The organism is Alteromonas sp. ABH2_165 (genome assembly GCF_056159945.1).
In genome coordinates this window covers 115344-173014 of sequence record NZ_JBSWWF010000008.1, presented here as the reverse complement: position 1 = coordinate 173014, position 57671 = coordinate 115344, and the positions used below count along the sequence as shown (strand labels likewise).

The window sequence follows — 57671 nt, the reverse complement described above, 5'->3', positions numbered from 1 at the left end:
GAGGCTCTACCAGACCCATTTTCATGTCTTCAGGCAAACCACCCACGTTGTGGTGAGATTTGATAACGTGGGCTTTACCGGTAGCAGAACCAGCAGATTCGATAACGTCAGGGTAAATGGTGCCCTGTGCCAGCCACTTCGCATTAGTCAGCTTAGAGGCTTCCTCGTCGAATACAGCAACGAACTCGTTACCGATGATTTTACGCTTCTTCTCAGGATCGGCTTCGTCTGCCAGTCTTGCCAGGAAGCGATCTTCAGCATCCACTTTAATGATGTTCAGACCGAAGTGGTCGCCGAACATATCCATAACCTGCTGACCTTCGTTCAGGCGCAGCAGACCATTGTCAACAAATACACAGGTCAGTTTGTCACCGATTGCGCGATGGATAAGCATGGCAACCACAGAAGAATCCACACCGCCTGACAGGCCGAGGATCACTTCGTCGTCACCCACTTTCTCTTTAATGCGCTCGATGGCGTCTTCGATAATAGCGCCAGGCGTCCACAGCTTCTCACAGCCACAGATATCCATTACGAACTGTTTCAACAGACGCAGGCCCTGGCGGGTATGGGTGACTTCCGGGTGAAATTGTACACCGTAGAAACGCTTTTCTTCGTTATACATAGCAGCATGAGGACATGAAGGTGTCTGTGCAATGGTTTCGAAGCCTTCAGGAATGGTCGCCACTTTATCGCCATGGCTCATCCATACGTCCAGCAGCGCATTGCCGTTTTCACCGATGTGGTCTTCAATCTGTGCCAGCAGATCAGTCGCTTTTAATACCTCAACCTGCGCATAGCCGAATTCACGTTTATTAGAACCCTGAACGCTGCCGCCCAACTGTTCCGCCATGGTCTGCATGCCGTAACATACGCCAAGCACCGGTACACCGGCTTCAAATACGTATTCAGGAGCGCGGGGAGAGTTAAGTTCAGTGACCGACTCCGGACCGCCGGACAGAATAATACCGTCAGGGTTGAATCCGCGAATTTGCTCTTCGGTCACGTCCCAGGCCCACAGCTCACAGTAAACACCGATTTCACGTACGCGACGTGCAATCAGTTGCGTGTACTGGGAACCGAAGTCCAGAATAAGTATGCGCTGGCTATGAATATTGGTGGTCATGTTTTTACCCGTTAAATAAAACAGAAAGGCTGGTAGAGATACCAGCCTGACAAAATACTAGTTTAGCGGCGATTAGCCCAAACGGTAGTTTGGCGCTTCTTTAGTGATGCTCACATCATGTACGTGAGACTCGCCCATACCCGCTGACGTTACCCGCACAAACTGTGCTTTTGTGTTCAGCGTAGGAATGTCTTCACAGCCGGTCAAACCCATGGCTGAGCGCAGGCCGCCCATTTGCTGATGGATGATGGTGGCGATTGGGCCTTTATAGGCTACGCGGCCTTCGATACCTTCTGGTACCAGCTTCTCAGCATTATCTGAAGCTTGGAAGTAACGGTCAGAAGAACCGTGACGCTGATTCATCGCACCCAGCGAGCCCATTCCACGATAAGATTTGTAGTAACGGCCCTGATACAGCTCAACTTCACCTGGCGCTTCTTCAGTACCGGCCAGCATGCTGCCTACCATTACGCAGCTTGCACCCGCTGCCAGCGCTTTGGCAATGTCGCCGGAGAAACGGATACCGCCGTCGGCGATAACAGGAATACCAGTGCCTTCAAGTGCGTCAACCGCATCTGAAATAGCCGTAATCTGAGGAACACCACAGCCGGTAACAATACGGGTAGTACAGATTGAACCCGGACCAATACCCACTTTTACGCCATCAACGCCAGCGTCCGCCAGTGCTTTTGCACCTGCCGCAGTCGCTACGTTACCGGCAATAATCTGTAAATCAGGGTACGCGCCACGAATACGGGCTACCTGATCGATAACACCCTGAGAGTGACCGTGGGAAGTATCGATAAGCAGTACGTCAACGCCTGCTTCAACCAGACCAGCGATACGCTCGTCAGTACCGGCACCTACGCCAACTGCGGCACCAACGCGCAGACGACCCAGTGAGTCTTTACAGGCGTTTGGTTTGCTTTCCGCTTTCTGGAAATCTTTAACGGTAATGAGGCCGGTCAGTTTGAAGGCATCGTCAACCACCAGGATTTTTTCGATACGGTTTGCGTGCATCAGATCCAGTACTTCTTTAGAGTCTGCACCTTCTTTTACCGTTACCAGCTTGTCTTTTGGCGTCATAACCTGACTTACCGGTAAATCAAGACGATTCTGGAAACGCATATCGCGGCCAGTCACGATACCGATAAGGTTGTTATCTTTATCAGTAACCGGGAAACCGGAATAACCCAATTTCTTGCTCATCGCCAGCACTTCGCCAATAGCGGTGGTCTGCTCAACGGTTACAGGGTCAGACACCACACCGCTTTCGTATTTTTTTACTTCACGAACGTGATTTGCCTGCTCTGCTGGCTCCATGTTTTTATGAATAAAGCCAATGCCGCCTTCCTGGGCAAGGGCAATCGCAAGACGCGCTTCCGTTACAGTATCCATTGAAGCAGATACCATAGGGATATTCAGCGACACGCCGCGAGTCAGTTTGGTCTGGAGATTTGCTGTATGAGGGAGGACCGTAGAATGTCCTGGTACCAGCAATACATCATCAAAAGTAAGAGCTTCTTGAATGATTCTGAGCATGCAATAACACCTGAATAAGTGGAGAGTTAATTGCGGCGCAATTGTAGTGTTTTTTCTAAATCAGGTAAACTCTAATTGTCCTAAACCTGATGATTTTTTATTTATGCTGTTTAATTCCCCTTCTACATCACGTCAAATTCTCACCGTGACCAAGCTGAACAGGCTGGCCAGAACGGTGCTGGAAGGCGAAATTGGCCTTATTTGGCTGTCTGCGGAAATCTCCAATTTTGTTGCGGCATCGTCTGGGCATTGGTATTTCACCCTCAAAGATAATAAAGCGCAAGTGCGAGCAGCCATGTTCAAGGGCTCGAACCGCTATGTAAAACAGCGTCCGAAGGAAGGTGACAAAGTGTTGGTTCGCGCTTCTGTAGGTTTGTATGAGCCACGTGGCGACTATCAACTGGTTATTGAACATCTTGAAGCTGACGGTGACGGCGCGCTAAAACAAGCCTTTGAAGCCCTGAAATTGAAATTACAGCGCGACGGCTTGTTTGACGCCGATGCGAAACGCCCTGTTCCCCAGGTAATTAATAAAATTGGTGTAGTCACTTCTTCAGCCGGTGCTGCCTTGCACGATGTTCTCACGGTATTAAAGCGCCGTAGCCCGGCTACAGAAGTTATCGTTTATCCCACGCTGGTGCAAGGCGAGCAGGCCCCCGCGCAAATTATCCATGCGCTGGAAACCGCATACCATCGCGATGAGGTCGATGTCATTCTGCTCACCCGTGGTGGCGGTTCGCTGGAAGATCTCTGGTGCTTTAATGATGAAGCCCTGGCCCATTGTATTTCAGCATCGCCGGTGCCGGTAGTAAGTGCGGTGGGGCACGAAGTCGATGTGACCATTGCCGACTTCGTGGCAGACGTGCGCGCCCCTACCCCGTCTGCAGGCGCCGAACTATTAAGTCGGGATCAGAGCGAGCGTCTGGCGTTTGTACAACAAAAAGCGTCTGCTCTTGACCGTGCCTGGCAACAGCAGTTCAGACATCAACAGCATCAACTGGCCGTATTACAGCAACGCTTGAAAGCGGTGCACCCTGAGCGACGTCTACAAAATCAGTATCAAATGCTAGACCGCTCGCAGATAGCCTTGAATCATGCAATGAACACACAAATGGCGCAACGCGCGAATCGGCTCAATCAGTTGTTGCGCCGGTTAGACAGAGTTAATCCCGCATCACGGGTGGCGCGCCTTGCAGATAAACATCAACAGCTCACCGCATCGTTAGGCAAATCGATGCATCGCCTGTTAGAAAATAAAGCGCGCTCACTGCAGTCTTCAGGGCAACTGCTGCATTCTGTAAGCCCTCTGCAAACACTGACTCGGGGCTACAGTATTACCTTCAAAGAAGATAAACCGGTGCTGGATGCGGCAAGTCTACATGAAAACGACGTAATGACGACGCGGCTCGCGCGCGGTGAAGTCACCAGTAAAGTATTGTCAATTAGTACAGATACTGCAAAAGAGTCTTGAGGATTTCAGGGGCTTAGGACAAACTAATGCCCCACTTTTCTTATCATTCTCACAGGTCGTTCATTGAAAAGGTTATCTGGTCTGCTCGTTCTTGGTGTACTGGCAGGATGTCAGCAGGTACCGGTTACTCCGGAAAAACCAGCCACCTTTCTTCCGCAATACCATGTGGCTGCCCCCATATCCCTGTTTTCCACTTATGCTTCATCGAAATTAACCGCTGAATGCGAAGCGCTGGATACACAGAAAAATTGCAAAGAAGATGCCCTCAGCGGCAGTCAATTTGCGCAGATCCTCACTGAAAAAAACTGGTTCGATGAAGTACTGACCGATTCAGATAACGCTGATTACGAGTTACTCATAGCCTCGTTATCTGCAGAGGGGCCGGCCCCGAAAAAGAACGCGTTAACGCTGCACAGTGCATCTGGCGGCCTTTGGCCTGCAGATGTGGTTCCTTACTACTTTAGCGAGATTACAGTGCAGTGGCGCGGTGTGGAGATAGACAGTCAGCAGTTTCGCACTCTGGCTTTGTCAGATGAGTCAGATGCAACATTAACGCAAGAGGTACTCGAAACCTGGTGGCTTGCTGCCATTAAAAAACGTGTATTCTCAGCCGAATACCTGTTTGCCGCATTAGGCGCCAGTGATTATCGCAGTGCGCTTACTTTGCCCGAACAAATTGGTGCATTTGTACTGGAAGACAGTCAATATTATCCCGATCCTTTTAAAGGTGTGATTACCCGTTACAGTCACCCAGAATATGAAGATGCGCTGATTGATATCACCGTGAGCCCTGTAATGGTGGATCTTTCCGTGCCAGTTGAAACACGCCTAACGACCGCACTGGAACTCAATCTACAAGAAGCCAGGCAAATTGCTACAGTTCAGGGCTTACAACTGGTGACTGACTCGCTGCCTGAAGCCTTTACCGTTGATACGGGCGACACTCAATTTAAAGGGTATCGAATGGCTGTACATGCTGAAAGTGAGCAATCTGAGCCCATTTTCGCAACCACGTACGTTTTTGAAATGAAGGATAAACTCGTTACGCTGGCAACGACCTTTCCGCCACGGGTTGCCGATGAATTAATTGCCGTGGCATTACCCTCAATCGAGGTACCAGGAGAATCTGAATTGATGAAGGCCATCCGACGGATGGCCTCAGAGTAACTTACTTCTTCTTGTGAAACGCCATTAAACGTTTACGCTTACGCTGCTGTGCCAGCGTAAGTTGGTTCTTCTTCCCTTCAAACGGGTTGGCCCCTTCACGGAATTCAATTTTGATTGGTGTACCCATTATTTTTAACGATTTGCGGTAGTAGTTCATCAAATAGCGTTTATACGAACCAGGCAGATCGTTCAATTGGTTCCCGTGAATAACGATAACAGGTGGGTTGTAGCCACCAGCATGGGCATATTTCATTTTCACCCGGCGTCCACGAACCATTGGTGGCTGGTGTTCAGCCTGCGCCATTTCCATGATTTGCGTCAGCATGGCCGTGCCTACGCGCTGTGTTGCACTGTCGTATGCCTCAACCACGGATTCAAACAAATTCCCCACCCCAGAACCGTGCAGGGCTGAAATAAAATGCAGACGGGCAAAATCAATGAACCCGAGACGGCGATCTAGCTCGCGCTTGATCTCGTCTTTAATGTCAGTTGTAAGACCATCCCATTTGTTTACCGCTACCACCAGAGAACGGCCTGAGTTCAGCACATAGCCCAACAAACTTAAATCCTGATCGGCCAAACCTTCACGAGCATCAATCACCATCAACACCACGTTGGCTTCTTCAATGGCTTGCAGGGTTTTCACGATGGAGAATTTTTCAACCGCGTCTGCCACACGTTTGCGTCGGCGCACACCCGCAGTATCGATAAGGATATATTCGCGGTCATCACGTTCCAGCGGAATGAATACGCTATCACGGGTGGTGCCCGGCAAGTCATACACCACGACCCGCTCTTCACCGAGAATGCGGTTAGTTAACGTAGATTTACCCACATTAGGTTTACCTACAATCGCCAGCTTGATGGGCAGATTCTTTAAGCGCTCAAGCTGTTCTTCTGCGTCTAGCTCTTCCTGCTCAACCTTCGGCTTTACCTGCATATCAGGAAAGTCTTCAGCCAGTGGTAACAAGGCCTCTTCCAGCAATTGGGTAACACCACGACCATGCGCGGCAGCAATCTGGTGAACGTTACCGAGCCCCAGTGTGTAAAAGTCTGCACTTTCACTGTCACCGTCGATACCATCAACTTTGTTCGCCACCAGAAACAGCTTCTTATTTACTTTACGTAAATGTTCAGCAATACCGATATCCGCAGGCAGTAGCCCTGCTCTGGCATCCACCAGAAACAGCACAACGTCAGCTTCGTCGATGGCGCGCAAAGATTGCTGCGCCATTTCAGCATCAATACCTTCTTCATCGCCGGTAATACCGCCGGTATCCACCACGATGAATTGCTTTTGTTCATACGTTGCCTGCCCGTATTTGCGATCCCGGGTCAATCCCGGAAAGTCGGCAACCAAGGCGTCGCGCGTATTGGTTAAACGGTTAAACAGAGTGGATTTACCCACGTTAGGGCGGCCCACGAGTGCAACAACAGGCAACATGCTTGAAGTCCTAAAATAAACGAATTTAATAACGAAACTGGCCGCATATCATGCGGCCAGCGAAATGAATCGGGCGATTATACCCTAAAAGACAGGCTGTCGTCAGCTAAAGGCGAACGACAAACAACAGGTGTTATTCTGGCGTTGTTAACGACGCTACATCACCTTCGCGGGTCACGGCGATAATCGCATTACCTACACGCAATGGCGCGGCAAATACAGACTCGTCGTCATCGTCGCCGCCTAAGTCATAGCGGGCAGCAATCTTACCAGATTCCTTGTTAATCCAGTGTACATAACCCCACTTATCGCCTACAACGATGTAGTTGCCAATCGGCTCAGCGGCAGTTAACACACGCTGTTTTAAACCGCTTTGCGACCACATCTCAACCCCGTTTCGGCGGTCTAATGCGTAAACGTGAGAGTTGTTGTCAACCACGTACAAGGCATTCTCTTCCAACGAAACATTGCGATAGGAGCCGTATTCACGTTTCCAGATCACCCGGCCAGAGCGTAATTCAATTGCTGCAAGCGTACCGTTATACGAGATAGCGTAAATAATACCGCCGTAAAGTAACGGAGCAGCATCAACATCAACAATTCGCTCAAGTTCAGTTGCACCACTTGGCGCTGTGATCGGCGTTTCCCACGCTACGATACCTGAGTCAATAATGTTGACCTGTATTTTACCGGTAGGTGTTCCAACAATAACACCGCCATTACTGATTGCGGGTGTTGAAATACCACGCAACGTCAGCGGCGGTACATCGGATTCATTTTGCCACGCCGATTCACCGGTCTCAGCATCAAAGGCAAACAAGGTACCCGCACCGGTGTTAACCACCACAAGCCCTTCACCCGATGCCGGTGCAGCAAGGATCTCACCTTCTACACTTTTCGACCAGTTCAACTTTCCGCTTTCGGCATTCAGTGACATCAGGATGCCGTCTTCGGTACCGACAAAAACGCTTTCACCACTCACAGACAAGCCTGCAATTTTTGCCGAAGCGCCTGAAGACCACAGATTAGTGATGGAAGATTTCCATCCTTCGTCTTTAAACACGGCAAAATCTTTTTCCCAGATTTTGTCGCCGCTTTGAGGGTCTAACGCTGCAACAACACCATGACGGTCTGCAATGTAGAGTTTATCGTTGGCATAAACCGGTCGTAAGTGAGAAAAGTAGCCATCAACGCCATCCCCGACTTCGGTTTCCCAATTGACCGTAGGCTTAAATTCAGCATCAAGAGGCGCTAATCGACGGATTTCCAACTCTTCTTCGTCGGCAAACCAGTCTGAAATAGTCGTACAACCCGACAGCGACACTGACAACAACAGCGCAAGGCCTGTAGCCCGTGTAATTCGGCCAGTACGGCCACACGTGTTAGTTAACAAATCCGATACCTCTGTTTTTTATTTTGCGGCAGCAACTGGCAGATTATCCAGTTTCATTTCAAGCAGCATGTTACCACTGTTGGCTTCCAGCGCTTCTGAGTAAGCCATACGCGCATCATCAAATTTTTCCTGAGCAACCAGAATGTCACCTTTGACTTCTTTGACTGCACCTTCAAACGCTGGGTCCGTAATATCTTTCAATGTACTCAGCGCGGCATCTGCATTGTCCTGCTCGAGTTGAATGCGAGCCAGACGTAAAGACGCCACAGCGGCGAGATGTTTGTCACTGGTGGTATTCTTCACTTTTGTCAGTGTGTCAGCCGCTGCGGTAAGCTCGTTAGCACTCACTGACTGCTGAGCGGCTACCAAACCTGCAATGGCAGCATAGCCGGTGCTGTCCGTTTTATCGATGAAGCTCACCAGCTTATCGTCATTACCATCAGCTTGAATCGCTTCAACAGCTGCCTGATATTCTGCAGATGCCAACTCTTTCGATTCGCGCTGGGTGTCAGAGTAATAACGCCAGCCCCACAGGCCGCCGAGACCAATAACAGCACCGATAACGATGGCTGCACCGTTATCTTTCCAAAACTTTTTAATCGCTTCTACTTGTTGTTCTTCTGTGGCGAATTGTTCCATGTTTAAACCTCTGAATATTCTTCTTTGCTGCCAGTCTGATGCAGCGATTAATTCACTAATCCGGCTAGCTTCTCGGCCAGTGCTGACAGTGCAACGGTTTCTTGCTCGCCGTCACCACGCAGTGGTTTTACCGTAGCCAATTGTTTGTCCGCTTCGTCACTGCCAAGCAGAACGGCAACGGTTGCGCCGGTTTTATCCGCACGTTTTAGCTGCTTCTTAAAGTTACCGCCGCCGCAATGCATCATTATGCGCAATTCAGGACAGCTATCTCGTAACTGTTCAGCTACCGTTAATGCATAAGCTTCAACGCCCATAGACGTGACATACACATCAGCGGCACGATTATCTTCGTCGGTGGCTTGCAGTGTGGTCAGTAGCAATACTAATCGCTCCATCCCCATGGCGAAGCCTACCGCTGGCGTCGCTTTGCCGCCCAATTGTTCAACCAGACCATCATAACGACCACCGGCACATACGGTGCCCTGCGCGCCCAGACTCTCTGTGACCCACTCGAAAACCGTGCGGTTGTAGTAGTCTAAACCACGTACCAGTCGTGAATTAACCTGGTATTGGATACCTGCTTGCGTTAATCGTTCACATAAATTTGAAAAATGTGTTTTTGATTCTTCGTCAAGGTAATCCAGCAGCGAAGGCGCATCGGCAATGGCGGCTTGAACATCAGGATTTTTGCTGTCGAGTACACGCAGTGGATTGGTTTCCATACGACGCAAGGAGTCTTCGTCGAGCTTGTCAGCGCGGGCTTTCAGGTATTCTACCAGCGCATCGCGGTAATTCTGGCGTGCTTCATTTGAACCCAGGGAGTTAATTTGCAACGTAACCTGATCGCTGATACCAAATGCTTTCCAGATACGCGCGCTGAGTAAAATGACTTCCACGTCGATGTCTGGCCCGTCGATACCATAAGTTTCAACACCGAACTGGTGAAATTGACGATAGCGACCTTTTTGCGGGCGTTCATGGCGGAACATGGGGCCCATGTACCATAAACGTTGCTGCTGGTTGTACAGCAGGCCATGCTCATTACCGGCACGCACGGTGCTGGCGGTGCCTTCTGGACGCAGAGTCAGGCTATCGCCGTTTCTGTCCTCGAAGGTATACATCTCTTTCTCAACGATATCAGTGACTTCACCGATAGAGCGCTTAAATAAATCCGTACTTTCCACAATGGGGGTACGAATTTCCTGATAACCGTAGTTCGCCACAACCTGGCGCAGGGTGGATTCCACTCGCTGCCATGTACCAGACACTTCTGGCAGGCAGTCATTCATTCCACGGATTGCCTGAATAGTTTTAGCCACCTGAAATTCTCATCAAACTGATAGTTAAAAGCCCCGCATTATAGGGGCTTTAACCTGAAACAACAATCTTCGCCGGAACCAGTGCCGACGATACTTCTTTTACGATTCTTTTACTGACACATCGATACGGTTGGCCTCATCCAATCGCGCCGCTTTGGCGCGAATACGACGCTCGAGTTGGTCAACCAAATCATCGTTTGCCAGACGTTCGCGCTGACGCTGTCCGTCTTCGTAAAAACCGCTCATGTTACGGGCGCCGGTTAAGCCAAGGTCAGACACTTCAGCCTCACCCGGACCGTTCACAACGCAGCCGATAATAGACACATCCATTGGCGTGAGAATATCTTCAACACGCTGTTCTAACGCATTCACCGTGCTGATCACATCAAATTCCTGACGGGAGCAGCTCGGACAGGCAATAAAGTTGATACCACGAGACCGAATACGCAGGGATTTGAGGATATCGAAACCCACTTTGATTTCTTCCACGGGATCAGCCGCCAACGACACCCGTAATGTATCACCAATCCCCTCAGCCAGCAGCATACCAAGCCCAACCGCACTTTTTACTGCACCCGCACGCTGACCACCGGCTTCCGTAATGCCCAGGTGTAATGGCTGTTCAATTTGCTTCGCCAGTAAGCGATAAGCTCCCACGGCAAGGAACACATCAGACGCTTTAACACTTACTTTAAACTGGTCAAAATTCAGCTTATCGAGAATGTCCACGTGGCGCATGGCGGACTCCACCAACGCTTCTGGTGTTGGCTCACCGTATTTTTCCTGCAGATCACGCTCCAGTGAACCACCGTTTACACCAATACGAATGGGAATATTCTTGTCTCGGGCACAATCGACAACCGACTTCACCCGCTCCAGATTACCAATATTACCCGGGTTAATACGCAGACAATCTACACCGTACTCCGCCACTTTCAGGGCGATTCGATAATCAAAGTGGATATCAGCAACCAGGGGAACCGTCACTTGCTTACGGATTTCTTTAAAGGCTTCTGCGGCATCCATGGTCGGTACAGACACGCGAACAATTTCGCCACCTACCGCTACAATACGATTAATTTGCGCCACGGTTGCTGCCACATCCGTGGTTTGTGTATTGGTCATTGACTGCACGGCAATTGGCGCACCATCGCCAATGGGCACATTCCCCACATTTATCCGAATGGACTTTCTGCGTTTGATGGGACTTTCAGTAAACATGATTAATCCTGCATTGGTAACGAGAAGCGCGCAATCCTGCCATTCTGGAATGCGGAAATATCTACGGCTTCTCCATCAAAGGTAATACTTACACCTTCAGGTGCACCCAAGGTCACTTTAAACGGTGCCTGGCCACTCACCGGCATCACCCGGCCTGCAGCTTTTACCCCATAGGCAATGGCTTCGCCTGTGGCGTCTTCAATATTAATCCAGCAATCTTCGTCGAAGGTAAACACCAGGTCGACCACGTCGCCGTATGTTGCGTTCAGTGTTTCAACGGCGACTTCCTGGCTCTGGGTCACAGCGTCACTGACAGCGGTTTCGTTTGTATCGTTGCTGTCGGCGGCGTCTTGTTCAGGGGCGTCCATTTCTGCATTATTTGCTTGTGCTGCGGCAGGTTGATTCACCGTGTCTGAAGATGCCGATTCGGTAGCAATCGCGGACTCAGTAGAAGACGATTCAGGTTCAGTGGGCACTTTTGAAGCAACTTCAGGCGTATTACGCTGCTGCGACGGCAGAACCACCGTATTCTGCGTCTCTTCTATAGTGTCATTATCGAGTACAGAGCCGATATCCGATTGCTGATACCACCAGGCCACAAACGCAGCTAACAGTAAAAAGAGAATGACCCAGGTCACCATCATCCACCGATCATCATGGGCCTGTTTTGCCACCCGTTTTGAGAAACTTTGTAGCTTCGCTGGCGGTTTAGTGGTGGTATGAATACGATTAAACTCTGCCAGCACGACGTTTTCATCCAGCCCCAATTGCTTGGCGTACATGCGAACGTAGCCTTTTGCGAAGGTTGCTGACATCGTGTCGTCGAGATGATCGTTTTCAATATCCTGAATATTTTTCAGTTTCAGAAATATCTTGTCAGCCATTTGCTGCTGAGAAAGCCCCGCTTTTTCACGGGCATTGCGCAGCATTTCTCCCGGCGTGGGCCGGCTTTCAGTATTCTTTTCGTCAACCTGACTTTCTTTTGAACTCATTAGAAACCCTGTCAGTGTTACTGGCGTGGAGACAAACGTAAACGCATGCCTACTTCGATGTCTCCCGGATCAGCGAGATCATTCCATTCCTGGATCCGAGCCATTTTAAGATTATATTTCAACGATATACGATAGAGGTTTTCACCTCGTTGCACGACGTGGTAGCGCACACCGTTTTCTGAACCGCTATTCTGCGGACTCTGCTGCGAAGAAGCAACCGCGGGCTGTTCTGCCGACACCTTTGCTTGTGCAGGCGCTACTGCTGGCTGATTCGCTGGTACCAGGGCCTTGGCGGTCTTTGCAGTTGGCGTCGGTTTGGGTTTCACTCGGCGCACTACCTGCGCTTCCTCATTGGCCCGCTTAATGACTTCACTACGATAAGCCAATGCAGCTTCGCTCTGGGGATACATGGTTACCAGCATCTCGCCGTAACCTTCAGCAGTGTCTTTATCGCCAAGTCCTTCAGCTATAGCTATGGCTAATTGTATAGACTCAGGACTCACGCGGGACACACGCTCGTAACGACGCATGGTGGCTTCCGCTTTCACCCACTGCGCTGTTTTCACGTACAAGTCTGTGAGCATGAAAAGGCTTTGTGTGCGTCCAGGCTGATGATTCAGGGCACTATTGAGATAATTGATGGCAGCATCGGTTCTGCCTTCTTGCAAGGCACAGATAGCCATATTTTCATAGGTTTCTGCAGAGCCCGCGTATTGAAGATTATCGAGGGCTTTTTGAAAGAAGGTTTCTGCTTTGTCGTATTGCTTACGCTGACAAAGAAACGCACCGTAACTGTTGGCAATTTCTGCATTGCGCGGTGCAAGGGTCATTGCGTCGTCGTAGGAATCTTCGGCACGTTCCCACTCTTCTACAGTTTGATAATAATAGGCAAGAGAATAATGGGCATCAGCATAGCGAGGGGCAAACTCCAACGCTTTGTCGAGGTTTACTTTTGCCTGCTGATAGTTCCCATTCTTCAAATACGTCAGACCCAGCGAAATGCGTGTTTTCGCCGCCTGTTCCATATCGAAATCATCGCCGTTCATTGCGCCCGGCTGATTCTGACTAACACATCCTGTTAATGCAATAACGAGAGCGAGTACGCTTAATCGCATGAAGCTCCTACCTCTGAAGTCAATTCGCTATTGCGCCATTTTTACCGAAATCGCTTCACCTTTCATCTGTTTCTTCAACATTCGTTTCGTTCTGTCTTTCACATCGCCTACTAATTGACCACAAGCGGCATCAATATCATCACCTCGGGTCTTACGCACCACCACAGTAATGTTGTAACTCATTAGCACTTTTGCAAAGCGGTCGATGCGAGAATTGCTCGAACAGAGGTACGGTGATCCGGGATACGGATTAAACGGAATAAGGTTAATTTTACACGGCGTATCTTTCAGAACCTTGGCTAACTCGTGAGCTTGGTTGGTACTGTCATTGATGTTCGACAACATCACGTATTCAACGGTAACCTTGCCCTGATTTGCCTTCGACTTGCTCAGGTAACGACGCACACCAGCCAGGAATGTTTCAATGTTGTACTTTTTGTTGATAGGTACAATTTCATTGCGCAACTCGTCAGTTGGCGCGTGAAGCGAGATAGCCAACGCCACGTCAATCTGGTCGCCCAGCATATCCAAAGCAGGTACAACGCCTGAGGTACTTAATGTCACACGGCGCTTAGACAACCCAAAGCCGAAGTCGTCGAGCATCAGGTCCATTGCTGGTACCACGTTCTTCAGGTTTAACAGTGGTTCGCCCATGCCCATCATTACCACGTTGGTGATAGGACGCTTGGATGAGTCTTTTGATAAGCCCAGAAAAGTCGCCACACGCCATACCTGACCGATAATTTCACTTACCGACAGGTTGCGGTTAAACCCTTGCTGAGCCGTTGAGCAGAAGGTACATTCAAGGGCACAACCTACCTGAGAAGAAACACAAAGCGTGGCGCGCTCAGTTTCCGGGATCCAAACCGACTCGACTTCCTGTCCCCCATCAAGGGTAAGCGCAAACTTAATTGTGCCGTCTGACGCTTCCTGGTAATACGCAATTTCAGGCGCGACCACTTCGGCATGTTCAAGGAGTTTGGCACGCAGGTTTTTGTTGAGGTTACTCATCTCATTAAAATCGCTGACACCCTGCTGATAAATCCACTTCATCACCTGATCAGCGCGGAAAGGCTTCTCCCCCATTTCGGCGAAAAATTCCCGTAAGCCTGCACGGTTAAGATTTAAAAGGTTTGTCTTTGCCATAAATTGTCGATGACCCCAAGGTTCTGTCGTATTCAAATTCAGTGAGTGCAAGACACAGCATCTACCACTTTTAAAAGCGTGATGAGTTTTCCGTTCCGGTCGATTTGTCTTCCATGAAATGCACCGGGTTACCACCCGGCGATGTCGGCTGCGTGAGAAGAGAACGAACGCCTCGCCAACAGGACTGACTTGCACAAATTTTAGCCGCGCATTCTACCATAGCGACTGTGGCGAAGAAAGCGATGAAAACGGGCTAATCGCGATAAACCTACGGTTACCCGAGACTGCAGTCATTGTAGGTAAGCGGGCCCATTGCTAGAGTAATGCTGGAATAAACCAGATAACGGGAACACTCCCGCATCACAACAACAACCCGGAACAGAATCCGGGGCATATTTGGAGAACCTAATGCGAAAGTCACTGATGGCGACAGCCGTTGCTGCAGCACTCGCCTTAACGGCCTGTAGCCCTGCGAAAGAAGAAACCAAACAGGCTTCATCCCCTACAGCGAGTACTGAATCTGTGAAAACTGAGAACGTTCTGTTGAAACCCAGCACGCTGGATTATCAAACCCCTGATTTCGACAAAATCACGACCGAGAACTACGAGCCTGCCTTTGAACAAGGCATGAAAGAGCATGCTGCAGAAATAGATGCTATTGCTGCCAGCGAAGAAGCCCCCACTTTTGAGAATACGATTCTGGCCATGGAGACCAGTGGCGAATTGCTTAACCGCGTTGCAACGGTATTCTTTAACTTGTCGGGTATTATTTCCGACAGTGAAATTCAGCGCATCGAAGCAGAAATGGGACCTAAGCTTACCGCACACAGCGACAGTATCTTTTTAAACCCTGCCCTGTTTGCAAAAGTGAAAACCGTTTATGAAAACCGCGAATCACTGAGCGCTATCGATAAACGCTTAACTGAAAAAACCTACGAGCAATTTGTTCGCGCGGGTGCCAACCTGACTGACGATCAAAAAGCGAAAGTCCGTGAAATCAACGGCGAAATTACTAAGCTACAAACTGAGTTTTCTCAGAACATCCTGGCTTCGTTTAAAAACGACACCATTTTAGTGACTGACGAATCTAAGCTCGCCGGCTTATCAGACGGCGACAAAGCCGCACTAAAATCTGCTGCAGAAGGTGCGGGCAAAGAGGGATATTTGATTACCCTCGTCAATACAACCCGTCAGCCTGTTTTAACTAGCTTAGAAAACCGCGAACTGCGTAAACAAATCTGGGAAAAATCAGCCAATCGCGCCATTGATGTAAACGGCCCAATCATCCTCAAGTTGACGCATCTGCGCGCTGAGAAAGCCGCGTTGTTAGGCTACGAGAATTGGGCGTCTTACACCATTGAAAATCAGATGGCGAAGACCCCGGAAAACGTGTTTAAGATCCTTGATGATCTGGCGCCACAAGCCGTCGAGAAAGCCAAAACAGAAGCTGCTGACATTGAAGAAGTCATGCATGCTGATGGCGTGAAGGGTGATGTTCAACCTTGGGACTGGGCATACTACGCCGAGAAAGTGCGTAAAGCGAAATACGATCTCGACGACAGTCAGGTTAAGCCTTACTTTGAACTGAACTCAGTGTTAGAAAACGGTTTGTTCTTTGCCATGGAAAAACTCTACGGCATTACATTCAAAGAACGTTTTGATCTGCCCATGTACGTGGAAGATGCCCGCCTATTTGAAGTGTTCAATGAAGACGGCTCTAACATCGGCCTGTTCTACTTCGACCCTTATGCCCGTGAAGGTAAAAACGGCGGCGCGTGGATGAGCGAATTTGTCACTCAATCGTTCTTGAACGGTACCAAGCCAGTGGTCATTAACGAACTCAACATCGTGAAACCGGCTGATGGTGAGCCAACCCTGCTTTCCTTCGACGAAACCTCTACCCTGTTCCACGAATTCGGACACGCTGACCATGGCCTGTTTTCACAAGTGAAGTACGCTAGTCTGGCTGGAACATCAACGGCCCGTGACTTCGTAGAGTTTCCGTCGCAGTTTAACGAAGACTGGGCTATCGATCCGGCCGTATTGGCGAACTATGCCAAGCACTATAAAACCGGTGAACCTATTCCTCAGGCACTGCTGGATAAGATGATGAAAGCTGTGAGCTTTAATCAGGGCTTCAACACCGTTGAATATCTGGCAGCTGCCCTGCTAGACATGGAATGGCATATGATCGGCGCAGACGAAGAAATTACCGACGTTGCCGCTTTTGAGAAAGCCGCACTGGAAAAACACGGTATTGACTATGCGCCGGTACCACCACGTTATAAATCAGCTTACTTCAGTCATACATTCGCGGGCGGCTACTCGGCCGGGTACTATGCCTACCTGTGGACAGAAGTATTGGCAGCCGATGCATTTGCACACATGGCAGAAAATGGCGGCCTGACCCGTGAGAACGGCGACTTGTTCCGTAAGGAAGTGCTGTCAAAAGGCAATAGCGAAGATCTGATGCAGAACTACGTGGATTTCCGCGGCCAGGAACCTACCGTCGACGCGCTACTGAAGCGTCGCGGTCTGAAAGACTAAGGCCGTTAAAGACTAAGCATTTAGCCCAAAAGTTAGGCTAAATGCATAACCCTACAAGACGAGGCATGATGCCTCGTCTTTTTGTTACGACAAACTTAATCGCGTTAGCGCCACCGATTCATCGATGAGGAACTTGAATATGTCCTCTATCGCCTACATTCACTCTCCACAGTACCCCAAAATATGTGGAGACATGCATGACAAATCATAAAGAGATTTTACTCGTCAAACGCCCCGGTGAAGACAAGCAAATTGGTGAACATTTGTTTGAGGTGGTAGAACGGGACACCCCGTCTGCCGGCGATAACCAGATCCTGGTAAAACAAACTTATATGTCTTTAGATCCGGCCATGTTGGGCTGGATGGCTGAAGACCGTGAAAGCTACATACCTCCGGTGGAGCTTGGCGAGGTAATGCGTGCTAGTGGCGTGGGTAAAGTGATTGAATCGAAGCACCCAGACTTCGCTGAGGGCGACTTGGTGATGGGTATGATGGGTTGGCGAGAATACCTTGTCAGCGATGGTAAAGGACTTAACAAATTACAGCCAGGCATTGACGAACAAACCGCCCTGTGTGTGTTTGGCTTGCCGGGACTCACTGCAACCCAGGGCCTATTGAATATTGGCAAACCTAAAGCCGGAGAAACCCTGATTGTTACCGGTGCTGCGGGCTCGGTGGGCAGCATTGTTGGGCAAATAGCCAAAGCAGAAGGCCTTCGCGTTATTGGTGTAGTGGGTAGCGATGAAAAAGCAGATTGGATAGTGAATGAACTCGGCTTTGATGGCGCGATTAATTACAAGACTGATGATTTGAAAAGTACATTGAAGTCGCTTACTCCCGACCGCATTGATATGTTTTTCGAAAACACCGGCGGCCCCATTCAACATCATATTTTCAACCGCCTGAATGAACATGCTCGCATTGTAGTATGCGGTATGATTGCCGATTATCAGGCCGATGAGCCGGCTCCGGGGCCAAACTGGATCCCGCTTATAAAGAAACGAGCGAGTATTCAGGGTTTTGCCATGCCGGACCACCTGCACAAGGCCGGCGAATTAGTACAGCAGTTAGCGCCCTACGTGCAGAAAGGTCAAATAAAGTATCGCTCCCATATGCTTGAAGGACTCACCAGCGCCATGGATGGATTGAATTTACTCTTTGAAGGTAAGAATACCGGTAAGTTAATGGTGAAGCTTTGATGCATTGAACATTTAATTGGGCAAGATTATCCGTAGAGAAATCTCCCCTGAACCACACTGTAAATAAACGAAAGGCCTGTCAGCTCACACTGACAGGCCTTTCTTATATTTCTTCGCTTCCGCGTCGTTAAAAATTAACGAGTGCGTGGGCAGATTTCTTCGTCAGAGAAGAAGTACGCGATTTCGCGAGCAGCAGATTCTGGTGCATCAGAACCGTGTACTGCATTTTCGTCGATAGACGCTGCGTAATCTGAACGCAGAGTACCAGCAGCTGCATCAGCTGGGTTGGTTGCGCCCATGATTTCACGGTTTTTAACTACCGCATTTTCGCCTTCCAGAACCTGAACCATTACTGGACCAGAAGTCATGAAGTCTACCAGGGCGCCGAAGAAAGGACGCTCTTTGTGTTCTGCGTAGAAACCTTCAGCTTGTTCTTTGCTCAGGTGCAGCATTTTAGATGCAACGATGCGCAGACCAGCAGTTTCAAAACGGTTGTAAATTGCACCGATAACGTTTTTAGCTACCGCATCAGGCTTGATAATAGAAAATGTACGCTCGAGAGCCATTCTTCTGTCTCCAATGAATCATTAAAATTTTGGCCGCGAATTATAGGCAATTCCCGGGCTGTTGACCAGAGGGAATCGTCAATCCCTTCCCTACACGATAACATGACTGATTATTGTAGCCATGGGTTCGTGAACGAAGTGTGACAAGCCCCTGAATTAGTTGGCTTAGTTGATAGAACGCTTAGCCAATTCCTGGATTTTGGCGACTATGGCACGCAGGCCGTTTCCCCGTGTCGGCGTAATATGCCGCTCTAAATCCAGTTCAGTAAAATACTCGTCGATGTCGAAATCGAGAATTTGTTTCGGTGTTTTATTGTTATATGCCGCCATTACCAGTGCCAGCAGGCCCTGAACGATCACCGCGTCACTGTCTACCGAGAACTTAACCAGTCCGTTTTCAACACGTGATTCCAGCCATACACTGCTCTGACAGCCTTTCACCAGTTTGTCCGGCGTTTTAGCATCTTCAGGCAGACCATGAATAGATTTACCTAAATCGATAATGTACTGATAACGTTGTTCCCAGTCATCAAAAAACGCCAAATCGTCAACGATATCCTGGGTGCTGGGGAGAGACATTGTCATTGGAGACCCTTCTGTCTTAGAAAAATAAACCGGCTTCGAGCTGAGCTTCCTCGCTCATTTTATCCCGTGACCAAGGTGGATCGAACACCAGCTCTACCTTTACCTCACTCACGTTGGGCACCATACCTATGCGGTACTCCACATCGCCCACAAGAACAGGCCCCATACCGCAACCGGGCGCGGTGAGCGTCATATCTACCGCGACGGTCTTTGCTGCTTGATCGATAGCAACATTATAAATAAGGCCTAACGAAACAAGGTTGATTGGGATCTCAGGATCGTAGATGGTTTCCAGCGCGTCCCAAACCTGCTGCTCGCTGATGTTGCCGTCTTCCGGTGTTGTGAAATTAAGCACCATAGGTTCACGGCCGATGGCATCGGCATCGGTACCGTCGATACGATACATATTGCCACGCCAGGTGATGGTGTAGTTGCCACCCAACTCCTGTGTGATGGTAACGAATTCGCCGCCGGGGATCGTTGCGATTTGACCGGCGGGGACAAGACGGGCTTTGCAGTCACGTTCCGTGACCACCATTTTTTGCGCTTTTGCCAAAATAAATTAACCGATATTGAAGCTTTCGCCGCAGCCGCATTCGTCCACGACATTGGGATTATTGTACTTGATTACGCCGTTGATACCTTCCTGCACGTAATCAATTTCAGTGTTGCGTACAAATTTTATCGCATCCTGAGCAACCGCCACAGTCAATGCGTCGCTGGCTGCAACCAGTTCATCATCACTTTCAGGCGCATCAACTAAGTCGAGTACATAGGCATAGCCTGTACAACCGCTGACTTTAGTAGACAGACGAATAACACTGCCAGGCTTTGAAGACACTTTCTTTTCAAAATGCTTCACTGCACTGTTGGTTAATGAGATAACCGTGGTGGATGGAACAAACGTTTCTACAGACATGTTGCCTCCTGCTTAAGCAAGCATCATATTCGCCTTGCGAAGTGCGTCATACAGTTTGTCGACTTCTTCAAGGGTATTGTAAATAGAGAATGACGCCCGTGCGGTGCCTGGAATACCGAACTTTTTCATTAATGGCTGCGCACAGTTGTCACCGGTACGAATGGCTACGCCCTGACGATCGAGAATGAACCCCACATCAGCGGGATGGGCGTTGCCGAGCATAAAACTCATCACCCCGGCCTTTTTCGGCGCCGTGCCAATGATACGCATACCGTCGATAGACGACGCCTGCTCATGTGCCGAAGCCAATAACGCTTGCTCATGAGCCTGTACTGCGGCTAAATCCAGTTCTGAGAACCAGTTTACCGCTGCGCCAAGGCCGATAACACCAGCAATATTGGGAGTACCAGCTTCAAGGCGGTTAGGCAGTTGTCCCCAGGTAGCATCCTGGTAGGTGACATCGGCAATCATTTCGCCGCCGGTAAGCCATACAGGCCAGTTTTCCAGTACTGATTTACGGCCCCACAGTGCACCAACACCGGTTGGCGCAAACAGTTTATGACCAGAAAATGCATAGAAATCACAACCAATTGCCTGCACATCAACACCGCCATGAGCGATACCCTGAGCGCCGTCAACCAGCACCAGCGCATCCACCGCTTTGGCTTTTGCGGTTAGTTCCTTGATCGGATTAACCGTGCCTAAGGCATTTGACACGTGGGGGAACGCGACTAAGCGCGTTTTATCGTTCAGCAGTGCACTGAAAGCGTCTACGTCGAGCTCGCCGTTTTCGAAAATTGGCGCGACTTTCAGTGTGGCCCCAGAAACCTTACAGGCTTGCTGCCAGGTAACCAGGTTGGCGTGGTGTTCCATTTCAGTAACGACCACTTCTTCACCGGCTTTCAGCAACTGGCCTAGGCCACGAGCCACCAGGTTGATGGCTTCAGTAGTACCTGCAGTCCAGATAACTTCTTCACGACCGTTGGCATTAATAAATGCCGCTACGTCGTCCCGGGCCTTTTCGTAGCGACGGGTCGCTTCGTCAGACAAGGAATGTGCACCGCGATGCACATTGGCATTGGTGGTGGTGTAAAAGTCGATAATCGCGTCCAGCACCACCTGTGGCTTCTGCGTAGTCGCAGCGTTATCAAGATAGACAAGCGGCTTGCCGTCTATCTCGCGCTGTAAAATCGGAAATTGCGCCCGCAGGGCCTTTACGTCCAGAGTCATTTCACTTCCATCTGGGAAAAACGTTCACTGAGTTTTGGCAGTAACCAGTCTGCGATAGCTTCTTTTGGAATTTGGGTAACCAATTCCTGAATAAAACCAAAGTTCAGCATAACCAGTGCCTTACTACGCGGAATACCACGGCTGAGCATGTAATACAATGCGGTATCGTCGATTTCGGCAACGGTGGCACCGTGGGCACATTTCACGTCGTCGGCGTAAATCTCAAGCTCTGGCTTAGTATTAATCAGTGAGCGACGAGATAACAGCAGATTACGGTTGTTCAATTCAGCCAGGGTTTTCTGCGCATCACGATGAATATGAATACGACCGTTAAACACGGCGCGGGCACCATCACCCACGATACCACGGGCGTTTTCTTCCGACGTACCATTCGGAACAGCGTGCTCCAGATTCGTGTGCAGGTCGAACAGCTCGCCTTCGGCCAGCAGATAAATCGCATTCATTTTTGCATTTGCGTGCTCACCGGCATGCCAAACGTCGATATCTAATCGGCTCAATTCGCTACCGTAGCCAACCAGCGTGCTGTTCAGGCTGGCTTCTTCACCTAGCTTGAAATGGCTACCACCAATCTGTTTCGCTTTGCCAGTAAACAGTGCAAAACGGTAGTGCTCAAGGTGCGCGTGGTCAGCAATGCTGTATTCAGCAAACGCGGTAGTCAGACTATCTGCACTGCCCTCGCCGTGTTCCATGACCGTCAGCTTTGCTGCTTCGCCTAAGCGAACCAGTACGCGAGTGTGTGCATCGCCCGTTTGTGTGCTGAGGTTAAGCACACGAACAACGGGTTTAATTTTCGCACCCGCGGCTACATCAATGAATACACCTTGTTTAGCAACAGCATCGTTCACCAAACCAAAAGTGTGGCGAGCAGGTTTTATCTTGGCAAAAATGCTTTTGATAGCTGCCTGTTCATCATCACCGGCCTTTTTCAGTGATTTGATTTTCAGGCCTTTAGGCAATGACAGTTCACTGATATCTGTGACCAGTTTACCGTCAGCAAATACCAAATCGATGGTGTCTAGCTTGTCGATTTGTGGCACTGCAGGTTCGTCAGAAACCTTCGCTTTAATTGCTTTACGTTTTTCAACGCTAGTCAGCGGGGTAAAGCGCCATTGCTCAGCCCGTTTACCTGGCCAACCCTGCTCCTGCAGCGCTGCCAGTGACTTTTTACGTTGTGAAGAAAGGAAGTCAGAAACATCCTGAGCGTTGTCAATGACTTGTTCCAGCCATTGGCTCATGCTTCACTCTCCTCGTATTTTTTACCTAAGAAAGCGTAACCGTTCTTCTCCACTTCCAGCGCCAGAGACGCATCGCCGCTCTTGACGATTTTACCGTCGGCCAGAATGTGAACGAAATCCGGTTTGATGTAGTCAAGAAGACGTTGATAGTGGGTAACCACGATGAAGCTACGCTTATCGTTGCGCTGACTGTTCACGCCGTCAGCCACTACCTGCAGGGCGTCCACGTCCAGACCGGAATCTGATTCATCAAGAATACACAGTGATGGCTCAAGCAAAATCATTTGCATGATTTCGTTACGCTTTTTCTCACCACCAGAAAAGCCTTCGTTCACACCACGCTTAAGGAAATCCAGCGGCAGTTGAACCTGCTTGCAGGCTTCTTTGGCTTTTTTGAGGAATTCTGCGGCAGTCAGTGGCTCTTCACCACGTTGTTCGCGCATCGCATTAACCGATTCCTTCATGAATTCCATGTTAGAAACACCCGGAATTTCTACCGGATACTGGAATGCCAGGAATAGACCTTCACGGGCACGCTCTTCTACGTCTAAATCCAGTAAGTCTTTACCGTTCAGTTCTACCGCACCGTCAGACACTTCGTAGCCATCACGGCCAGACAGTACATAGCCCAGTGTGGATTTACCCGCACCGTTAGGGCCCATGATAGCGTGTACTTCACCTGGACCTATTTCCAGATCAAGACCTTTAATGATGGTCTTTTCTTCGACGCTGGCATGTAGATTAGAAATTTTTAGCATTATTACCCCACTGAACCTTCAAGACTAATTTCGAGCAGCTTGCCAGCTTCAACGGCAAATTCCATTGGTAGCTCTTTGAATACTTCTTTACAGAAACCGTTAACGATCATCGACACGGCTTTTTCCGGGTCCAGACCACGTTGCTGGCATAAGAATAACTGCTCATCGCTCACTTTCGACGTAGTCGCTTCATGTTCTACAATGGCGGTTGGGTTTCTGCTTTCGATATACGGGAATGTGTGTGCACCACACTGGTCGCCGATTAACAGCGAATCACATTCGGTAAAGTTACGGGCGCCGTCTGCACGGGGGCCCATCTGCACCAGACCGCGGTAAGCGTTGTTACTCTTACCGGCGGAGATCCCTTTCGAGATGATGGTGGAACGGGTATTTTTACCCAGATGAATCATTTTGGTACCGGTGTCGGCCTGCTGTCGACCGCGGGTCAGTGCTACTGAGTAAAACTCACCCACACTGTTGTCACCTTTCAGCACACAGGAAGGATATTTCCAGGTTACGGCTGAACCGGTTTCAACCTGCGTCCAGGAAATTTTGGCATTGGTGTGACAGATACCGCGTTTGGTCACGAAGTTATAAATACCGCCCTTGCCGTCTTCATCCCCAGGATACCAATTTTGTACCGTAGAATATTTGATTTGCGCATCGTCCATGGCAACCAGTTCTACCACTGCAGCGTGCAGCTGGTTCTCGTCGCGCTGTGGCGCAGTACAGCCTTCCAGATATGACACATAGCTGCCTTCTTCGGCAACAATCAGGGTACGTTCGAACTGACCGGTGTTCATTTCGTTAATACGGAAATAGGTGGACAGTTCCATCGGGCAACGAACGCCCTTGGGAATGAATACAAACGAGCCATCGGTAAATACTGCACCGTTCAGCGCCGCATAGAAATTATCTGTGCGCGGCACTACCGAGCCCAGGTACTTCTTAATCAGTTCAGGATACTTATGAACGGCTTCAGAAATCGGGCAGAAAATAACCCCGGCTTCTTCCAGCTTTTCGCGGAAGGTTGTAACAACAGACACAGAGTCGAAAACCGCATCAACGGCCACACCCGCCAGCATTTCCTGCTCGTGCAGAGGAATACCCAGCTTTTCGTAGGTGCGCAGCAGTTCAGGATCTACCTCGTCCAACGACTTCGGTTTATCTTTCATGCTCTTCGGCGCGGAGTAATAAGAAATGGCCTGGAAATCCACTTTAGGATATTCCACATGGGCCCACTCCGGCTCTTCCATTTGCAGCCATGCGTTGTATGCTTTTAAACGCCATTCAAGCATCCACTCCGGCTCGCCCTTCATTTCTGAAATGCGGCGGATAACGGATTCGTCAAGCCCGTTTTCGAAGGTTTCAGACTCGATTTCTGAATAGAAACCGGCATCGTACTTTCGCGAAAGCGCCTGATCGATCTGTTCACTCATTATTGGATCTCACCTGTTTGCCTGAAAATGCAGGTTTACTTTGTGCCGGGGCCATGTCGGTCTTGCTCCGGCGTCACTGTACGTCATTCAAATACAGTCGAAACCTACACGATAAATCGGTCTAAATTGTATAATACCTGACTATTTCACTCAAGAATTAGCCCGGTAGCAGAACACTGGCGGACAGCTTTCATGCAAGACCGCTTAAAAAAGCGTGCGCATGATGCCCGAAACTACACAGCAGTTCAATGTTTACGCGGTTCAGCACCGCTTAAACGCTGCCATTTGCTAGCATGATTAGGCTCCGCGAAGCCCGCTAACCACGGTTGTGACTTTATCAATCACATAATCAATGTCTTGTTCGGTGGTAAACCGCCCAACACTAAAACGAATGCCACTGTGCGCCAGTTCAGCACCCATGCCCAATGCAGCTAGTACATAAGAGGGTTCGAGACTGGCAGAGGTGCAGGCCGAACCAGACGATACGGCAATATCATTCATCGCCATCATCAGGCTTTCACCGTCCACACCACCAAAGCTTACGTTGAGGTTACCCGGCAGACGTTTTTCCGGGTGGCCGTTCAGATACACGTTATCGAGTTGACGGATACCCGCCCATAGCTTGTCGCGAAGCGCAGCGATTTGTGGCATTTCTTCGCTCATGTTTGCACAAGCAATGGCAATGGCCTCACCCATGCCTACAATTTGATGCGTCGGCAATGTACCCGAACGCATACCCCGCTCGTGACCACCGCCGTGAATTTGCGCAGTAATGCGTGCCTTTGGTCGACGACGCACATACAGCGCGCCAATGCCTTTGGGACCATAAATTTTATGCGCTGAAATAGATAATAAATCCACATCCAACGCGCTCATATCGACGGCAAGCTTACCCACAGACTGGGCAGCATCGACATGAAATAAAACCCCTTTTTCACGGCAAATTTTGCCAATCGCGGCAATGTCTTGTATCACGCCAATTTCGTTATTGGCGTGCATTACGCTCACTAATACCGTGTCGTCACGAATGGCATCTTTCACCTGCTGTGGTGTAATCATGCCCTGTTTGTCGACTTCAAGAATAGTGACTTCGCAGCCTTTTTTCGCCAGTGCATCACAGGTATCTAACACCGCTTTGTGCTCGGTGTTCACGGTAATGATATGGCGACCTTTTTCTGCGTTTGCTTCAATGGCACCCGCAATCGCTAGGTTATCTGATTCTGTAGCGCCGGAAGTGAAAATAATTTCACGTGGATCACAATTAATAGCGTCTGCAACCTGATTACGGGCAACATCTACCGCTTCTTCTGCGACCCAACCGTAACGGTAGGTCCGTGACGCCGGATTCCCGAAATTACCGTCGATGGTTAAACACGCCATCATTTTTTCTGCCACAAGCGGGTCTACCGGTGTGGTGGCGGCATAATCCAAATAAATAGGGTGTGAAACGTGATTGCTCATGACAACTGGATGCTTACCTTAATATCATCAAGTGGTTTGAGAACAGAGGTGTTTTTGTCCTGACGGCCTGCAACTTCCTGAACCTGGCGCTGCGACATCAATTCGCCAAGGGTAATTGAGTCGAGGAACACGCTAATGCGGTCGCTCAAGTCCTGCCACAGGCTGTGGGTAAGACAGCGTTCGCCGCCCTGGCAATCTGCCTGCCCCTGACAACGAGTGGCATCGACAGATTCGTCGACGGCGCGGATAACTTCACCAACCGCAATACGCATGGCGTCACGGCCTAACAAGTAACCGCCGCCGGGTCCGCGCACGCTGTCTACCAGCTTTTCTTTGCGCAACCGAGAGAATAATTGTTCAAGATAGGAAAGCGAAATTTCCTGACGTTCGGAGATGTCCGCCAGTGGCACGGGTCCACGGGTAGAATGTAGCGCCACGTCAAGCATTGCCGTGACCGCATAACGTCCTTTTGAGGTTAATTTCATGACTTTCTCCCAGCGTAATCAGGGCCGGAATTGTTACATTCCCGACTAAAATGGTCAAGTATTTAACCTAGTAATTTAGTCAAGTATTATCTATCAGGTTAATCAGATTTTTGGGTCAAAATCGTCGAGTACTTCACCCTGCTGTGGAATGACCGGATCGATACCGGTATCGGCAAAATCCTCGGCTTTAATGGCTTGTAGGTTATCTGTACATACGTCACCGCCAAGGGAACGTATCACACCGCACAATTCTTCCACTTTGCTGTCCATCTGATGGATGTGCTCGAGCATTACGCCCATGGCATTGGCCACCGGGTCAGGATTGTCGGTAGCGACTGCGTAAGCATCGAATCCGTATTTTTCAGCAATTTTATGGCGTTTAGCCACCCGTGCATCATCCGGTGCAGACTTCTGCGTTTTAACAATACGGCCAGGAATACCAACCACAGTGGCTCCGGCAGGCGTGTCTTTCACTACCACCGAATTTGATCCAATCTTGGCACCTTCTGAAATCACGATTGGACCGAGTACCTTAGCCCCGGCACCGACAACCACGTTGTTTTCCAATGTGGGGTGACGTTTTCCTGCTTTCCAGCTGGTTCCGCCCAACGTAACGCCATGATAAATCGTCACGTCGTCACCGATTATTGCGGTCTCACCAATCACCACGCCCATACCATGGTCGATAAAGAAACGGCGCCCCAAGGTCGCCCCCGGGTGAATTTCTACACCCGTAAGCCAACGACTGAATGTCGATAAACTGCGTGCCAGCCATTTGAAATCGTGGGTCCACAGTTTATGACTCACACGGTGCAGCCAGATAGCGTGCAGACCGGGATAGTTGGTCAGTACTTCAAACGTGTTGCGGGCCGCCGGGTCACGGTGAAAGACCCCTTTAACGTCTTCTTTGATTCCTGAAAACATGAGCCATACCTTACTTCACAGATTTATCGATGGATGACAGGATGCCGCGCAGAATATTAAGCTCTGCACTTTCCGGGCGGGCGCGGTTAAACAGGCGACGCAACTTGGTCATCACCAAGCCGGGGTGATTCTTTACAATAAAACCGGTGCCGGACAAGGTGCTTTCAAGATGCGTATAGAAGCGTTCAAGATCATCATTCAGTGGATAATCGTTCTCGGTCGGCGGGAATGATTCTTTTTCCAGCCACGCCATGCGTACTTCGTAGCATAATGTCTGAACGGCTGCGGCCAGGTTCAATGAGCTGTATTCAGGGTTTGCAGGAATACATACGTGGAAATGACACTGCTGCAGCTCTTCATTGGTGAGGCCGTTATTCTCACGTCCAAACACCAGCGCCACCGGATAATCAGGCACTTCTTCGATGAGTTTGCGACCGCAGCTGCGTGGTTCCAGCATGGGCCAGGAGTGAGTCCGCGAGCGCGCAGATGTACCGACCACCAGACCACAATCAGCCACGGCTTCCTGTAGGGTGGACACGGTTTTCGCGTTAGCCAGCACATCGCCGGCACCGGCTGCCAGCGCGCTGGCATGTCCGTCGGGTGCGCTTACTGGGTCGACAAGATAAAGGTTACTCAGGCCCATGGTTTTCATCGCCCGGGCTGTGGAGCCGATGTTGCCGGTATGGGACGTGTTAACCAATACAATTCTGATATTCTCGAGCATGAGTAAAACCTTTCACCTGTTTTGCGGGTGGCGGATAATAGCACAATAGCAATCTGGATGGCTATTTCGCTTCACGGCATGAGGGCGTATTTTTAACCGCTTGCCATTGCATATTTTATCTGCTCTGGTACACTTCGCGCGCTTTTGACGTGTATGGTCAAAATCCATACAGCGTTTATCCTGATCTTTTACAATTGGTGGTTTACTTATGCATCCTATGCTGAATATTGCGGTGCGCGCTGCGCGTGTTGCCGGAACAATCATTGTGCGCGGTTTTGAGAATCGTGCTGACCTGACTAAAGAAGAAAAAGGCGCCAATGACTATGTAACGCAGATCGACAGAGAAGCCGAAAAGGCGATTATCAACAAAATTCAGCAATCATTCCCGGATCACAGTTTCCTGGGTGAAGAGTCCGGCGAAACGCACGGCAAGGATTCAGATTTTCAGTGGGTTATCGATCCACTGGATGGAACCACCAACTTTGTAAAAGGTATTCCTCATTTCTGTGTCTCTATCGCTCTGCTGCACAAAGGCCGTCTTGATCAGGCGGTGGTTTTCGATCCTATTCGCAGCGAAATTTTTACTGCAAGCCGTGGTCAGGGTGCCCAGCTGAATGGTTACCGCATCCGTGTAACCAAGCCTCGCGATCTGACTGAAACAGTACTGGCTACTGCCCTGCCATTCAAAAATAAAACCCAGTTTGGTGAATACGCCTTAGGCCTGAATAAAATCTTCCACGAGTGTGGCGATATTCGTCGCGGTGGTAGTGCGGCGCTTGATCTGGCTTACGTTGCCGCTGGCCGTATGGATGGTTACTGGGAGCGTGGTATTAAAGCGTGGGACATCGCAGCAGGTGAACTGCTGGTGCGTGAAGCCGGCGGTCTGGTAACAGATTTTAAAGGCAACAACGACCCGCTGTACAAAGGTGAAATCGTCGCCGGTAGCCCTAAAGTGGTTCAGGGCCTGGTAAAGCATTTGAAGGGCTAAATACCTGAGAGAGTAAACCGTTTATACAAATTGCTGCCTAGGTTTATCTGTAAATAGATTGAGCGGCAAAACAGAATAAAAGCCAGCGGACAGTCGCTGGCTTTTTCGTTTGTAGCGCCAGGCGTTGTGCTTGCTCCACAGGTGAGTCATCTATCCCAGCTTAACATACATTATCACACGTCCTTTCCGTTTCTTTCCGTTTTCCACGCTTTCTCATCGTCGGGCCAAAAAAAAGGCCGCGTGAAGCGACCTTTTAGATAAATAGTGAGCATCGCCTGTTATGGCAACGGGTCCATATCGGCACCTTCTTTCTCCACCTGCGGTGGCATCAGATCTTCTTTACTGATACCCAGCGCAAGTGCGACAGAGCTGGCAATATAAATAGATGAGTAAGTCCCCACAGCGACACCAAACAGCAGTGCAGTAGCAAAACCGTGGATTAGCGCCCCGCCTTTATAAAACAGCGCAACCAGTACCAGCACCGTGGTCAGTGAGGTAATGATGGTCCGGTTAAGCGTTTGCGACAGCGAGATATTTACAATCTCAGTAGGCTCGCCTTTACGGATTTTGCGGAAGTTCTCACGAATACGGTCACACACAACGATGGTATCGTTCAACGAGTAACCGATAACCGCCAACACCGCAGCCAGTACAGTAAGGTCGAATTCGATTTGCAGTACAGAGAACAGGCCTAATGTCAGAATCACGTCGTGAACCAGCGCAGCAACTGAACCCAGTGCGAAGCGCCATTCAAAACGCATGGCTACGTACACCAGAATACACAGCAGAGCCACTAACATGGCGAGACCACCCTGCTCTGTCAGTTCGTCACCCACCTGCGGCCCAACGAACTCGATACGTCGCATCTCAACGGCTTCACCGTCAGCGCGCAGTGCAGCGAGTACCTGATCGCCAATGGCAGAAGCTTTTACACCTTCCCGGGGGGCGATGCGGATAAGCACGTCCTGACTGCTACCAAAGTTCTGTACGACTGCGTCTTCAAAATCGGCACCGGCAAGCTCAGCACGGATTTTTTCCAGATTTGCAGACTCTTCATAGCCCACTTCAATCAGCGTACCGCCGGTGAAGTCCAGGCCCCAGTTGAGGCTATTCATGCCCAGCGATACGAGCGACCCTAAGATAAGAAGTGTCGACAGGACCATTGTCGCGACGCGCAGTCGCATGAAATTAACCGTATGGTTTAAAGATAATAATTGCATGATTACGGTTCCTTAAATCGGCAGCGACGTGACCCGACGTCCGCCCCAGATTGCATTGGCGATGACACGGGTAACCAGAATGGCTGTAAACATTGAAGTCGCAATACCAATCATCAGGGTAATTGAGAAGCCCTTAATCGGTCCCGTACCCACTGCGAACAGGATCATCCCGGCGATAAACGTGGTTACGTTAGCATCCAGAATGGTCGAGAAGGCACTGTCGTAACCCATATGAATCGCTTGCTGCGGGCTACGCCCGTCCCGAAGCTCTTCACGTATACGCTCGAAAATCAGTACATTGGCGTCAACCGCCATACCTACTGTCAGTACGATACCCGCCATACCTGGCAACGTTAGCGTCGCGCCCGGAATCATCGACATAACGCCAATAATGATGACCAGGTTGCTTATCAGCGCCACGTTGGCAATCAGACCAAACGCCTTGTAGTAGATGATCATGAAAACAAGAACCGCAGCCAGACCCCATACAATGGCCTGCATACCCATTTCGATGTTTTCGGCACCCAGGCTTGGGCCTACTGTACGTTCCTCAACAATCTGGATAGGCGCAATCAGTGCACCAGCGCGCAGCAGCAGTGACAGGTCGCGGGCTTCTTTCGGCGAATCCAGACCGGTAATCCGGAAGCTGCTACCGAGCTGTGCACGGATTGTCGCCACACTGATCACTTCTTCGTGTTTTTCAAATACCAGTTTACCGTCGGCATTACGCTCGCCGGTGGACTTGTATTCAATAAACACGGTAGCCATAGGCTTACCAATATTGCTGCGGGTAGAGCGCGACATCTTGTTGCCGCCCTCAGAATCCAGCGAGATGTTAACTTGCGGAATACCGTATTCGTCGACACCACTGTTAGCGTCAGTGATGTGGTTACCGGTCAGCATGATGCGTTTTTCCAGTAACTGCGGACGACCGTTTTGATCATCAATCAGCTGTGAGCCGGCAGGCACACGACCGTTTACGGCATCAGCGACATCGTGGTCGAGGTCAACCATTCTGAATTCCAGAGTTGCCGTGGCGTTCAGGATTTCTTTCGCGCGGGCAGTATCCTGGATACCGGGCAGTTGCACCACGATGCGGTCAGCACCCTGCTTCTGAACCAGCGGCTCGGCAACACCGAGTTGGTTAACCCGGTTACGGATAATGGTGATATTTTGTTTCACCGCATTATCACGGATTTCGCTCAGCTTAGCTTCAGAAAAAGAGGCGCGCAGGGTCATGCCTTCCACTTCTTCGAATGTCAGGTCGCGGTTCTGGTTACGCAGGAAAAATTCCGCGCTCTCCAGGGTGTCCTGATCACGGAACTGAATGTCCAGATAATTATCACGCTGGGTAACCGTGCGGTAGCGCAGTCCTTCTTCACGTAATGATGTTCTGAAACCACTCTCGGCATCTTCCAGCGATTTCTTTATGGCTTCACTCATGTCCACTTCCATCAGGAAGTGCACACCACCACGGAGGTCCAGACCCAGCTTCATCGGCGTACCGCCCAGATTTTCCAGCCACTCAGGAGTGTCCGGTGCCAGGTTCATGGCCACGTAATAGTCAGTGCCCAGTTCTTTTTCAAGCAGCTCACGGGCACGAAGCTGAGCATCTGAGCTGGTCAGGCGGACCAGGATTTGCTCACCCTCAAATTCGATTTCCTTGGCGGTGATATTATTATCGGCCAGCGTCTTCTCAACGCGGCTCACCATCTGTTCAGTCACTTTGCCGTCACGACCCGCAGAGATCTGAACGGCGTTATCTTCACCGTAAATATTGGGAAGTGCATACAAGGCACATAAGCCGATGATGACAATCGTCAGCAGCACTTTCCAGATTGAGTTTTTATTTAACACAAGAACTTCCTTTTACCGAAAAGCCGGGAAAAATCCCGGCTTTGGCAGTATTACTTAGATCGATTTCATGGTGCCTTTAGGAAGTACAGCTGATACAGCGGTCTTCTGGACAACAATGTTAGTCTCGTCGTTCAGTGCGATTTCGATGAAGTCTTTTTCTTCTGAAACCTTGGTGATGCGACCCACTAAACCACCCTGGGTAAGAATTTCGTCACCTTTACCCAGTGATGAAACCAGATTCTTGTGCTCCTTTACTCGTTTTGCCTGTGGGCGATACAGCAGGAAGTAGAAAATCAGACCAAATACACCCAGCATAATGAGCATTTCAAAGCCGCCGCCCTGTTGAGCACCACCAGCGGATTGCGCGTAAGCATCAGAAATAAACAAGCTCATAAATTCCTCTTTAAACGTTTGTTGTTATAGTGCCGGTACCGGCATGTCTTTTTGTGCGTAAAACTCTTTCACAAAACCTTCCAGGTCATCTGCATCGATGGCATCGCGCAGCCCCTGCATTACACGCTGGTAATAACGAAGATTGTGAATAGTGTTCAGGCGAGCGCCCAGAATCTCATTACACTTATCGAGATGATGGAGATATGAGCGGGAATAATTTTTACAAGTGTAACAATCACAATTCTCATCCAGTGGCGAAGTATCATTACGATGTTTCGCGTTGCGGATTTTTATCACACCTTCAGTGACAAACAAATGACCGTTACGGGCGTTACGGGTTGGCATTACGCAGTCGAACATGTCGATACCGCGACGTACCGACTCAACCAGATCTTCCGGCTTACCCACGCCCATCAGGTAACGGGGTTTATTTTCCGGAATCTTAGGCGCCGTATGCTCAATGATGCGGATCATGTCTTCTTTCGGCTCACCCACAGACAGACCGCCTATGGCATAACCGTCAAAACCAATCTCTTCCAGACCGGCCAGAGAAATATCACGAAGGCCTTCGTACATGCCACCTTGCACGATACCGAACAGTGCAGAAGGGTTTTCACCGTGGGCTTCTTTACTGCGTTTCGCCCAGCGAAGTGACAACTCCATAGAGATACGTGCTTCCTGCTCGGTAGCGGGATACGGCGTACACTCGTCGAAAATCATCACGATATCGGAGCCCAGATCACGCTGGACTTCCATGGATTTTTCCGGCGTGAGCAGAATTTTTTCACCGTTAATCGGAGAACGGAAGGTTACGCCTTCCTCCGTGATTTTGCGCAGATCGCCAAGGCTGAATACCTGGAAACCGCCAGAATCGGTAAGAATAGGCTTGTCCCAGTGCATGAAATCATGCAGGTCGCCATGCTGTTTGATGATGCCAGTACCAGGACGCAGCATCAGGTGGAACGTATTCCCCAGACAAATATGCGCGCCACTGTCTTTAAGCTCTTCCGGCGTCATGCCTTTCACGGTGCCATAAGTGCCTACAGGCATAAAGGCCGGCGTTTCTACCACGCCTCTGTCGAAAACCAGACGACCGCGTCTTGCTTTGCCGTTGGTCTTAAGTAGTTCAAATTGCATTAAAAACGATATCCTGAACTCGACTGCGCCCGGTTCGGACGCGTGGATAAATAAAAATTTGGCGGCGATTATAACAGTTTCAGCGCACAGATCATGCTCTAGAGCGCGCCGGACGTAAAATTAACCGCAAGTCACTGTCAGTAGTACAGTGAACGCCTATTCAGCTTTTTCAATAAACATGCTGTCGCCATAGCTGAAGAAGCGGTACTCCTTCTCAATCGCGTCTTGATACGCTGCCATGACATGCTCGCGGCCAGCAAATGCGCTAATCAACATCATCAACGTGGATTCCGGCAAATGGAAATTGGTAAACATGGCATCGATGATTTTGAAATTGAAACCTGGATAGATAAAAATATCGGTATCGTCAAAGAACGGCGCAATCAGTTCATCACCCGCGGCTTTAGCAGCAGATTCCAGGGAGCGAACAGATGTGGTACCCACTGCGATTACGCGGTTGCCAGCAGCTTTGGTTTTCAACACCACATCCACCACCTCTTTAGGCACTTCAGCATATTCAGAATGCATGATGTGGTCATTGATATTCTCAACTCGCACAGGCTGAAAGGTGCCCGCTCCCACGTGAAGAGTGACAAAAGCCAGATTCACGCCCTTGGCACGCAGTGCAGTGAGCATTTCATCATCGAAATGCAGGCCAGCAGTCGGCGCGGCAACCGCACCAGGCTTCTGATTGTACACGGTCTGATAACGTTCTTTGTCACTGCTCTCATCAGCACGGTCGATGTAGGGTGGCAATGGCATATGACCGTATTGCTCTAATTGCGACAGCACCGAAGCATGCTTTTCAAATTGCAGCAGGAATAATGCCCCTTCTCTGCCGGTAACGGTCACTTTCACGTTGTCTTCAAGCAAAAGTTCGGCGCCTGGCTTGGGAGATTTACTGGCGCGGACATGGGCAAGAACCTGATGGTCGTCTAAAATACGTTCTACCAGTACTTCGATTTGACCGCCAGTGGCCTTTCTACCACGCAGGCGAGCCGGAATGACCCGGGTATTATTGAACACCAAGAGATCGCCGGGATTTACCAGTTCGAGCATCTCTGCAAACTGGCGATGTACCACCTCGCCACTGGTGCCGTTAAGGCACAAAAGGCGGCTGGCACGACGTTTTTCGGTAGGATATTTCGCAATCAGACGTTCCGGCAATTCGAAACTAAAATCAGATAATTTCATTTTTCACTTCAAAATCAGCACATTAAAAATCATAAATACATATCAGTATATTTTTTTATAACTCTTTATATTTCGCAATACGCATAAATATTATACAACGACGACTTAAACGGTTAAGCTTTGGACAGATAGTGATGATGTTCTCCCAAACAAATCCTATTCTGACCCGACTATTTAGTCGGGTTTTTTTTGCTCAAAATTAAGCAAATGCATAACAAAGCGTCTGCGCAAGAGACGCTCACGTCATAGAAAAAGATCGACAGAACCTACTAGAAAACTAATCTGCATCACTGTTGAGATCTTGCAGTATGTCATCCAACGCTTGCATAGCAATGGGACGGGCGTTCAGAACCATCATTATCTGTAAAAATAAGTCGGCACCCATAATACCTTTATTTACCTTGTTTCGCAGGTTATCTGCGCTCTGCTCCACGCCGATTTCCGCCAATCTTTCGCTAAGTGTCTGATATTTAAAACCTCTCATAGACATTTCCGACTTCACCAAACGAGCAACAGCTTGCCGCCAGTTGTTTTTTGCCATAAGAAAAACCACCATTTGTGAGTTATTTTTTACAAAAACACACTTTTTTACACATAAATGAGGTATTGATTATTGACTACTTTGCCCATACTTGTCTAGACTGAGCCTCGTGAATGTTGTCGGACACACAAAAAGTCGTTTACAGTGTTGTCGACATTTTCGCTTCAATCGTAAAGGAGAGACATTATGACGTGGGATCTGGAAAAAATTGAATCCCTCTTGCAAGAACATGACGACTTCGTCATTACCCGTGAAGCAGGTTGTTTGCTCATTGCCAATCAGGATGGCATTGACGCCTGGCTGGCCATTAGTGGTGAGCAAATTCTGGTAGAGAGCTTGCTGTTTCCGGCATCGGAAGTGACAGACCGCGCAGCGCTAAACCATGACATCTTGTCCACCCACATGGTATTCCCGCTGACAACGGTGGGTATTTCCACCATTAAGGACGAAGAATATTACACCGCTTTTGGCGCACTGAGTGCGCAGTCGAAACCGGAAAGCATTGTTATTGAAGTAGAAACTCTGTTTCAGAATGTGGCGTCATTCCTTGATGCCTATGAAACACATTTACAGTAAACCTGGCAGGAGAAGCGAATGTCTGTTTGGAAAAAATTAATCACAGCAGTAAAAGGTGGTGCCACTGAAGCCGCTCAGGCCGTGGCTGACAGTCAGGCTATACGGATCCTGGAACAGGAAATCCGTGAAGCAAAAGAAGAGCTGCGCAAGTCTGACCATGCAAGAACCCAAATTCTGGCGAAATGCAAATTGTCTCAACAAAAAGTAGATAGCTTCAGTGCATCAATTGCTGAATACGAAGCGCATGCACGTAAAGCCGTTGATACTGACCGACAACTGGCACTGGATTGCGCACAAAAAGTCGCGGATTTAAAAGCGGAACAGGAGCAGGAACAACAGTACCTGGACCAGTTCAAACAATCGGAAAAGCAATTAGCAGGCAATATTCAGCAAGCCAAAGCTAACCTGCGTCGCCTGGAACAACAGGTCGATATGGTGAAAGCCACTGAAAGCGTGCAAAAAGCACAGGTTGCCGTCTCTTCACGTCACATGGGCGCGAACAGCAAAATGAAAACGGCGACGGAATCTTTGTCCCGCATTCAGGACAAGCAGAAGATGCGCTCTGCTGAGCTGCAGGCGGCTGAAGAGCTGGCAGCGGAAGAATCCACCAGCGATTTGGAAAAACGTTTGGCAGACGCTGGCATCAAAGGCGGAAAAACCTCTGCCGACGATGAACTGAGCCGCATTCTCGGTAAGTAAGTACTAAATTTATAGGGCGCTGTTTAGCGCCCTTTTTAGTTATCTTGCACCAGAATTCTGTTTTGCGTCATACTAGAGCCGCAAACTTGTCGCATTAACACTATCGCATTAACAAGGGACGTTACCTTTCACCATGTCGTCGTGGGTTCATTTACGCAAATTAATGTTGCGCTATTTCTCTGAATCGCGCTGGTACACCATTGCCATCATTACTCTGCTGTATGGCGTTATAGCCTGGCTGTTGCTTAGTGCTGCCGGTGAAACCGCGCTCACAAACAATGAAGACTTTTTCTATTGGATGGCGGTTACCGCATCCACCGTAGGTTATGGTGATCTATCACCTGTGACATATGCGGGGAAATTAATCGTCGCGCTTTATGTCATCCCTGTCGGACTCAGTATTTTTGCCATGGTAGTCGGCCGGATTGCAGCTTGGGTAAGCCATCATTGGCAAAGAGGATTGTTAGGCATGAAACCATTACATCTGGAAAATCACATTCTGGTCATTGGCTGGAACGAGAAAAAAACACTGCTGTTACTCGATTTGTTACTTAAAGAGCGTGATGCCCTTCCTGATAAACCCGAAATCGTGCTTTGCGTAAAAGCCGACATCCATAACCCCATGCCGGATAAAATTGAGTTTGTAAAAGTAGACTCTTTTAACCGCGATGAAGATATGGATAAAGCGTGTGTTGCCACTGCGAGAACCATTCTGATGGATAACCCGCATGATGACGTAACCATGACCACCGCGCTTTATTGCACTAACCGAAACCCAGATGCCCATAAAGTGGCTTATTTCACCGACGATACCTTAGTGCCGTTGCTACAAATTCACTGTCCGAAGGTGGAATGCACCCCGTCGGTGGCGGTTGAGATGTTAGCAAAAGCCGCCTTCGATCCCGGCTCTAGTACCCTGCATCACGATCTCATCAGTGTCGATGATGGCCAGGCACAATTCTCAGTTCAGGTTCCCGACGATGTCCGTCAACTTTCGGTGGAACACGTCTTCAGTAATCTAAAGCGTTATTACAACGCGATTCTTATTGGGTATGCTCCTGGTGGTGTTTATAAAAATGTGGTCTTGAACCCTGACCTCTCGCACACCATATCCGGTGGAGACAAATTGTTTTATATCGCTGGCGGCCGCTTAAATAATATCGATTGGCAGCGACTCGGAGACTAATTCATGTTCTCAAAATTATTCGGCAATAAAGATAAACAAGAAAAAAAGCCTAAGGCTCCGGAAATCATGGGCCTGTATTTGGGTGGCTCTTTTGAGCTAGATGATTTGAAATTAAAGCTGCTCGAACCGCAACTCACCATTGAGGGTGCCGCACGCTCTCAGTTAATTCAAGCCGCGGGTGAGGCGCCTCTCGATAGTGGCGGTACCCTACTGCGTTTCTATACCGATGATGACGGTTTTCTACAGGTTGTGACTGACGGTGGCCTGACTGGAAATCACATTACCGATGTCAAACTTTGGTACTTTTACGAAACCAAAACCATTGGCAGTGAAGCACAATGGAAAGAAGCGCTGGCGTCTGTCATATCCCAACCCACCTATACGTTAAACGGAAACGTTTTTCATCGCGTATGGGATGCGGTTGGTGAGATATCTCCTCCAGTGGCGGTTACAGAAACCACCTACGAGGAAGATGATGATGTGAGCACGACCGATCAGTTTATGATGCTTTACGAACGCCCCATCGACAACGGCAGAACTGAATCATTACTGGTGGTAGGTGAAGAGAAAATTGTCGGTAATAATGCAGACCGCTGCCTGGTGATTAGCACCGGATTCGACATTGAACCTGCAGATATAACAATAAACGGTTAATTAAGGACTACTACATGGAAGCCATTCTTGAATCACTCTCTGGGCTGGATAACTTCGCCCTCTACTTTGTCATCTCTATTGCGTTTCTCTTCATTTTTAAGGTCGTTTACGCCTTTGTCACCCCGCATGACGAATGGAAACTGGTAAAGGAAGACAAAAATGTAGCGGCGGCTGTCGGTTTTGGCGGTGCACTGATTGGTTTTGCCATCGCCTTGTCTGGCGCGGCGTCAAACGCAGTATCCATTATTGATTTCGCGCTGTGGGCGGTGATTGCCATCGTGGCGCAGTCTTGTGCGTTTGGTCTGCTTCGCTTTACGTTTATGCCCAAAATTGCAGAACGCATTAACAACAACGAAGTGTCTGCGGGCATCATGCTGGCAGCCATGTCTATTGCGGTAGGTTTGTTGAATTCTGCCTGTATGACTTATTAGTGGGGAGCGCATTATGACCCAGAAAAGAAGCCGTCATATCGACCTGTTTAAAATGCGTAAAGGCTTTATGCTCAAGCCGCTGGCAGTGGGTATCGCAGGCATCATGTCTTCGGGTTGCGCCGATGACCGCCAAGACGCGCAAATATACACCTCCGTGGATGATTGCAAACGTGATTATCCTGATGCGGTGGAAAAATGTGAAGCCGCCTATCAGACCGCGCTGGATGAAGCCGCCCGCACCAGTCCTCGTTTTAGCACTGAATCTGATTGTGAATACGAGTTTGGCGCCAATCAGTGCCGCGAAATGAACTCTGGCAGTGGCAGCTTCTTTATGCCGTTCATGGCCGGTTACATGGTGAGTCAGTTGTTGTCGCCGCGCCCCTATTATTCGCAGCCTATTTATACGTCTTATTCGCCTTACTCACCGTTCCGCTCTCGATGGATCACTGCCGACGGCTATGTGTTTGATGGTGATATCCGTAAGCGGAATTACAAAGTCAGCCCCTCTGTTTACAAACCGAAGCCGACGGTAACCCGGACGGTGAATCGCGGTGGATTCGGCAGTTCTGTTCGCGCTAAATCTAGCTGGGGAAGCAGCAGTCGTTCCGGTGGCTGGGGTGGCTAGATAGGTGCTTCGTATTCCTATCAAGCAGCGGCTAGACTGGCAACAGCAAGCCGCTGAGTACGGTTTTCATTTCCACACCATGTACGGTGAACCTTACTGGGATGAATCGGCTTATTATCAGTTTTCACTTCAGCAAATTGAAAATGATATTGAGGACCCTACCGCTGAGCTTCATCAAATGTGTTTGCAAGCGGTAGAAAAAATCCATGCTGATGAACAGTGGTTGCAAAAATTTCGCATTCCCGAGCAGCACTGGGATTTGATTTATCATAGCTGGCGCGACGAAGAGCCTTCCTTATATTCCCGCCTTGATTTGGTTTACGACGGAAAAAGTACGGCAAAGCTTCTGGAGAACAATGCTGACACGCCCACTTCACTTTACGAATCAGGCTTTTGGCAATGGTTATGGCTGGAACAGCAGGTTGATCGGGGCAACTTGCCAAGGCACGCCGACCAGTTCAATTCTGTGCAGGAAAAGCTGGTTAACCGATTCAGCGAAATTGCCGCTTACTACCAAATAAATCAAATGCACTTTGCGTGCTGTCAGGATACCGATGAAGACCGTGGCACTGTGCAGTACCTGCAGGATTGCGCCGAGGCCGCAGGCATCATTAGCGACTTTATCTTTATCGAAGATATTGGCCTGGGTGACACAGGTGTGTTCACCGATCTAAAAGACAACCCTATCACCGATTGCTTCAAGCTTTACCCTTGGGAATTTATGCTGCGAGAAGCGTTTGGCGACGCCCTTTCAGAAGCGGGTACGCACTGGATTGAACCGCCTTGGAAGGCACTATTGTCTAATAAAGCGCTGCTTCCTTTGCTTTGGCAGATGTTCCCAGACCACCCCAACCTATTACCGTCTTGGTTTGCTGAAGACACACCGGCTTTGTCCACGGGCAAGTGGATCAAAAAACCACTGTTTTCCCGGGAAGGTGCCAATATCAGCATCATCGACAATGGTAAGCAAACCGATTTATCTGACGGTCCGTATGGAGAAGAGGGATTTATTGTTCAAGCCTACCAAGCGTTGCCGCAGTTTGCTGAAAACTACACACTGATTGGCAGTTGGCTAATTGATGACATGCCTGCAGGCATTTCGGTACGGGAAGACAGTTCTATGATCACGCAGGATTTGTCCCGATACCTGCCCCACATTATCGTCTGAATCAGCACACCGGCTCCGCCGGTTAGTATGAGAAATACCTGGCATACACTGCGATGCCTGACGGAGAGTTATGTCAGTACTTAAAAGACAGTTTCGTTTTATTGCCATTGTCGCCCTGGTCCTTATTATCCTGGAAGCGATAAATGTGCTTACCGCTAACAGTTTAAACATCTTCGGTGTTATACCCAGAGAACTGCATAGCCTGCCCTTTATTTTTATCGCTCCCTTTCTTCACGGCTCGCCGAGTCACCTCATCACTAACCTTGTGCCCCTTTTGCTGTTTATGTGGCTCATCATGCAGTGGGGCAATAAAACGTTCTGGCTTACTACACTCACGGTATTTTTGATTGGTGGGCTTGGCGTATGGTTGTTCGGACGCTCTGCTATTCATATCGGTGCCAGTGGCATCGTCTATGGCTATTTTGGCTTCTTGTTGTTAGCAGGCTTTCGAAGTAAGCAGGTGCACTATCTGGTGATATCCGTATTGGTTGCCTTACTTTACGGCGGCATGTTATTCGGCATCTTCCCCACTAAAGCCTTTGTCTCCTTTGAGTATCACTTATTCGGATTTATTGGTGGCCTCATCGCAGCATGGTATTGGGTGAAGTAGCTGATTCCCGTATACTGAACTCAACGTCGTACAGATTAGATATTATGAGTAGCACCACAGAACCTCAAAAACAGCAAAACCAGGGCTTTTTTGGCAACCTGGCATTCAACATCGTCATTCCCGTCGTTATCATGTCTTACGGCAGTGGTGATGAGTACCTTGGTCCAGCCTGGAGTATCGTAGCGGCACTGGCATTCCCTATTGTTTATGGCATCTGGGATTTAAAACAGTCAGGTAAAATTAATGGATTTTCCATTCTGGGCATTGTTAGCGTAATTCTCACCGGTGGTATTAGTCTGCTAAAACTGCCCGCAGAATACATCGCCATTAAAGAAGCCACCATTCCTGCTCTGATTGGTATTGCAGTGCTGGTAACACAGTTCAGCAAAAAGCCGCTGGTGAAGATGTTGATCCTCAACGATCAGATCATCAACTGGGATAACCTTAACAAAGCGCTGGACGAAAAAGGCAAGCAAGGTGAGTTCAGGAAGAAAATTGCCATAAGCTCGTATATTGTCGCCAGCTCATTCTTCTTATCCTCTGTGCTGAACTACGCGTTAGCGAAAATCATTCTTGTGAGTGAGCCAGGAACCACGGCTTACACCGAAGAATTAGGTCGTATGACCATGCTAAGTTACCCGGTAATCGTTATTCCCAGTATGATTCTGCTAGTAACGGCCTTGTGGTATTTATTCTCGCAGATAGGCAAATTGACGGGCGAAGAACTGGACAATTTCCTTAATCAATAAGAGGCGGAGCAACAAGCCCGTTATTTTTTAATCCCGTTAAAAAAGCCGCTTCAAAATCATTTGAAGCGGCTTTTTGCGATATGTGTAATTACTTTTATTTGGCTTCCAAATATTGGAAAAACGTTCTCGCAATGTCCGTGTTGTCTAACTGACCCGCAAACGCGTGCGCACCTGCGCCAAAAGCGAACACTTCCACATCAACCCCGGTATGCCCGCCTGTTGTCCAGCCGGTATTGGTTTTCTCGTCGAGAAAAGCCTTCAGAGCTGTTTCCCGGGCTTCAAAATCCGGTAATGCGGCAATGTCAGTGACTCTTGCCGTGTCATCACCTTCAAAAGTAAATCCAAGCTGTGCTTCCGCATACCCTGCGGGTGAGTCTTCACTTACCATATTTACCGCGATGGACGATACCGATGACTGCATGTTGCGCAAATATTCTGGGTGCCATTCGTACACACCGTTCGCACCAATGGTCAGTCCGCCCGTACTATGATCTGCGGTTAGCACAACCAGGGTATCAGGGTGAGCGACGACATAATCGTGCAGGTAAGACATGGTCACTGACATATCGTCCATTTCAGCCATGGCAGAGCCAATATCATTAGCATGGCCAGCCCAATCGACCTGACTCGCTTCTACCAACAGGAAAAATCCTTCCGGATTCTCCAGATGCTTAATGGCATGCTCAGTCATATAAGACAAACGGTGATGATTCTCGTCATCAAGGGCAGCCGGTAGCCCCACTGGCGCAAACAACCCAATAACATCAGAACCGGCAGGGACAGAGGCCAGTTCATCATAGCCCTCTACAAACTGATAACCGTTATCAGTAAATGCAGTCACTAAGTTACGATCTTCCCGCACGAAGTACTGCGTTCCTCCGCCCAGCATGACATTGGCAACGAAGTGGCCGTTTACCTTATCGTCATAAAAACTATCGGCGATGGCATCGTAGTTTTTACGACTTTCATTATGGGCAAGATAAGAGGCAGGTGTAGCATGATTAATTTGCGATGTCACCGCAACACCGGTTCGCATACCCAGCTTCTTCGCACGTTGCAGCACAGACTCAACAGGCTGCTTATTGGCATCCACCCCAATTGCACCGTTGTAAGATTTCACACCGGTCGCTAAAGCTGTCGCGGCAGCGGCTGAATCAGTGACATAGCCAGATACAGCAGCAGGATAGGTAGAGGCATTACCAACCAGGATTTCGTCCAGAATACCGGTTTCGATTGCGGGTGTAGACGGATCGTCAGCATAATTACGGTAGGCTGTGGTATAGGCAGGTCCCATACCGTCCGCAACCACCATAATAATGTTGTGAGGAATGCGTTTGTCGTTAGTGAGTGTTGTGTCGCTTGTTGTGGCGATATCGGTGCTCGTACAACCTTGCACGAGAGCCAGCCCGATGATCGGGCACAGGCTTAATTTGTTGAACATCTTATTATCCATGATTTGAAACTGCGTAAAGTGTAAAACACATCTACAGCGCAACCAATGTGAATTCCGTGAGTCATCAAAAATTCACGAAAGACGATAAAATGAAGTTGGAAGTCTGGTATTTACGCGTTGCTCAGAATTTCGCGCATCCTTTGTTGCGCCACGTCCACTAGCATATCTGGCTGGAATTTCGAAATAAAACGGTCGCACCCCACTTTTTCAACCATGGCCTCGTTAAAACTGCCACTTAAAGAGGTATTCAGTGCTACGAACAAGTCACTCATTCTGGGATCACCACGTACCTCAGCGGTTAGGCGATAGCCGTCCATCTCAGGCATCTCCGCGTCGGTAAACATTAGCATAATTAACTCTGAGGGACGTTTGCCTTCATCGGCCCAGGATTTCAATAGTGCGAGCGCTTCTGCACCGTTAAAACACTCTAAGCAAGATAGACCAATTTGTGCCAGAGTATCTTTGATCTGCTTTCTGGCTGTGGCGGAATCGTCCACGACCAACACCTGACGCCCTTTCATGGCTTCTACCACTTGCTGGTCAAGCACCCCTTGCGAAATTGAAATGTCGTAATCAATGATTTCGGCTAGCACTTTTTCCACATCAATAATTTCGACCAGTTCCGTTTTACCCTCAATTTCAATCTGACTGATGGCGGTAAGGTAGTTTGATTTACCAATTGTTTTAGGAGGCGGCTGAATGTTTTGCCAGGAAGTGTTCACAATGCTGAGTACGTCACCAATCAGAAACCCCTGAACCGAGCGATTATATTCAGTAATAATCACATTTTTAGCGTGAGTTGAATCGCCACCATTTTTCATACGAATGGCACTACGCAAATCGATGACAGGAATAGAGGAACCACGATAATTGGTTACCCCGGTCAAATTTCCATGGGATCCGGGCATGACGTTCATCTTAGGAACGTTAATCACTTCCTTTACTTTAAACACATTCATAGCAAACGCCTGACGGGAGCCAAGCCTGAACATAAGAAGTTCAAGGCGGTTTTCTCCTACCAGGTTGGTTCGCTGGTCGACACTATTAAGAATACTGCTCATGTTATCTCTCTTCATGCATTGCTTATCTAATAATAGGGCCTATCGCACAATATTTCTCCCTTTAAAAATCACCGCCGCTGAAACCAATAACGTCAACTTTCACAGGCACCTACATTTAACATTCATGAAACATATGATGAGAATGAAGATTATATATTTACGTTATTCTTACAACGGCACTAGGATGATTGTGAGCTAACGAGAGCGCAGTGCAGCGTAATCGCCTAAACAACATATTTGAGTTAATTCGGGAGAGACCTCTATGTCGCAATATCAGCAAGATATCGATACTATTGCTACGCTAAAAGCCGCGCAGAAAGGAAGCTGGGAAGGTATTAACCCAGAGTACGCCGCACGCATGAAAGCACAGAACCGTTTCAAAACTGGTCTGGACATTGCCAAGTACACTGCCGCTATCATGCGCAAAGATATGGAAGAGTATGATGCCGACAGTGCAAGCTACACGCAGTCTTTAGGTTGCTGGCACGGTTTCGTAGGTCAACAAAAAATGTTGGCTGTAAAGAAACATCACGGTACTACCAACAAAAGTTATCTGTACCTCTCTGGCTGGATGGTTGCAGCCCTGCGTTCTGAGTTCGGCCCACTGCCTGACCAATCAATGCACGAAAAAACCACCGTTCCTATGCTGATTGAAGAGCTTTACACTTTCCTGCGTCAAGCTGATGCACGTGAACTGGGTGATCTGTTCAAACAATTAGATGCAGCACAGGCAAACGGTGGCGATGTAGCGGCTATCCAAGCACAAATCGACAATTTCGAAACGCACGTAGTACCTATCATTGCTGACATCGACGCCGGTTTCGGTAACGAAGAAGCCACTTATCTGTTAGCGAAGAAAATGATTGAAGCGGGTGCTTGCTGTATCCAGATTGAAAACCAGGTATCCGATGCTAAACAGTGTGGTCACCAGGACGGTAAAGTTACCGTTCCTCATGAAGACTTCCTGGCGAAAATCAACGCGGTTCGTTACGCATTCTTAGAGCTGGGCGTAGACGACGGTGTTATTGTTGCCCGTACTGACTCATTAGGCGCCGGTCTGACACAGAAAATCCCTGTATCTACCGCACCTGGCGACCTGGCTTCTCAGTACAACGCATTCCTGGACACCACTGAAGTTTCCGGTGCAGATGACCTGTCTGACGGCGACCTGGTTATCAAACAAGACGGCAAACTGGTTAAGCCTGTTCGTCTGCCTAATGGTCTGTTCAAGTTCAAAGCAAATACTGGTTTCGACCGCGTTGTTCTTGACTGTATCACTTCTCTGCAACACGGTGCTGACCTGCTGTGGATTGAAACTGAAAAACCTCATGTACGTCAAATTGGTGACATGGTTGACGCGATTCGTGAAGTTATCCCGAACGCGAAACTGGTTTACAACAACTCACCGTCTTTCAACTGGACACTGAACTTCCGCCAGCAAGTATTCGACGCATGGCAGGAAGAAGGCAAAGACGTATCTGCTTACGACCGGGCGAAATTGATGTCTGCAGAATATGACGACAGTGAACTGGCTGCAGCAGCAGATGCGAAGATCCAGACCTTCCAGCGTGATGCATCACGTGAAGCAGGTATCTTCCACCACCTGATCACGCTGCCTACTTACCACACTGCGGCACTGTCTACTGACAACCTGGCGCAAGGTTACTTCGGTGACGAAGGTATGCTGGCATACGTTAAAGGTGTTCAGCGTAAAGAAATTCGTCAGGGTCTGGCGTGCGTTAAGCACCAAGCCATGGCTGGTTCTGACCTGGGTGACACCCACAAAGAGTATTTCTCTGGTGAAGGCGCACTGAAAGCTTCAGGCGACGACAACACCATGAACCAATTTGATGTGTAAGCATACAGGTTCCTAACCTCTGGCTCCTTCGGGAGCCTTTTTTATATTCACCGATTTTATTATTTTCTGGACTATAATTACGGCAATTTTAAATCCAGAGCCTGGCTGATTGTTAACTTCGTACCAAAGTATCAGTGCTTAAGGCGAACATTGGGCAGAAAATCTGCGACCATTAGTCATCTGTTCAGTGAAACCGATTCGATTATAATAGTTAAACAGAATAATCCTGATATGGGGCATTAGAAGCATGAATATAGCCAAAGTGGATCTGAATCTTCTGGTTTATCTCGACGTATTGCTTAGAGAAGGCAGTGTGACCCGGGCAGCAAATCAGCTGAGCATTACTCAGCCAGCCATGAGCAATGGTTTGAAGCGTCTGCGGGATTTGTTTAAAGACCCGCTACTGGTGCGAACCAGTGAAGGGATGACGCCGACCAAACGAGCGCTTGAGTTACAACCGGTTATCCGCGATGTGTTAAGTAAACTGGAAAGTTCTATTCAGCCAGAAACGGATTTTGACCCGGCTACCAGCGCACGCACTTTTCGCATTATGACCAGTGACTATGCTGAAAGTACCTTGCTACTTGAACTCGTTGGTCGTCTCGGCAAACTGGCACCGAATATCACCCTCGATTTAATTACCCCCAGTGACGTCACTTTCCATGATGTGGAACAGGGCAAGGTTGACATGGCCATCAACCGTTTCGATGAACTTCCCCTGTCGTTCCACCAAAAAGTGATTTGGTATGACAGTTTCAGCTGCGTACTGGCGGCGTCACACCCTCTTGCTGAACAGAAATGGGATTTGGAAAGCTATCTCAGCGCCCAGCATATTTGGGTAAGCAAAACCGGTTTTGGTGTAGGCGTGGGTATCGACCCTAATGAAGTACAAAAACTGGGCTGGGTAGACGCAGAGCTCACGAAGCTCGGTAAACAACGGGCTATCCGAGTATTTACTCGCCATTACCATGCTGCACTGCAAATAGCGAAAACACAAAACTTGGTGGCAACCCTACCCAGCAAAGCAGCTCGTTTGTTTAAAGACGACCCCACTGTGATTGTGAAAGAGCCGCCCTTCGACATTCCCCCTATTGCATTGAAGATGGCCTGGAGCGCCCTACTCCATCACGATGCAGGTCACATTTGGCTACGCCGACTCATCGGTGATCTCGCCGCTGAAATGAGCAATATGTAATCAATGACTGCCATAATTCATAAGGGTTATGGCAATCATACAAACCATAAATTAAAAATACGCTTCAATACCCTCTACACTAACCATTCATTAAAGAGTAGAGGTCATTATGAAAGGTTACATTCAACACGGAAGGCTTCAGGTTGCTGAAGTGCTCAACACATTCATCAATGAACAGGCAATGCCAGGCACCGGCGTAGATAGCGCGGCATTCTGGACTGATTTCGAATCTCTGCTTGTCGACCTCGTTCCAGTCAATCAAGCGCTTCTTGATAAGCGCGACCATCTGCAAGTGTTAATCGACGAATATCACAAGGCAGGCAAGCCAGCTTTCGGTGACGACTACCTGCAGTTTCTTCGCGATATCGAATATTTGCAACCCGAACCCGCTAACGCTGCGGCGACCACCACTAATGTAGACTCTGAAATTGCCACCATGGCTGGGCCTCAACTTGTTGTGCCGATTAATAACGCCCGCTATGCACTGAATGCGGCAAATGCTCGCTGGGGTAGTCTGTACGATGCACTGTACGGTACCGACGTGATCAGCGATGACGGTGGCGCAGAGGCCGGTTCAACCTATAACCCTGTTCGTGGTGACAAGGTTATCGCTAAAGCAAAATCGCTGCTCGATACAATGCTACCGCTTGAGAATGCCTCTCACACAGGTGTCACTGCGTACACCATCAACGGTGGAAAACTGGCAGTAATCTTAAAGGACAGTGAAACCACGTTACAATCAGCGGAACAATTTATCGGCTTCCAGGGTGAAGCCAGTGCACCCACCGCTCTGCTGTTTAAACACAATGGTTTGCACTTTGAAATTCAGATTGATGCTGACAGCTCTATCGGCAAAGCCGATCCTGCCGGCGTAAAAGATGTGCTGGTAGAAGCCGCTCTGACCACTATCATGGACTGCGAAGATTCCGTTGCCGCCGTTGATGCTGAAGATAAAACCCTTGTATATAGCAACTGGCTGGGCCTGATGAAAGGCGATCTGTCGCTGACTATGGACAAAGGCGGCAGAAAAATTGTGCGCGCTATGCAGTCAGACCGGGAATACACTGCCGCCAATGGCTCTGACACAGTGACGCTCTCAGGACGTAGCCTGATGTTTGTTCGCAATGTAGGCCATCTAATGCGTAACGATGCTATTTTGCTAGATGGTGAACCGGTATTTGAAGGCATTATGGACGGCGTAATCACCTCGCTCATCGCCAAACATGATTTGCTCGGTAACGGTAAATTCAACAACAGCCGCACCGGCAGTATTTATATTGTTAAACCGAAAATGCACGGTCCCGAAGAAGTGGCATTCGCCAATATATTATTCGGCCGTGTGGAAGACATGCTCGGTTTGAAACGCGACACTTTGAAAATGGGTATCATGGATGAAGAACGTCGCACCAGCATCAATTTGAAAGCGTGTATTGGTGCCGCGTCATCGCGAGTCGCGTTTATCAACACCGGTTTCCTCGACCGCACTGGCGACGAAATTCATACTTCAATGCAGGCAGGTCCATTTGCGGCCAAAGGCACACTGAAAACCATGCAGTGGATCACCGCCTACGAAAAAGCAAACGTGCAAACGGGTTTAAAATGTCAACTCTCCGGACGTGCGCAAATTGGTAAAGGTATGTGGCCTATTCCAGATCAGATGGCCAACATGATGGAAGCTAAAGTAGGACACCCCAAAGCGGGCGCCAATACGGCGTGGGTACCTTCACCAACCGCAGCAACCTTGCACAGCCTGCACTACCATGAGGTTGATGTTTTTGGCCTGCAGTCAAAGATGGGTGAACAGGATTACGACGGCATTGCCGACATCCTCACTATTCCGCTGATGCCAGAAGGCGCTTCTTTAACCCGTGAGGAAATCCAACGAGAAGTTGACAACAATGTGCAGGGTATTCTTGGTTATGTTGTTCGTTGGGTTCATCAGGGAATCGGTTGTTCTAAAGTGCCAGACATTAATAATGTCGGTTTAATGGAAGACCGCGCGACACTACGGATATCCTCTCAGCACCTCGCTAATTGGTTAGTCCATGGCATTATCACCGCCGAACAGGTAGATGCGTCCTTAACGCGCATGGCGACACTGGTTGACGAGCAAAATCAGGGCGACAGTGAGTACATTCCTATGACCCCAGACCTCACCTCTTCTATTGGCTTTAAAGCCGCCCGAGAGCTGATCTTTGATGGTGTTTCACAACCAAACGGGTACACCGAGCCCCTTTTGCACCAACGACGGAAAGATATGAAAGCATCCCTGAATTCATAGTTTTATGATTTCTTGATTAACGCATCGATGTACAAAAAAGCCACATTTTGTGGCTTTTTTATTGGCTTAAAAACGCTATCACTGTCGCAAACCGTAAGGCTCAGGTATAGCCCATCACACGCAATCTGCGTGACAAATAACCGGTCGAAAAGCGGTAAATCCATCTAATTCAAAGGCGTATAAAGAAATTCTAATTTTTGCCATAAATATCCGAATCTGTCCTATAGTATCAAGAGGGATATGTATTCACGCTGTGCCAGTTTGCAGCCTTAGTGTAAGGTTGCGGTACTAGAAGTAGGAAGTAAAAATCCTTTATGGCTAATCAATCGATATTTGACACAATCAACAAAAAGTTCCGCCGGACGCGTTTCGGAAAACTCGTGTCTGGCTATCAACAATTGCGTGAGGCGAATTACATATCGTCACACTTCAGTACTTACCTCGAACCCGTGCTTGCCGTTGACGACGCGCTACGTGAGTCCGTATACAAAATACGGCATAACGTGTATTGCGATGAATTAGCTTTCGAACCCGTTAAAGAATCAGGTCTCGAAACGGACGAATTTGATGCTTATTCCCGCCATTGTTTAATTAGACATATTGGTTCAAATGAAATGGCTGGTACGGTAAGAGCAGTACGCCCGTTGGAAGCGCATCAGCAATTGCCGATTGAAAAATACTGCCTGTCATCCATTACCCGGGAAGATCTGAGTCCGGTACGATTTAAACGCCACGAAATTTGCGAGATATCGCGATTGGCTGTCCCCAAGTATTTCCGCCGACGTCGTTCAGACGACTTTGACGGTTCTGCAGTGGGTGCTATCAACCCGGTCACCTACTCAGAGACCGAATTACGGTGCTTCCCCTTCATTGCTGTTGGTCTTTATTTTGCCGCTGCCGCTTCAGCACTGGAGTTTGGCGTAAAGCATGCGTATGTCATGATGGAACCCCGTCTAGCGAGAAGTATGGGTTATGTGGGAATAAAGTTTCAGCAAATTGGGCCGGTAGTGAATTACCATGGAAAGCGAGCGCCATACTACATTAACCGACCGTTGCTTGAGGGAAGTTTGAAACCTGGCTTTGCCGCGATGCTCGAAGAGATCAGACTTAACCTGCGGCATCAAATTCCCAATATGCCGGAGGAAAAAGAAGACTATTTGCGGCAGTTCATCAAAGACTGAGTGCCGCAAAAAAATTATCTTCGTTAAACCTTATAGAAATCGCGATACCAGTCAACAAACTGGCCAATCCCCGTAGCGATATCCGTTTTTGGACGGTATCCAGTATCTTTTACTAAGGCTTCAACGTCTGCAAAGGTATCTGGCACATCACCTTTCTGCATCGGTAACATTTCTTTTTCTGCTTTCTTGCCCAGCGCGTTTTCCAGGGTTTCAATGTAAGTTAGCAAATGCACCGGCGTTTGCGCCCCGATATTATAGACCTTCCAAGGTGCTTTACTTGACCCAGGATTAGGCTCCTCGCCTGACCAGTTATCATCGCTTTTAGCATTATTGTCCAGAGTGGCAATCACGCCCGCGACAATGTCATCAATGTAAGTAAAATCACGACGGTGGTTACCGTAATTGAACACTTTGATCGGCTTGTCTTCTAAAATGGCTTTAGTAAACAAGAACAACGCCATATCAGGGCGCCCCCATGGGCCATATACGGTGAAGAATCGCAGTCCGGTCGTTGGCAAACCATATAAATGGCTGTAAGTATGCGCCATTAGCTCATTCGCTTTTTTACTCGCCGCATAAAGTGATACTGGGTGGTCGACATTGTCTTCTACTGCGAAGGGCATACTTTCGTTAGCGCCATACACCGAACTGGATGACGCATACACTAAGTGTTTCACTTCGTTGTGACGGCATCCCTCAAGAATGTTCATGAAACCCACAATGTTCGCGTCGATATAAGCGTGAGGATTTTCCAATGAATAACGCACCCCGGCTTGCGCCGCAAGATGCACCACTTTGTCAAACTTTTGCTCTGCAAATAGCGCTTCCATGGCCGGACGATCTTCGACGCCCATCTTTATGAAAGTAAATTTTTCTGCACCAGGCAAAGAAGTAATACGTTGCAGGCGTGCCTCTTTCAACGACACATCGTAATAATCATTTAGATTATCAATGCCGACAACCTCATCCCCACGTTCAATCAGAAAAGCTGAAACATACGAACCGATGAAGCCGGCCGCCCCTGTCACTAACACTTTCATATCGTGCTCCCTAGATAAATGCTACGTGTTGAGCAAGATACTCAATCAATTTTTAAATAATACTGGAAAACCAGGCTGTAAGATCGAAAGCAAAATCAACGCCGATTTTAAACCTGATTTTTTACAACGAAATGCCATGCTTTCTCGCTAGCGCATAAACATGCTCTACAGGAATAGCGTAAGTGATACCGCTGGGTGCAGTGATTGCTGATTCTTTGGTTTCTTTGATAAACACTTTGTTGATAACGGCAAATACTTCCCCGGTTTCCGCATTATAAACTGGGCTGCCGCTATTGCCAGGATAAGCTGTAATATCAAGCTGATACACCATAAACGGATTGCGCAAACTGGCCAGATAAGCCTCAGATAACTGGGTGCTATTTGCGGCAGAAATGACATTGGGTGAGTAAGCCGCGACGATACCTCGGTGCGTAGCAGGGTACAAGCCAAGAACAGCACCAATGGGAAATCCGGTCATCGCCACGTCTTCTCCATCATCCAAGGTTTCTGTCTCTGATAGCAGACGCACTGCTGGCAATGGCTTCGTCAGTTCTAGAATAGATAAATCGTGTTCCTCATCTGTGAACACCTGTTTAACCTTCGCAATACCTGTTTGCCTGCCTTTGGGCACAAATACCACTTCATTGAACTTTATATTTTCTTCCTGAGGCACCGCTAAAATGACATGAGAATTGGTCACTACATAGCGGCCATCTCCTACCACAAATCCCGTCCCTTTCAGTTGGTGACTTATTGTGGCCATGGGCGCATAGAAGCCAACTCCAACCACGGACGGCTTAATTTTTTTTACCACATCTTTAAGTGGTTCGGCGGTAACGCTGTTTATTCCAACAATCAGCAATAATAAAATTCGAAAGTACTTCACCTCGGCATCCCTATTTCGTCATTCCAGCGAATTTTAACTTGGTAACATTTTATATGTCATGATATTAACTTACCCTATAAAGGTTAAGCTAAACTGAAGCATTCAGAATAACTGAGTAACGTATGGATTTTAACTATGATGTAGCGTTTTCCCGTAACATTGGTTGGGTAACGCATGAAGAACAAGCCTCGTTGCGCAATAAGCGGGTTGCAATAGCCGGTTGCGGCGGTGTGGGCGGACTACACAGCATTACCCTTGCTAGACTGGGTGTCGGAAATCTTAACATATCCGATTTTGACCAGTTCGATATCCACAATATTAACCGCCAATCAGGCGCCTTTGTATCGACAAAAGATCAGGATAAAATCAGTGTGATGACCACCATGCTGAAGGATATCAATCCTGAGCTTGGCATTAACGAGTACCCCCAAGGCATTGATGAATCCAATGTCGACGACTTCCTTGACGGTGTAGACCTTTATATAGACAGTCTCGACTTTTTTGCACTGGCAGCCAGAAAACTGGTTTTCCGACGTTGCTATGAAAAGAACATCCCTGTAGTTACTGCTGCGCCACTAGGCATGGGCGCCGCCCTGCTCTGTTTTATGCCCGGTCAAATGACTTACGAAGAGTACTTCCGGTTTGAAGATAAAAAAACCGAAGAAGGCCAATTAATCCAGTTTCTTATTGGTTTGTCCCCTGCCATGCTTCAACGAGACTACCTGGTAGACGCAACCGCAGTTGATTTTCATGCGCGTAAAGGCCCGTCCACCGCCATGGCCGTTAGCCTGTGTGCGGGTATCGCAGAAACAACAGCACTGAAGATATTGTTAGACCGCGGAAAGGTACTTTCTGCTCCCCATGGCTTACATTTTGATGCCTATAAGAATAAACTAAGTAGAACTTGGTGCCCGTTTGGTAACCGCGGCATTATCCAGCGACTAAAGTTTAAGATTGCAGAGCGCGTCGTCACCGAGAAATAGCGAAAAATACTGTCAGGGATTTTTACAACGCGCTTTTCCGCACTTCACTCAAAAACACAAAACCCTTTAAAAACAACAACTAAAAAAGTTGGCATCATAACTGCTACCATCTTAGCGAGGCTGATAGCCGAACGAATTTAATATGGAGATGGTCATGAAATTTAATAAAATTGTAAAATCTTTAGCTCTTACAGCTGGTCTGGTAGCTGGTTTTTCTGCTAACGCTCAAATGAATCCTGAGTACCTGGACTTCTCTATCGATGAGACAGACTACAACGGTACAGTTAAAACTGGTGATAAATTCAACGGTGGTTACGTTGAAGAACTGATTTTTGACGGTCAAGGCGGTTTCACTACTGGCGCAATGGCTTACCTGACTGCACTGTTCCAAAACAACGGTACAATGCCTGTGTTCAACACCGAGCTTGGTGACTCATACAGCCTGTACGCAGTTCTGACAGCATCTGGTACTACTACTACCAATGCAACTGACTTCACTGCGACGCAAGCAGAGTTCAGCCTGTACATCGACGTTAACCTGGATACTGGTGTAGACAGCCTGATCGACGGTACTACTACCAACAACAGCGACGACATCCTGTTGGGCTCTGCGTCTTCAGTAACTAATGCTTACGGTCAGTATGCAAACGGTACTGGTAACTTTAACTTTGACTTCACTGACTTCGTACTGACTGCTGATGGTGAAGACTACTTCGTAGACCCAATTCCGTTCTACTCACTGCTGAACGTTAACGGTGACTTCGATACGCTGGCTAACCTGCCTTCAGTAACTGGTGACTTGTCTGCTGGTTTCGTTGCAGCTCCTGTAAGCGTTCCAGAGCCATCAACTGTTGCAGTACTTGCTCTGGGCCTGGTTGGTTTGGGTATGAGTGCACGTCGTAAGAACAAATAAGCGTTTTTACGCTTAAGGAAAAAAGGCGACCTTGTGTCGCCTTTTTTTACATCTACTCTCTCGCCTTCAATGAGCCATTCCCTTCATACTTTCCCTCAAGGTTTCATACTTTCCTTTTGATAGGAGAACGATTAAAGTAACCACTCATTTTAAAAAGGACACGCTGTATATATGGGTATAAAAAGAATAACGAAAGCGCTCACTTTTGTTGCTTCAACGATGTGGGTTGCCGCTTGCTCTCAGATGACCACAGATGAACTTTTAAATGAAGCGCAGACAGCGCTCAGCGAAGATGATTACAAGCAAGCAATCATTCATTTAAAAGCAGCCGTCCAGCAATCTCCACAAGACATTAGACCAAGAATTGAACTTGCCCGAATCTATTTTGATGTAGGCGATATGGTCAGTTCTATCACCACGTTTGACAAAGTGTTAACCCAGCGCGGTGATATCAACGACTTTGCTGAAGAATACTTTCTCGCATTGTACTCTATGGCAGACCTCGACGTTTTCGAAGTCACCTTTGAAGAATTCAAAAGCAGCCTGAACGATGAGAACACCGTCAAGGTTGAGACCATTGCTGCCGTTATTTCAGGCCGTTCAAAATCCATTGATTCCACCAATGAACATCTACAAGCCGCGAAAGCTGCCGTCGCTAAAATCAATGCGCCGTCACAAAGTGAACGCATCAACGACGTGGAATTTATCATCAATCAGTTTTTAATTAACGAGAACGTAGACAACATTCAGGCCACAGATGCCTTGGTACAGAAGTACCCGGAGGATTGGTTAATTCGTTCTTTAATAGCAGAGATCCTTCAGGCAGCGGGAGATTTTAATGCTGCCGCTGATAACTACATAGCGCTGTTAAAACTGAAACCCTATTTCGCGCAACTCAACCTTAAGATTGGTGAAGCACTGTTAAAAGCGAAAGCGTTCCCTGAGGCCGAGAAGTACATTGATAATGTGCTCCAAATTGTGCCGACACACCCGTTGGCCAATCAACTTAAATCCATTGCAGCATTATCCCGACAAGATTTTAAGAGTGCGGCAAGATATATCGACACCGTCATAGCGCAAAATTTCATTTCAACCACGACAATCTATGTGGCGGGTATTTCCCATTTCCAGATTGGGAACTACGAACAGGCGCTTTCTTATTTAGAGAAACTGGTTGATAAATTTCCACCGAATCACCCTGGCCTGCAGATGTACATCGCCGCCAAACTCTCTGCTGGCGATTACATGGATGCTTACACCTTATATGAAAGACAACCGTCGCTGATTGCCAGTAATACCCGTTTGGCAGCAAAAGCCGCTTCCGCGCTTTTGTTAACCGGTGAAAATGCACAAGCCGCTAAAATTCTAAAGAATATCAAAGCTGACGATTTTGAAACCCCTGAACAACGTCAGCAACTTGGTATCATGAAACTGGGTGTGGGTGACACCGACGGTTCAGAGCTGCTTAAATCAGCCTCTGAAGAAATTGTTGCGGGTGCAGCTAGCGGCAATAGTTTCCAATCTAAGTTGATGCTTGTAGCAATGAAAGCATCGGAAGGTGACATCGATAATACCCGTGCGATCATCCAGGACTGGATAGAAGCCGAGCCAGACAATATTGAAAATTTACTTATTTTAGTCAAATTTGAAAAATTAATTGGTAACCGCGCAGCATTGGCATCTATTTATAGCAAAATCCAAGCAATCTCTCCGTCAAACCTCGAGGCAACAAAGTTTTTTGCAGACCGTGCGATGGCCGAGGGTAATGTAGAAGAAGCGCTAGACGGTTATAAAAAGGTGTTAACGGATTCGCCTAACGACCATGCAGCACTCTATGGTGCATACACAGCATCGGGTGCTGTATCTGGCACGAAAAGTGGCTACAGAAGTCTGGATTCGTTGCTTGATGGAAATGCATCAACCACCGCATTTACAAAACTGTACGCGGCTTACCTGCAGCAAGATTATAAAGAAGTGGTTAATCAGGCCCGCTCGTCTGTATTTAACTATCAGACACAGCCTCAAGTTGATTATTTATTAGCGAAATCGCTTATGGCGCTTAAGCAGCCGCTAGCAGCATTAGATACCTTACGAAATGCCATAAAGTCTAATTTTGTCACTATT

Annotated in this window: 53 protein-coding genes (2 of these 53 cut by a window edge); 21 read left to right on the top strand and 32 right to left on the bottom strand. The window is 48.5% G+C overall.

Features of this window, described 5'->3' with window-relative positions; all coding sequences use genetic code 11:
• Both guaA and guaB read right to left on the bottom strand, forming a co-directional pair.
• A protein-coding gene (gene guaA / locus ACXAFQ_RS16170) for a glutamine-hydrolyzing GMP synthase (protein WP_474824454.1) crosses the window boundary here: on the bottom strand, window positions 1-1126 show its 5' portion. 452 nt of this gene lie to the left of the window's left edge; 1126 of the gene's 1578 nt are visible here — the first part of the coding sequence; its start codon is at window positions 1124-1126; its stop codon lies beyond the left edge, outside the window.
• Between the two features lie 72 nt (window positions 1127-1198).
• Window positions 1199-2668, bottom strand: coding sequence for an IMP dehydrogenase (gene guaB, locus ACXAFQ_RS16165; protein WP_474824453.1), 1470 nt, complete (start codon window positions 2666-2668; stop codon window positions 1199-1201).
• Between the two features lie 103 nt (window positions 2669-2771).
• Here guaB and xseA point away from each other — a divergent pair, with 103 nt between their 5' ends.
• On the top strand, window positions 2772-4139 hold the full coding sequence (gene xseA, locus ACXAFQ_RS16160) for an exodeoxyribonuclease VII large subunit (RefSeq protein ID WP_474824452.1): 1368 nt from the start codon (window positions 2772-2774) through the stop codon (window positions 4137-4139).
• Between the two features lie 63 nt (window positions 4140-4202).
• Window positions 4203-5306 carry a hypothetical protein gene (locus tag ACXAFQ_RS16155; protein ID WP_474824451.1) on the top strand — a complete coding sequence of 368 codons (1104 nt, stop codon included), beginning with the start codon at window positions 4203-4205 and terminating at the stop codon, window positions 5304-5306.
• Between the two features lies 1 nt (window position 5307).
• Here ACXAFQ_RS16155 and der read toward each other — a convergent pair whose 3' ends face one another.
• From der to rlmN, 8 genes are all read right to left on the bottom strand, one after another.
• Window positions 5308-6750 carry a ribosome biogenesis GTPase Der gene (der, locus tag ACXAFQ_RS16150; RefSeq protein ID WP_070125719.1) on the bottom strand — a complete coding sequence of 481 codons (1443 nt, stop codon included), beginning with the start codon at window positions 6748-6750 and terminating at the stop codon, window positions 5308-5310.
• 133 nt (window positions 6751-6883) lie between these two features.
• Window positions 6884-8143 carry an outer membrane protein assembly factor BamB gene (gene bamB, locus ACXAFQ_RS16145; RefSeq protein ID WP_474824450.1) on the bottom strand — a complete coding sequence of 420 codons (1260 nt, stop codon included), beginning with the start codon at window positions 8141-8143 and terminating at the stop codon, window positions 6884-6886.
• Window positions 8144-8161: 18 nt separating this feature from the next.
• On the bottom strand, window positions 8162-8782 hold the full coding sequence (locus ACXAFQ_RS16140; RefSeq protein ID WP_474824449.1) for a YfgM family protein: 621 nt from the start codon (window positions 8780-8782) through the stop codon (window positions 8162-8164).
• A gap of 47 nt (window positions 8783-8829) precedes the next feature.
• On the bottom strand, window positions 8830-10101 hold the full coding sequence (gene hisS, locus ACXAFQ_RS16135) for a histidine--tRNA ligase (RefSeq protein ID WP_474824448.1): 1272 nt from the start codon (window positions 10099-10101) through the stop codon (window positions 8830-8832).
• Window positions 10102-10200: 99 nt separating this feature from the next.
• On the bottom strand, window positions 10201-11322 hold the full coding sequence (ispG, locus tag ACXAFQ_RS16130; protein ID WP_474824447.1) for a flavodoxin-dependent (E)-4-hydroxy-3-methylbut-2-enyl-diphosphate synthase: 1122 nt from the start codon (window positions 11320-11322) through the stop codon (window positions 10201-10203).
• A gap of 2 nt (window positions 11323-11324) precedes the next feature.
• The gene (gene rodZ, locus ACXAFQ_RS16125; protein WP_474824446.1) at window positions 11325-12314 is read right to left on the bottom strand and encodes a cytoskeleton protein RodZ; all 990 of its coding nucleotides are present in this window, start codon (window positions 12312-12314) and stop codon (window positions 11325-11327) included.
• Between the two features lie 17 nt (window positions 12315-12331).
• On the bottom strand, window positions 12332-13429 hold the full coding sequence (gene pilW / locus ACXAFQ_RS16120; protein ID WP_474824445.1) for a type IV pilus biogenesis/stability protein PilW: 1098 nt from the start codon (window positions 13427-13429) through the stop codon (window positions 12332-12334).
• A gap of 27 nt (window positions 13430-13456) precedes the next feature.
• Entirely contained in the window at window positions 13457-14575 is a 1119-nt protein-coding gene (gene rlmN, locus ACXAFQ_RS16115) for a dual-specificity RNA methyltransferase RlmN (RefSeq protein ID WP_474824444.1), read from the bottom strand.
• Window positions 14576-14983: 408 nt separating this feature from the next.
• On the opposite strand from rlmN, the gene ACXAFQ_RS16110 reads away from it, so the two are divergent.
• Together ACXAFQ_RS16110 and ACXAFQ_RS16105 are read left to right on the top strand one after the other, a co-directional pair.
• Complete coding sequence (locus ACXAFQ_RS16110) at window positions 14984-17122, top strand: M3 family metallopeptidase (protein ID WP_474824443.1); 2139 nt, start codon at window positions 14984-14986, stop codon at window positions 17120-17122.
• A gap of 197 nt (window positions 17123-17319) precedes the next feature.
• Window positions 17320-18321 carry an NADP-dependent oxidoreductase gene (locus ACXAFQ_RS16105; protein ID WP_474824442.1) on the top strand — a complete coding sequence of 334 codons (1002 nt, stop codon included), beginning with the start codon at window positions 17320-17322 and terminating at the stop codon, window positions 18319-18321.
• 134 nt (window positions 18322-18455) lie between these two features.
• On the opposite strand, the gene ndk is transcribed toward ACXAFQ_RS16105, so the two are convergent.
• The 12 genes from ndk to trmJ all read right to left on the bottom strand — a co-directional run bounded on the left by ndk (window position 18456) and on the right by trmJ (window position 28668).
• Window positions 18456-18887, bottom strand: coding sequence for a nucleoside-diphosphate kinase (gene ndk, locus ACXAFQ_RS16100; RefSeq protein ID WP_070125710.1), 432 nt, complete (start codon window positions 18885-18887; stop codon window positions 18456-18458).
• A gap of 165 nt (window positions 18888-19052) precedes the next feature.
• Window positions 19053-19466, bottom strand: coding sequence for a SufE family protein (locus tag ACXAFQ_RS16095; RefSeq protein WP_474824571.1), 414 nt, complete (start codon window positions 19464-19466; stop codon window positions 19053-19055).
• Window positions 19467-19488: 22 nt separating this feature from the next.
• Complete coding sequence (gene sufT / locus ACXAFQ_RS16090) at window positions 19489-20010, bottom strand: putative Fe-S cluster assembly protein SufT (protein WP_474824441.1); 522 nt, start codon at window positions 20008-20010, stop codon at window positions 19489-19491.
• Window positions 20011-20034: 24 nt separating this feature from the next.
• Window positions 20035-20391 (bottom strand): iron-sulfur cluster assembly accessory protein, encoded by a 357-nt coding sequence (locus ACXAFQ_RS16085; RefSeq protein WP_474824440.1) that lies wholly within the window; start codon window positions 20389-20391, stop codon window positions 20035-20037.
• 12 nt (window positions 20392-20403) lie between these two features.
• The gene (locus tag ACXAFQ_RS16080) at window positions 20404-21621 is read right to left on the bottom strand and encodes an aminotransferase class V-fold PLP-dependent enzyme (RefSeq protein ID WP_474824439.1); all 1218 of its coding nucleotides are present in this window, start codon (window positions 21619-21621) and stop codon (window positions 20404-20406) included.
• On the bottom strand, window positions 21618-22877 hold the full coding sequence (sufD, locus tag ACXAFQ_RS16075) for a Fe-S cluster assembly protein SufD (RefSeq protein ID WP_474824438.1): 1260 nt from the start codon (window positions 22875-22877) through the stop codon (window positions 21618-21620). Before sufD ends, ACXAFQ_RS16080 begins: the two co-directional genes overlap by 4 nt.
• Window positions 22874-23635 carry a Fe-S cluster assembly ATPase SufC gene (sufC, locus tag ACXAFQ_RS16070; protein WP_474824437.1) on the bottom strand — a complete coding sequence of 254 codons (762 nt, stop codon included), beginning with the start codon at window positions 23633-23635 and terminating at the stop codon, window positions 22874-22876. Before sufC ends, sufD begins: the two co-directional genes overlap by 4 nt.
• Before the next feature lie 2 nt (window positions 23636-23637).
• Entirely contained in the window at window positions 23638-25074 is a 1437-nt protein-coding gene (sufB, locus tag ACXAFQ_RS16065) for a Fe-S cluster assembly protein SufB (protein ID WP_474824436.1), read from the bottom strand.
• 297 nt (window positions 25075-25371) lie between these two features.
• Complete coding sequence (locus ACXAFQ_RS16060) at window positions 25372-26535, bottom strand: IscS subfamily cysteine desulfurase (protein ID WP_474824435.1); 1164 nt, start codon at window positions 26533-26535, stop codon at window positions 25372-25374.
• On the bottom strand, window positions 26532-27020 hold the full coding sequence (iscR, locus tag ACXAFQ_RS16055) for a Fe-S cluster assembly transcriptional regulator IscR (RefSeq protein ID WP_070125702.1): 489 nt from the start codon (window positions 27018-27020) through the stop codon (window positions 26532-26534). Before iscR ends, ACXAFQ_RS16060 begins: the two co-directional genes overlap by 4 nt.
• Window positions 27021-27122: 102 nt before the next feature.
• Complete coding sequence (gene cysE / locus ACXAFQ_RS16050) at window positions 27123-27944, bottom strand: serine O-acetyltransferase (RefSeq protein ID WP_474824433.1); 822 nt, start codon at window positions 27942-27944, stop codon at window positions 27123-27125.
• Between the two features lie 10 nt (window positions 27945-27954).
• Window positions 27955-28668, bottom strand: a complete 714-nt coding sequence (trmJ, locus tag ACXAFQ_RS16045; RefSeq protein ID WP_474824431.1) for a tRNA (cytosine(32)/uridine(32)-2'-O)-methyltransferase TrmJ — start codon at window positions 28666-28668, stop codon at window positions 27955-27957.
• A gap of 208 nt (window positions 28669-28876) precedes the next feature.
• Between trmJ and suhB the strand changes: the two genes are divergently transcribed.
• Window positions 28877-29656 (top strand): inositol-1-monophosphatase, encoded by a 780-nt coding sequence (gene suhB, locus ACXAFQ_RS16040; protein ID WP_474824429.1) that lies wholly within the window; start codon window positions 28877-28879, stop codon window positions 29654-29656.
• Window positions 29657-29934: 278 nt separating this feature from the next.
• Here suhB and secF read toward each other — a convergent pair whose 3' ends face one another.
• From secF to ACXAFQ_RS16010, 6 genes are all read right to left on the bottom strand, one after another.
• Complete coding sequence (gene secF, locus ACXAFQ_RS16035; RefSeq protein ID WP_474824427.1) at window positions 29935-30876, bottom strand: protein translocase subunit SecF; 942 nt, start codon at window positions 30874-30876, stop codon at window positions 29935-29937.
• A 12-nt stretch (window positions 30877-30888) separates the two neighbouring features.
• Window positions 30889-32733, bottom strand: a complete 1845-nt coding sequence (gene secD / locus ACXAFQ_RS16030; RefSeq protein ID WP_474824425.1) for a protein translocase subunit SecD — start codon at window positions 32731-32733, stop codon at window positions 30889-30891.
• A 54-nt stretch (window positions 32734-32787) separates the two neighbouring features.
• A complete protein-coding gene (gene yajC / locus ACXAFQ_RS16025) occupies window positions 32788-33126 on the bottom strand; it encodes a preprotein translocase subunit YajC (RefSeq protein ID WP_474824423.1) in 339 nt (112 codons plus the stop codon).
• A 24-nt stretch (window positions 33127-33150) separates the two neighbouring features.
• Window positions 33151-34263, bottom strand: coding sequence for a tRNA guanosine(34) transglycosylase Tgt (tgt, locus tag ACXAFQ_RS16020; protein WP_474824421.1), 1113 nt, complete (start codon window positions 34261-34263; stop codon window positions 33151-33153).
• Between the two features lie 156 nt (window positions 34264-34419).
• Entirely contained in the window at window positions 34420-35457 is a 1038-nt protein-coding gene (queA, locus tag ACXAFQ_RS16015) for a tRNA preQ1(34) S-adenosylmethionine ribosyltransferase-isomerase QueA (RefSeq protein WP_474824419.1), read from the bottom strand.
• A gap of 277 nt (window positions 35458-35734) precedes the next feature.
• Entirely contained in the window at window positions 35735-35998 is a 264-nt protein-coding gene (locus tag ACXAFQ_RS16010) for a DUF6471 domain-containing protein (protein WP_474824417.1), read from the bottom strand.
• 186 nt (window positions 35999-36184) lie between these two features.
• Here ACXAFQ_RS16010 and ACXAFQ_RS16005 point away from each other — a divergent pair, with 186 nt between their 5' ends.
• From ACXAFQ_RS16005 to ACXAFQ_RS15965, 9 genes are all read left to right on the top strand, one after another.
• On the top strand, window positions 36185-36574 hold the full coding sequence (locus ACXAFQ_RS16005; protein ID WP_474824415.1) for a DUF2170 family protein: 390 nt from the start codon (window positions 36185-36187) through the stop codon (window positions 36572-36574).
• A gap of 18 nt (window positions 36575-36592) precedes the next feature.
• A complete protein-coding gene (locus ACXAFQ_RS16000; protein ID WP_474824413.1) occupies window positions 36593-37273 on the top strand; it encodes a PspA/IM30 family protein in 681 nt (226 codons plus the stop codon).
• 133 nt (window positions 37274-37406) lie between these two features.
• Window positions 37407-38459: a potassium channel family protein gene (locus tag ACXAFQ_RS15995; RefSeq protein ID WP_474824411.1), complete on the top strand. Its 1053-nt coding sequence runs from the start codon at window positions 37407-37409 to the stop codon at window positions 38457-38459.
• Window positions 38460-38462: 3 nt separating this feature from the next.
• Window positions 38463-39113: a YjfK family protein gene (locus ACXAFQ_RS15990; protein WP_474824409.1), complete on the top strand. Its 651-nt coding sequence runs from the start codon at window positions 38463-38465 to the stop codon at window positions 39111-39113.
• Window positions 39114-39127: 14 nt separating this feature from the next.
• The gene (locus ACXAFQ_RS15985) at window positions 39128-39544 is read left to right on the top strand and encodes a DUF350 domain-containing protein (protein ID WP_474824407.1); all 417 of its coding nucleotides are present in this window, start codon (window positions 39128-39130) and stop codon (window positions 39542-39544) included.
• Between the two features lie 13 nt (window positions 39545-39557).
• Window positions 39558-40169: a DUF1190 family protein gene (locus ACXAFQ_RS15980; RefSeq protein WP_474824405.1), complete on the top strand. Its 612-nt coding sequence runs from the start codon at window positions 39558-39560 to the stop codon at window positions 40167-40169.
• 4 nt (window positions 40170-40173) lie between these two features.
• Entirely contained in the window at window positions 40174-41337 is a 1164-nt protein-coding gene (locus ACXAFQ_RS15975; protein WP_474824403.1) for a glutathionylspermidine synthase family protein, read from the top strand.
• Between the two features lie 70 nt (window positions 41338-41407).
• Window positions 41408-41947, top strand: a complete 540-nt coding sequence (locus ACXAFQ_RS15970; protein ID WP_474824401.1) for a rhomboid family intramembrane serine protease — start codon at window positions 41408-41410, stop codon at window positions 41945-41947.
• Between the two features lie 44 nt (window positions 41948-41991).
• Window positions 41992-42696, top strand: a complete 705-nt coding sequence (locus tag ACXAFQ_RS15965; protein WP_070125735.1) for a VC0807 family protein — start codon at window positions 41992-41994, stop codon at window positions 42694-42696.
• 94 nt (window positions 42697-42790) lie between these two features.
• Here the strand turns inward: ACXAFQ_RS15965 and ACXAFQ_RS15960 are convergent, their stop codons facing one another.
• Complete coding sequence (locus ACXAFQ_RS15960) at window positions 42791-44137, bottom strand: alkaline phosphatase (protein ID WP_474824398.1); 1347 nt, start codon at window positions 44135-44137, stop codon at window positions 42791-42793.
• A 122-nt stretch (window positions 44138-44259) separates the two neighbouring features.
• On the bottom strand, window positions 44260-45210 hold the full coding sequence (locus ACXAFQ_RS15955) for a chemotaxis protein CheV (protein WP_070125684.1): 951 nt from the start codon (window positions 45208-45210) through the stop codon (window positions 44260-44262).
• A 262-nt stretch (window positions 45211-45472) separates the two neighbouring features.
• Here ACXAFQ_RS15955 and ACXAFQ_RS15950 point away from each other — a divergent pair, with 262 nt between their 5' ends.
• The 4 genes from ACXAFQ_RS15950 to ACXAFQ_RS15935 all read left to right on the top strand — a co-directional run bounded on the left by ACXAFQ_RS15950 (window position 45473) and on the right by ACXAFQ_RS15935 (window position 51725).
• The gene (locus tag ACXAFQ_RS15950; protein ID WP_474824395.1) at window positions 45473-47068 is read left to right on the top strand and encodes an isocitrate lyase; all 1596 of its coding nucleotides are present in this window, start codon (window positions 45473-45475) and stop codon (window positions 47066-47068) included.
• A gap of 247 nt (window positions 47069-47315) precedes the next feature.
• Window positions 47316-48263, top strand: coding sequence for a LysR family transcriptional regulator (locus tag ACXAFQ_RS15945; protein ID WP_474824393.1), 948 nt, complete (start codon window positions 47316-47318; stop codon window positions 48261-48263).
• Window positions 48264-48372: 109 nt separating this feature from the next.
• Window positions 48373-50544: a malate synthase G gene (locus tag ACXAFQ_RS15940; protein WP_474824391.1), complete on the top strand. Its 2172-nt coding sequence runs from the start codon at window positions 48373-48375 to the stop codon at window positions 50542-50544.
• Window positions 50545-50858: 314 nt separating this feature from the next.
• Window positions 50859-51725: a PEP-CTERM/exosortase system-associated acyltransferase gene (locus ACXAFQ_RS15935; protein WP_474824389.1), complete on the top strand. Its 867-nt coding sequence runs from the start codon at window positions 50859-50861 to the stop codon at window positions 51723-51725.
• A gap of 23 nt (window positions 51726-51748) precedes the next feature.
• Here the strand turns inward: ACXAFQ_RS15935 and ACXAFQ_RS15930 are convergent, their stop codons facing one another.
• Window positions 51749-52765: an NAD-dependent epimerase gene (locus tag ACXAFQ_RS15930; protein ID WP_474824387.1), complete on the bottom strand. Its 1017-nt coding sequence runs from the start codon at window positions 52763-52765 to the stop codon at window positions 51749-51751.
• Window positions 52766-52886: 121 nt separating this feature from the next.
• A complete protein-coding gene (locus tag ACXAFQ_RS15925) occupies window positions 52887-53651 on the bottom strand; it encodes a S1 family peptidase (RefSeq protein ID WP_474824385.1) in 765 nt (254 codons plus the stop codon).
• A 122-nt stretch (window positions 53652-53773) separates the two neighbouring features.
• Here ACXAFQ_RS15925 and ACXAFQ_RS15920 point away from each other — a divergent pair, with 122 nt between their 5' ends.
• The 3 genes from ACXAFQ_RS15920 to ACXAFQ_RS15910 form a co-directional block, all read left to right on the top strand.
• The gene (locus tag ACXAFQ_RS15920) at window positions 53774-54634 is read left to right on the top strand and encodes a ThiF family adenylyltransferase (protein ID WP_474824383.1); all 861 of its coding nucleotides are present in this window, start codon (window positions 53774-53776) and stop codon (window positions 54632-54634) included.
• Between the two features lie 154 nt (window positions 54635-54788).
• Window positions 54789-55547: a flocculation-associated PEP-CTERM protein PepA gene (gene pepA / locus ACXAFQ_RS15915; protein ID WP_474824381.1), complete on the top strand. Its 759-nt coding sequence runs from the start codon at window positions 54789-54791 to the stop codon at window positions 55545-55547.
• Between the two features lie 171 nt (window positions 55548-55718).
• A protein-coding gene (locus ACXAFQ_RS15910; RefSeq protein ID WP_474824379.1) for a tetratricopeptide repeat protein crosses the window boundary here: on the top strand, window positions 55719-57671 show its 5' portion. Its footprint extends 654 nt past the window's final position; the window shows 1953 of its 2607 coding nt (coding positions 1-1953); the start codon lies at window positions 55719-55721; the stop codon falls past the right edge of the window.

Bases quoted from the DNA above. Each gene is read 5' to 3' on its own strand.
- guaB (WP_474824453.1), bottom strand. From the start codon at position 2,668: ATGCTCAGAATCATTCAAGAAGCTCTTACTTTTGATGATGTATTGCTG.
- xseA (WP_474824452.1), top strand. From the start codon at position 2,772: ATGCTGTTTAATTCCCCTTCTACATCACGTCAAATTCTCACCGTGACC.
- der (WP_070125719.1), bottom strand. From the start codon at position 6,750: ATGTTGCCTGTTGTTGCACTCGTGGGCCGCCCTAACGTGGGTAAATCC.
- ACXAFQ_RS16140 (WP_474824449.1), bottom strand. From the start codon at position 8,782: ATGGAACAATTCGCCACAGAAGAACAACAAGTAGAAGCGATTAAAAAG.
- ispG (WP_474824447.1), bottom strand. From the start codon at position 11,322: ATGTTTACTGAAAGTCCCATCAAACGCAGAAAGTCCATTCGGATAAAT.
- rodZ (WP_474824446.1), bottom strand. From the start codon at position 12,314: ATGAGTTCAAAAGAAAGTCAGGTTGACGAAAAGAATACTGAAAGCCGG.
- pilW (WP_474824445.1), bottom strand. From the start codon at position 13,429: ATGCGATTAAGCGTACTCGCTCTCGTTATTGCATTAACAGGATGTGTT.
- rlmN (WP_474824444.1), bottom strand. From the start codon at position 14,575: ATGGCAAAGACAAACCTTTTAAATCTTAACCGTGCAGGCTTACGGGAA.
- ACXAFQ_RS16110 (WP_474824443.1), top strand. From the start codon at position 14,984: ATGCGAAAGTCACTGATGGCGACAGCCGTTGCTGCAGCACTCGCCTTA.
- ACXAFQ_RS16105 (WP_474824442.1), top strand. From the start codon at position 17,320: ATGACAAATCATAAAGAGATTTTACTCGTCAAACGCCCCGGTGAAGAC.
- ndk (WP_070125710.1), bottom strand. From the start codon at position 18,887: ATGGCTCTCGAGCGTACATTTTCTATTATCAAGCCTGATGCGGTAGCT.
- ACXAFQ_RS16095 (WP_474824571.1), bottom strand. From the start codon at position 19,466: ATGTCTCTCCCCAGCACCCAGGATATCGTTGACGATTTGGCGTTTTTT.
- sufT (WP_474824441.1), bottom strand. From the start codon at position 20,010: ATGGTGGTCACGGAACGTGACTGCAAAGCCCGTCTTGTCCCCGCCGGT.
- ACXAFQ_RS16085 (WP_474824440.1), bottom strand. From the start codon at position 20,391: ATGTCTGTAGAAACGTTTGTTCCATCCACCACGGTTATCTCATTAACC.
- ACXAFQ_RS16080 (WP_474824439.1), bottom strand. From the start codon at position 21,621: ATGACTCTGGACGTAAAGGCCCTGCGGGCGCAATTTCCGATTTTACAG.
- sufD (WP_474824438.1), bottom strand. From the start codon at position 22,877: ATGAGCCAATGGCTGGAACAAGTCATTGACAACGCTCAGGATGTTTCT.
- sufC (WP_474824437.1), bottom strand. From the start codon at position 23,635: ATGCTAAAAATTTCTAATCTACATGCCAGCGTCGAAGAAAAGACCATC.
- sufB (WP_474824436.1), bottom strand. From the start codon at position 25,074: ATGAGTGAACAGATCGATCAGGCGCTTTCGCGAAAGTACGATGCCGGT.
- ACXAFQ_RS16060 (WP_474824435.1), bottom strand. From the start codon at position 26,535: ATGAGCAATCACGTTTCACACCCTATTTATTTGGATTATGCCGCCACC.
- iscR (WP_070125702.1), bottom strand. From the start codon at position 27,020: ATGAAATTAACCTCAAAAGGACGTTATGCGGTCACGGCAATGCTTGAC.
- cysE (WP_474824433.1), bottom strand. From the start codon at position 27,944: ATGTTTTCAGGAATCAAAGAAGACGTTAAAGGGGTCTTTCACCGTGAC.
- trmJ (WP_474824431.1), bottom strand. From the start codon at position 28,668: ATGCTCGAGAATATCAGAATTGTATTGGTTAACACGTCCCATACCGGC.
- suhB (WP_474824429.1), top strand. From the start codon at position 28,877: ATGCATCCTATGCTGAATATTGCGGTGCGCGCTGCGCGTGTTGCCGGA.
- secF (WP_474824427.1), bottom strand. From the start codon at position 30,876: ATGCAATTATTATCTTTAAACCATACGGTTAATTTCATGCGACTGCGC.
- yajC (WP_474824423.1), bottom strand. From the start codon at position 33,126: ATGAGCTTGTTTATTTCTGATGCTTACGCGCAATCCGCTGGTGGTGCT.
- tgt (WP_474824421.1), bottom strand. From the start codon at position 34,263: ATGCAATTTGAACTACTTAAGACCAACGGCAAAGCAAGACGCGGTCGT.
- queA (WP_474824419.1), bottom strand. From the start codon at position 35,457: ATGAAATTATCTGATTTTAGTTTCGAATTGCCGGAACGTCTGATTGCG.
- ACXAFQ_RS16010 (WP_474824417.1), bottom strand. From the start codon at position 35,998: ATGGCAAAAAACAACTGGCGGCAAGCTGTTGCTCGTTTGGTGAAGTCG.
- ACXAFQ_RS16005 (WP_474824415.1), top strand. From the start codon at position 36,185: ATGACGTGGGATCTGGAAAAAATTGAATCCCTCTTGCAAGAACATGAC.
- ACXAFQ_RS16000 (WP_474824413.1), top strand. From the start codon at position 36,593: ATGTCTGTTTGGAAAAAATTAATCACAGCAGTAAAAGGTGGTGCCACT.
- ACXAFQ_RS15995 (WP_474824411.1), top strand. From the start codon at position 37,407: ATGTCGTCGTGGGTTCATTTACGCAAATTAATGTTGCGCTATTTCTCT.
- ACXAFQ_RS15990 (WP_474824409.1), top strand. From the start codon at position 38,463: ATGTTCTCAAAATTATTCGGCAATAAAGATAAACAAGAAAAAAAGCCT.
- ACXAFQ_RS15985 (WP_474824407.1), top strand. From the start codon at position 39,128: ATGGAAGCCATTCTTGAATCACTCTCTGGGCTGGATAACTTCGCCCTC.
- ACXAFQ_RS15980 (WP_474824405.1), top strand. From the start codon at position 39,558: ATGACCCAGAAAAGAAGCCGTCATATCGACCTGTTTAAAATGCGTAAA.
- ACXAFQ_RS15970 (WP_474824401.1), top strand. From the start codon at position 41,408: ATGTCAGTACTTAAAAGACAGTTTCGTTTTATTGCCATTGTCGCCCTG.
- ACXAFQ_RS15965 (WP_070125735.1), top strand. From the start codon at position 41,992: ATGAGTAGCACCACAGAACCTCAAAAACAGCAAAACCAGGGCTTTTTT.
- ACXAFQ_RS15960 (WP_474824398.1), bottom strand. From the start codon at position 44,137: ATGTTCAACAAATTAAGCCTGTGCCCGATCATCGGGCTGGCTCTCGTG.
- ACXAFQ_RS15955 (WP_070125684.1), bottom strand. From the start codon at position 45,210: ATGAGCAGTATTCTTAATAGTGTCGACCAGCGAACCAACCTGGTAGGA.
- ACXAFQ_RS15950 (WP_474824395.1), top strand. From the start codon at position 45,473: ATGTCGCAATATCAGCAAGATATCGATACTATTGCTACGCTAAAAGCC.
- ACXAFQ_RS15945 (WP_474824393.1), top strand. From the start codon at position 47,316: ATGAATATAGCCAAAGTGGATCTGAATCTTCTGGTTTATCTCGACGTA.
- ACXAFQ_RS15940 (WP_474824391.1), top strand. From the start codon at position 48,373: ATGAAAGGTTACATTCAACACGGAAGGCTTCAGGTTGCTGAAGTGCTC.
- ACXAFQ_RS15935 (WP_474824389.1), top strand. From the start codon at position 50,859: ATGGCTAATCAATCGATATTTGACACAATCAACAAAAAGTTCCGCCGG.
- ACXAFQ_RS15930 (WP_474824387.1), bottom strand. From the start codon at position 52,765: ATGAAAGTGTTAGTGACAGGGGCGGCCGGCTTCATCGGTTCGTATGTT.
- ACXAFQ_RS15920 (WP_474824383.1), top strand. From the start codon at position 53,774: ATGGATTTTAACTATGATGTAGCGTTTTCCCGTAACATTGGTTGGGTA.
- pepA (WP_474824381.1), top strand. From the start codon at position 54,789: ATGAAATTTAATAAAATTGTAAAATCTTTAGCTCTTACAGCTGGTCTG.